Annotated in this window: 49 protein-coding genes (2 of these 49 cut by a window edge); 21 read left to right on the top strand and 28 right to left on the bottom strand. The window is 65.5% G+C overall.

All coding sequences use genetic code 11. The features are described 5' to 3' along the window. The 6 genes from ACQY4Y_RS13220 to ACQY4Y_RS13195 form a co-directional block, all read right to left on the bottom strand. On the bottom strand, positions 1-756 hold the 5' portion of the coding sequence (locus tag ACQY4Y_RS13220; RefSeq protein WP_428491078.1) for a S53 family peptidase. The gene continues 747 nt to the left of window position 1, outside the view; only the first 756 of its 1,503 coding nucleotides appear in the window; it begins with the start codon at positions 754-756; the stop codon falls past the left edge of the window. A gap of 49 nt (positions 757-805) precedes the next feature. Further along, positions 806-2,443 (bottom strand): S10 family peptidase, encoded by a 1,638-nt coding sequence (locus ACQY4Y_RS13215; protein ID WP_428491077.1) that lies wholly within the window; start codon positions 2,441-2,443, stop codon positions 806-808. A gap of 188 nt (positions 2,444-2,631) precedes the next feature. Beyond that, the gene (locus ACQY4Y_RS13210; protein WP_428491076.1) at positions 2,632-2,835 is read right to left on the bottom strand and encodes a hypothetical protein; all 204 of its coding nucleotides are present in this window, start codon (positions 2,833-2,835) and stop codon (positions 2,632-2,634) included. Next, positions 2,832-3,101 carry a hypothetical protein gene (locus ACQY4Y_RS13205; RefSeq protein ID WP_428491075.1) on the bottom strand — a complete coding sequence of 90 codons (270 nt, stop codon included), beginning with the start codon at positions 3,099-3,101 and terminating at the stop codon, positions 2,832-2,834. Before ACQY4Y_RS13205 ends, ACQY4Y_RS13210 begins: the two co-directional genes overlap by 4 nt. A gap of 9 nt (positions 3,102-3,110) precedes the next feature. Then, positions 3,111-4,313 carry an LLM class flavin-dependent oxidoreductase gene (locus tag ACQY4Y_RS13200; protein ID WP_428491074.1) on the bottom strand — a complete coding sequence of 401 codons (1,203 nt, stop codon included), beginning with the start codon at positions 4,311-4,313 and terminating at the stop codon, positions 3,111-3,113. A 117-nt stretch (positions 4,314-4,430) separates the two neighbouring features. After that, complete coding sequence (locus ACQY4Y_RS13195; protein ID WP_428491073.1) at positions 4,431-5,345, bottom strand: LLM class flavin-dependent oxidoreductase; 915 nt, start codon at positions 5,343-5,345, stop codon at positions 4,431-4,433. A gap of 267 nt (positions 5,346-5,612) precedes the next feature. Here ACQY4Y_RS13195 and ACQY4Y_RS13190 point away from each other — a divergent pair, with 267 nt between their 5' ends. The 6 genes from ACQY4Y_RS13190 to ACQY4Y_RS13165 all read left to right on the top strand — a co-directional run bounded on the left by ACQY4Y_RS13190 (position 5,613) and on the right by ACQY4Y_RS13165 (position 11,310). Further along, entirely contained in the window at positions 5,613-5,927 is a 315-nt protein-coding gene (locus tag ACQY4Y_RS13190) for a molybdopterin-dependent oxidoreductase (RefSeq protein WP_428491072.1), read from the top strand. 69 nt (positions 5,928-5,996) lie between these two features. Beyond that, positions 5,997-6,833: a TIGR04282 family arsenosugar biosynthesis glycosyltransferase gene (locus tag ACQY4Y_RS13185; RefSeq protein WP_428491071.1), complete on the top strand. Its 837-nt coding sequence runs from the start codon at positions 5,997-5,999 to the stop codon at positions 6,831-6,833. After that, positions 6,830-8,143: a glycosyltransferase 87 family protein gene (locus ACQY4Y_RS13180; protein WP_428491070.1), complete on the top strand. Its 1,314-nt coding sequence runs from the start codon at positions 6,830-6,832 to the stop codon at positions 8,141-8,143. Before ACQY4Y_RS13185 ends, ACQY4Y_RS13180 begins: the two co-directional genes overlap by 4 nt. After that, complete coding sequence (locus ACQY4Y_RS13175) at positions 8,143-9,195, top strand: radical SAM/SPASM domain-containing protein (protein WP_428491069.1); 1,053 nt, start codon at positions 8,143-8,145, stop codon at positions 9,193-9,195. Before ACQY4Y_RS13180 ends, ACQY4Y_RS13175 begins: the two co-directional genes overlap by 1 nt. 27 nt (positions 9,196-9,222) lie before the next feature. Beyond that, positions 9,223-9,960 carry a glycosyltransferase family 2 protein gene (locus tag ACQY4Y_RS13170; RefSeq protein ID WP_428491068.1) on the top strand — a complete coding sequence of 246 codons (738 nt, stop codon included), beginning with the start codon at positions 9,223-9,225 and terminating at the stop codon, positions 9,958-9,960. A 180-nt stretch (positions 9,961-10,140) separates the two neighbouring features. Then, positions 10,141-11,310 (top strand): hypothetical protein, encoded by a 1,170-nt coding sequence (locus tag ACQY4Y_RS13165; protein ID WP_428491067.1) that lies wholly within the window; start codon positions 10,141-10,143, stop codon positions 11,308-11,310. A 22-nt stretch (positions 11,311-11,332) separates the two neighbouring features. Here the strand turns inward: ACQY4Y_RS13165 and ACQY4Y_RS13160 are convergent, their stop codons facing one another. After that, complete coding sequence (locus tag ACQY4Y_RS13160; RefSeq protein WP_428491066.1) at positions 11,333-12,190, bottom strand: hypothetical protein; 858 nt, start codon at positions 12,188-12,190, stop codon at positions 11,333-11,335. 147 nt (positions 12,191-12,337) lie between these two features. Continuing rightward, positions 12,338-12,679, bottom strand: coding sequence for a YraN family protein (locus ACQY4Y_RS13155; RefSeq protein WP_428491065.1), 342 nt, complete (start codon positions 12,677-12,679; stop codon positions 12,338-12,340). A 166-nt stretch (positions 12,680-12,845) separates the two neighbouring features. Between ACQY4Y_RS13155 and ACQY4Y_RS13150 the strand changes: the two genes are divergently transcribed. From ACQY4Y_RS13150 to ACQY4Y_RS13135, 4 genes are all read left to right on the top strand, one after another. After that, a complete protein-coding gene (locus tag ACQY4Y_RS13150; protein WP_428491064.1) occupies positions 12,846-14,873 on the top strand; it encodes a thioredoxin domain-containing protein in 2,028 nt (675 codons plus the stop codon). 99 nt (positions 14,874-14,972) lie between these two features. Continuing rightward, positions 14,973-16,877, top strand: a complete 1,905-nt coding sequence (locus ACQY4Y_RS13145) for a potassium transporter Kup (RefSeq protein ID WP_428491063.1) — start codon at positions 14,973-14,975, stop codon at positions 16,875-16,877. 56 nt (positions 16,878-16,933) lie between these two features. Beyond that, positions 16,934-17,176, top strand: coding sequence for a hypothetical protein (locus ACQY4Y_RS13140; protein ID WP_428491062.1), 243 nt, complete (start codon positions 16,934-16,936; stop codon positions 17,174-17,176). Beyond that, entirely contained in the window at positions 17,176-17,595 is a 420-nt protein-coding gene (locus ACQY4Y_RS13135) for a PIN domain-containing protein (protein WP_428491061.1), read from the top strand. Before ACQY4Y_RS13140 ends, ACQY4Y_RS13135 begins: the two co-directional genes overlap by 1 nt. Positions 17,596-17,604: 9 nt before the next feature. Here ACQY4Y_RS13135 and ACQY4Y_RS13130 read toward each other — a convergent pair whose 3' ends face one another. After that, complete coding sequence (locus ACQY4Y_RS13130; protein ID WP_428491060.1) at positions 17,605-18,243, bottom strand: hypothetical protein; 639 nt, start codon at positions 18,241-18,243, stop codon at positions 17,605-17,607. Between the two features lie 103 nt (positions 18,244-18,346). On the opposite strand from ACQY4Y_RS13130, the gene ACQY4Y_RS13125 reads away from it, so the two are divergent. Beyond that, on the top strand, positions 18,347-19,180 hold the full coding sequence (locus ACQY4Y_RS13125; protein WP_428491059.1) for an MBL fold metallo-hydrolase: 834 nt from the start codon (positions 18,347-18,349) through the stop codon (positions 19,178-19,180). Positions 19,181-19,235: 55 nt separating this feature from the next. On the opposite strand, the gene ACQY4Y_RS13120 is transcribed toward ACQY4Y_RS13125, so the two are convergent. The 3 genes from ACQY4Y_RS13120 to ACQY4Y_RS13110 form a co-directional block, all read right to left on the bottom strand. Further along, positions 19,236-19,805, bottom strand: coding sequence for a c-type cytochrome (locus ACQY4Y_RS13120; protein WP_428491058.1), 570 nt, complete (start codon positions 19,803-19,805; stop codon positions 19,236-19,238). A 7-nt stretch (positions 19,806-19,812) separates the two neighbouring features. Further along, entirely contained in the window at positions 19,813-21,696 is a 1,884-nt protein-coding gene (locus ACQY4Y_RS13115; protein ID WP_428491057.1) for a PQQ-dependent dehydrogenase, methanol/ethanol family, read from the bottom strand. Positions 21,697-22,007: 311 nt separating this feature from the next. Then, a complete protein-coding gene (locus ACQY4Y_RS13110) occupies positions 22,008-23,231 on the bottom strand; it encodes an ABC transporter substrate-binding protein (RefSeq protein ID WP_428491056.1) in 1,224 nt (407 codons plus the stop codon). A 100-nt stretch (positions 23,232-23,331) separates the two neighbouring features. On the opposite strand from ACQY4Y_RS13110, the gene ACQY4Y_RS13105 reads away from it, so the two are divergent. Beyond that, positions 23,332-25,008: a thiamine pyrophosphate-binding protein gene (locus ACQY4Y_RS13105; RefSeq protein ID WP_428491055.1), complete on the top strand. Its 1,677-nt coding sequence runs from the start codon at positions 23,332-23,334 to the stop codon at positions 25,006-25,008. 26 nt (positions 25,009-25,034) lie between these two features. Here ACQY4Y_RS13105 and ACQY4Y_RS13100 read toward each other — a convergent pair whose 3' ends face one another. Beyond that, on the bottom strand, positions 25,035-25,655 hold the full coding sequence (locus ACQY4Y_RS13100) for a DNA-3-methyladenine glycosylase family protein (RefSeq protein ID WP_428491054.1): 621 nt from the start codon (positions 25,653-25,655) through the stop codon (positions 25,035-25,037). Positions 25,656-26,063: 408 nt separating this feature from the next. Here ACQY4Y_RS13100 and ACQY4Y_RS13095 point away from each other — a divergent pair, with 408 nt between their 5' ends. Further along, a complete protein-coding gene (locus ACQY4Y_RS13095; protein ID WP_428491053.1) occupies positions 26,064-26,819 on the top strand; it encodes an SDR family NAD(P)-dependent oxidoreductase in 756 nt (251 codons plus the stop codon). Positions 26,820-26,872: 53 nt separating this feature from the next. Here the strand turns inward: ACQY4Y_RS13095 and ACQY4Y_RS13090 are convergent, their stop codons facing one another. Both ACQY4Y_RS13090 and ACQY4Y_RS13085 read right to left on the bottom strand, forming a co-directional pair. Next, positions 26,873-27,523 (bottom strand): hypothetical protein, encoded by a 651-nt coding sequence (locus ACQY4Y_RS13090; protein ID WP_428491052.1) that lies wholly within the window; start codon positions 27,521-27,523, stop codon positions 26,873-26,875. A 140-nt stretch (positions 27,524-27,663) separates the two neighbouring features. Beyond that, positions 27,664-29,853, bottom strand: a complete 2,190-nt coding sequence (locus ACQY4Y_RS13085; protein ID WP_428491051.1) for a hydantoinase/oxoprolinase family protein — start codon at positions 29,851-29,853, stop codon at positions 27,664-27,666. A gap of 266 nt (positions 29,854-30,119) precedes the next feature. On the opposite strand from ACQY4Y_RS13085, the gene ACQY4Y_RS13080 reads away from it, so the two are divergent. Further along, entirely contained in the window at positions 30,120-30,377 is a 258-nt protein-coding gene (locus ACQY4Y_RS13080; protein ID WP_428491050.1) for a hypothetical protein, read from the top strand. 631 nt (positions 30,378-31,008) lie between these two features. Next, on the top strand, positions 31,009-31,344 hold the full coding sequence (locus ACQY4Y_RS13075; RefSeq protein ID WP_428491049.1) for an energy transducer TonB: 336 nt from the start codon (positions 31,009-31,011) through the stop codon (positions 31,342-31,344). A gap of 28 nt (positions 31,345-31,372) precedes the next feature. On the opposite strand, the gene ACQY4Y_RS13070 is transcribed toward ACQY4Y_RS13075, so the two are convergent. The 3 genes from ACQY4Y_RS13070 to ACQY4Y_RS13060 form a co-directional block, all read right to left on the bottom strand. Next, the gene (locus ACQY4Y_RS13070) at positions 31,373-33,550 is read right to left on the bottom strand and encodes a TonB-dependent receptor (protein WP_428491048.1); all 2,178 of its coding nucleotides are present in this window, start codon (positions 33,548-33,550) and stop codon (positions 31,373-31,375) included. Between the two features lie 239 nt (positions 33,551-33,789). Next, on the bottom strand, positions 33,790-36,720 hold the full coding sequence (locus tag ACQY4Y_RS13065; protein WP_428491047.1) for a beta-propeller fold lactonase family protein: 2,931 nt from the start codon (positions 36,718-36,720) through the stop codon (positions 33,790-33,792). Positions 36,721-36,996: 276 nt separating this feature from the next. Further along, entirely contained in the window at positions 36,997-38,676 is a 1,680-nt protein-coding gene (locus ACQY4Y_RS13060; RefSeq protein ID WP_428491046.1) for a hydantoinase B/oxoprolinase family protein, read from the bottom strand. A 202-nt stretch (positions 38,677-38,878) separates the two neighbouring features. On the opposite strand from ACQY4Y_RS13060, the gene ACQY4Y_RS13055 reads away from it, so the two are divergent. After that, positions 38,879-39,727 carry a DUF2189 domain-containing protein gene (locus ACQY4Y_RS13055; RefSeq protein WP_428491045.1) on the top strand — a complete coding sequence of 283 codons (849 nt, stop codon included), beginning with the start codon at positions 38,879-38,881 and terminating at the stop codon, positions 39,725-39,727. Between the two features lie 22 nt (positions 39,728-39,749). Here ACQY4Y_RS13055 and ACQY4Y_RS13050 read toward each other — a convergent pair whose 3' ends face one another. The 3 genes from ACQY4Y_RS13050 to ACQY4Y_RS13040 all read right to left on the bottom strand — a co-directional run bounded on the left by ACQY4Y_RS13050 (position 39,750) and on the right by ACQY4Y_RS13040 (position 42,287). Then, on the bottom strand, positions 39,750-40,742 hold the full coding sequence (locus tag ACQY4Y_RS13050; RefSeq protein WP_428491044.1) for a CobW family GTP-binding protein: 993 nt from the start codon (positions 40,740-40,742) through the stop codon (positions 39,750-39,752). Then, a complete protein-coding gene (gene hisI, locus ACQY4Y_RS13045) occupies positions 40,735-41,157 on the bottom strand; it encodes a phosphoribosyl-AMP cyclohydrolase (RefSeq protein ID WP_428491043.1) in 423 nt (140 codons plus the stop codon). The genes ACQY4Y_RS13050 and hisI overlap by 8 nt, the downstream gene beginning before the upstream one ends. 143 nt (positions 41,158-41,300) lie before the next feature. Continuing rightward, positions 41,301-42,287, bottom strand: a complete 987-nt coding sequence (locus ACQY4Y_RS13040; protein WP_428491042.1) for an oxidoreductase — start codon at positions 42,285-42,287, stop codon at positions 41,301-41,303. Positions 42,288-42,813: 526 nt separating this feature from the next. Here ACQY4Y_RS13040 and ACQY4Y_RS13035 point away from each other — a divergent pair. Then, complete coding sequence (locus tag ACQY4Y_RS13035) at positions 42,814-44,397, top strand: class I adenylate-forming enzyme family protein (protein WP_428491041.1); 1,584 nt, start codon at positions 42,814-42,816, stop codon at positions 44,395-44,397. A gap of 26 nt (positions 44,398-44,423) precedes the next feature. Here the strand turns inward: ACQY4Y_RS13035 and ACQY4Y_RS13030 are convergent, their stop codons facing one another. Continuing rightward, positions 44,424-44,849 (bottom strand): EVE domain-containing protein, encoded by a 426-nt coding sequence (locus ACQY4Y_RS13030; RefSeq protein ID WP_428493633.1) that lies wholly within the window; start codon positions 44,847-44,849, stop codon positions 44,424-44,426. 277 nt (positions 44,850-45,126) lie between these two features. Here ACQY4Y_RS13030 and truB point away from each other — a divergent pair, with 277 nt between their 5' ends. The 4 genes from truB to ACQY4Y_RS13010 all read left to right on the top strand — a co-directional run bounded on the left by truB (position 45,127) and on the right by ACQY4Y_RS13010 (position 50,830). Beyond that, positions 45,127-46,053, top strand: a complete 927-nt coding sequence (gene truB, locus ACQY4Y_RS13025; protein ID WP_428491040.1) for a tRNA pseudouridine(55) synthase TruB — start codon at positions 45,127-45,129, stop codon at positions 46,051-46,053. 62 nt (positions 46,054-46,115) lie between these two features. Then, complete coding sequence (gene rpsO, locus ACQY4Y_RS13020) at positions 46,116-46,385, top strand: 30S ribosomal protein S15 (protein WP_428491039.1); 270 nt, start codon at positions 46,116-46,118, stop codon at positions 46,383-46,385. A gap of 441 nt (positions 46,386-46,826) precedes the next feature. After that, entirely contained in the window at positions 46,827-49,067 is a 2,241-nt protein-coding gene (gene pnp, locus ACQY4Y_RS13015; protein ID WP_428491038.1) for a polyribonucleotide nucleotidyltransferase, read from the top strand. A gap of 350 nt (positions 49,068-49,417) precedes the next feature. After that, on the top strand, positions 49,418-50,830 hold the full coding sequence (locus ACQY4Y_RS13010; RefSeq protein WP_428491037.1) for an NAD(P)H-dependent flavin oxidoreductase: 1,413 nt from the start codon (positions 49,418-49,420) through the stop codon (positions 50,828-50,830). 289 nt (positions 50,831-51,119) lie between these two features. Here the strand turns inward: ACQY4Y_RS13010 and ACQY4Y_RS13005 are convergent, their stop codons facing one another. The 6 genes from ACQY4Y_RS13005 to hemE all read right to left on the bottom strand — a co-directional run. After that, on the bottom strand, positions 51,120-51,833 hold the full coding sequence (locus tag ACQY4Y_RS13005; protein WP_428491036.1) for a hypothetical protein: 714 nt from the start codon (positions 51,831-51,833) through the stop codon (positions 51,120-51,122). Between the two features lie 463 nt (positions 51,834-52,296). After that, positions 52,297-52,599 (bottom strand): hypothetical protein, encoded by a 303-nt coding sequence (locus ACQY4Y_RS13000; protein WP_428491035.1) that lies wholly within the window; start codon positions 52,597-52,599, stop codon positions 52,297-52,299. 155 nt (positions 52,600-52,754) lie between these two features. Next, positions 52,755-54,173 (bottom strand): alkaline phosphatase family protein, encoded by a 1,419-nt coding sequence (locus ACQY4Y_RS12995; protein WP_428491034.1) that lies wholly within the window; start codon positions 54,171-54,173, stop codon positions 52,755-52,757. 455 nt (positions 54,174-54,628) lie between these two features. Continuing rightward, positions 54,629-55,708 (bottom strand): hypothetical protein, encoded by a 1,080-nt coding sequence (locus tag ACQY4Y_RS12990; RefSeq protein ID WP_428491033.1) that lies wholly within the window; start codon positions 55,706-55,708, stop codon positions 54,629-54,631. Positions 55,709-56,289: 581 nt separating this feature from the next. Further along, on the bottom strand, positions 56,290-57,339 hold the full coding sequence (hemH, locus tag ACQY4Y_RS12985; protein WP_428491032.1) for a ferrochelatase: 1,050 nt from the start codon (positions 57,337-57,339) through the stop codon (positions 56,290-56,292). Next, on the bottom strand, positions 57,329-57,434 hold the final stretch of the coding sequence (gene hemE / locus ACQY4Y_RS12980; RefSeq protein ID WP_428491031.1) for a uroporphyrinogen decarboxylase. The gene runs 938 nt beyond the window's last position; 106 of the gene's 1,044 nt are visible here — the last part of the coding sequence; its start codon lies off the right edge, out of view; the stop codon is at positions 57,329-57,331. Before hemE ends, hemH begins: the two co-directional genes overlap by 11 nt.

Genomic DNA, 57,434 nt, shown 5'->3' with positions numbered 1-57,434 from the left:
GTTGGCCGATGGGGCGACTGATCCGGCAACCTGGATATCCAATTGCACCTCGCCGTCCGGTCCGTTCGGATCGCTCTGGGGCGCATTCTGCGTGCCATCGACCGGCACGGCTTCCAGCGTGCCGAGCCGGCGGACGTTCTTGCTGGCGAAGTACGCCGACATTTGTGCCGGATCGTAACCACCACCCAGCTCGATCAGGGCGATGGTCTGGTTGGCGGCGGTCAGATCGGTGGGAAACTCATACCGCGCGGCGATCGCGGCAGGATCATAGGATACACCAGTGGTCGCGCGCGGACGGATGCGAAAGTGCGGCCGGGCGACAACGCGCTGGTCGAATCCCATGACGGCAACGACATGTTCGGCCATCTGCGTCGGCACCGCCAGATGACCGAAGCGGGCGATCACGTCGTGACCGTTGATCTGATAGATGCCGATGCTTTCAGGCTCGAACGCGCTTTGCGCCTGGGCATAGGTGCCGGACAGCTTGACGGTGTGGGCCGTGGGACTGGTTTCGTCCACCTGCAGGCCATGGCTCTTGGCATATTCGACGACGCCGTCGATGACATCCTGCCTCGTACCGTGCCGTTTGCCGTAATCCGCTCGGCTCATGATCCGCGGACTCGTTTCAACCGGCGCATGAGGCTTCAGCACGATGGTCAGCTGGATCGGTTCCTTGCCGGAAATATCCCCGATCCGTTTGGCGGTGGGTTCGGGGCGATAGCTGCGAGCGAATTTTTGCAGATGATGCGTGACCATGGTGAAATTCGTTCCTCTCCGCTTTGATTTTCCTTGGACAAGCCTGGGGTCAGACGTCAGGACCCTGCCGCTTCCGCTGCTGCAGCGAGCGGATCCGCGCCACCGCGGCATGGTTGCTGGTCGTACTGTCATAAAGCCTGCCGAGATCGTCCTTCAGCGCAGTGCGAGAGCCCGCGTCGAGATAAATCATGTGGCCCGACGGATAGTAGCGGACGGTCAGGTTCCGACGCACGGCCGTACTGGCCAGCGGCATCGCCTGAAGATCCTCGGTGGTCTGGTGGAACGGCGTCACGAAATCATAATAACCATTGGCCGACAACACCTTCAGGTCGACATTCAGGCTCATGGTCGCGGCCAGATCGCCGGCGGTATACAGGATGACGTTGCCGTTGGCGTCTATGCCTTTCTGCGCGCCGGTCGGATCGACATGATGAAAATCCCAGTTCGCGAAGGCCTGGTCGTTCAAGTCGGTAAACGACGATGAGGAGGTGTAGCGCAGATCGTGGTTCAGATAGCTGTTCCACATCACGGTATAGGCGCCGTTGACCGCCGTCATGGTCGGATCGTTGCCGCCCGACTTTGGATCGATCGTGGCGGCGATGCCGGTGTCGATACCGGTCGCGCGGCCGTCATAGGACCCCAGCGCGAGGCCCTGATCCTTCAACAGGGTCACCAGGAACAGCGACGTGCCGATGTCGTTGGCGGCCGCGACATTCAGGTTCCAGGTCAACAGCGTTTCGCTGTCGATACCGATCCGCTGACTGAGCCCGCGCAGCGTATCCGGGTTGGGATGCGGCATCTGCCGCAGCGCGGCGGCATAATCCTTAGCCGCGAACTGCATCATTTGTTCCGCGTACGACGCCAGGTCTCCGGGCGGCGGCTGCAGCCTGACCTTGCCGTGGTACCAGGCATCGGTGCCGCAGGTGGGCAGCGCACCGACCGGATTGCCGGCCTTGGCGTAGTCCAGGATGGAGGACTGGATGGTGAGGCCGTTCAGGTCGACGCCATCTTCGTGCAGCATGTACGACAGCACCGCGGTGCGGGCGGTGCCGTAGGATTCACCAAACAGGAACTTCGGCGAATTCCAGCGGTCATTCGCCGTGAGGTAGCGCTTGATGAATTGCTTGAGCGACGTTGCATCCTGGTCGGTGCCCCAGAAATCCTTGTTCACCTTTGGCGCGATGGCCGCCGAATACCCGGTGCCGACGGGGTTGATAAAGACCAGGTCGCTGCGGTCCAGCAGGCTATCCGGGTTCGTTTCGATCTGATATGGCGCCGGCGGAGTGAAGTCGGGCAATGCGGTTTTCAGCCGCATCGGCGCGAACGAACCCAGCAGCACGTAAACCGACGATGATCCCGGCCCGCCGTTGTAAAAAAAGCTGACCGCTCGGGCGGTCGGCTCCACCCCATCCTTGGTGAAGGCAACGTAGAAAATCTTCGCGTCCGGCTTGGAACTGCTGGCATCGACGATGACGAGATGCCCGGCCTTGGCAGTGTATTGGATCAACGTGCCGCCGATCTCGACCGAATGGTGGGTGATCGCGGCGTTTTCCGAAGCGTCGGTAATTGAGTCCTGAGGCCCATTGCCATAGGCCACCGGGTCGTTGAACGGCTGGTCTCGATCCACCGCTCGCACCGGTTGCCGCGCGGGATCGGATGCGGATGGAACGCCTGCTTTGCGGGCCAAGTGGTTCTCCTGCTGTGTGGCCCGTGGCTGGTTGCAGCGATCAACGCTGCAGCTCGCCACTGGGTTTTTATGATGCCGAGCGTACGCGGTTGGTGCAGAACAAATAAGTTGACCTGCGGGTTTCGTATTCGTTGCCGTGCGCGATCAGAATCGGCTGGTTCCCAGGTGGACGATGTTTTCGCGGCCGGCTATGCGGCGCTGACACGACCCGGATGGAACTGACGCTGGATGATCGTCTTGCTGCCGCGGGCAAATACCGACGGCGTGCGCAGCGTGATCTGCGTCGGCGAGGTGATCTCTGTGGATCGCCGGTTCACCCGAGTGGGCCGCAACGCCGCGCTGGCCTCGCAGCGCGACCAGGGGGCAGCGAACGATTGCCTGACTTCGGTCAATCCTCGGTCTTGGTCAGCACGTACCCCTTGCCCGTCATGCACATCCTGATCGCCGCCCGCACCGCCGGCGGCCCGGTGATCGGCGAGATGATCCAGGGACCCGGCGCCCGCGCATTGCGCAGATACACCGCGTGCGACGATGACTTGCGGCACGCCTCCAGATCGGTGTTGTACTTGGCCGACGCGTGGTCACCCTGCAGCGGCGGATCGTACGGCGAGCACGCCCCCACCCCCAACAAAACCACCAGCACGCCAAGCGAGCGCATGCCGGCCGCTCACGAGACATCCGACTTCCCGGTATGCACCCGATTGCGGATATGCTCCGGCACCTCCTGCCCGGCATCGGTGAACGCCTTGCGGAACGCCCCGATCGCCGGCCCGAAGATCCCGCTGCGGTTCTCGCTGCACCACTCGCGCGACCCGATCGTGGTCTCGATGCTGCCCTGGAACTTGGGCATCACCCAGCGCGCGAACAGCTCGTAACTGCGCAACGTCTGTTCCCGGTTCGCCCATTCGTGTGACCGGAACAGCACCGCCCCAGCCCCGCCCGAGGTGAAGCCCAGCAACCGCTCGATCCCCGCGGCAATGGTTTCCGGTGAGCCCACCAACGTCGAGCCTGCCGCCAGACCCTCGGCCAGCGGATTCTCGCTGCGCATCGGCGGCCGCCCCAGCGTTTCGCTGAAATAGGACAGCGTTTCCACCCGCTCGCCGCGGCGCACCTCCTCCATCGCCAACTCGTCGGTCTCGGCGCAGTGCATGTTGACCACCAGGCGCCAGTCGTCGCGGTTCAGCGTCTTGCCGTATTTCGCCGCCTCCGCCTCGCCCAGCTTCCAGTAATCCGCAAGCTTGGCCGATCCGCCCGGCAGCCCGGCGCCCAGCGACAACAGCCCGACGCCATGCTTGCCGGCCGCCAGCACCCCGGCCGGCGTGGTGGCGCTCGCCACTGCGATCGGAAACCCGCCTTTGGTGTACGGCTTCAGGTGCAGCCTGGCATCGCGCAGCTCGAACCAGTCGGTCTTCATCGTCACCGGTTCCCGGCACGCCAGCAGCGCCATGATCGCGCCCAGCGATTCGTCCATCATCTCGCGCTGCCGTTCGGCCTCGATGCCCATCATGTAAGCGTCCGACACCAGCGCCCCCGGCCCGCACCCCAGCATCGCCCGCCCGCGCGTCATGTGGTCCAGCTGCACGAAGCGCTGCGCCACCAAAAGAGGGTGGTGATACGGCAGGCTGGTGACCCCCGACCCCAGCATGATGTGGCGCGTCCGCTCCGCCGCCGCGCCGATGAAGATCTCCGGCGATGCGATGATTTCCCACCCGGCCGAGTGGTGCTCACCGATCCAGGCCTCGTCGTAGCCCAGTTGATCCAGCCACTGCACCAGTTCCAGGTCGCGCCCGATCGCCAACGTGGGGTTGTCGCCGACGCGATGGAACGGGGCGAGGAAGACACCGAAGCGCAGGCCCTCATGGGTCGCCATCAACAAAGTCCTTTCAGAAATGATCGGCAACGGTGGCCGGGGCGGCGGCATTGGTCAAGGCAACGGCTCCCGGCCGCCTCAATCGACCGCCCCAGCCAACCACATCAGCCGCCAGTATCAGTCAAACGCCGCGAACACTTCCTCCAGCGCCTTGATCTGGTTGCCGGCGGCCGACGACGGCACGATGACCAGGTCGCGCACCCCGGCGTCGTGCCACGCCTGCACACCGTCTCGCACCCTCGCCGCCGGCCCAAACAGCGTATTGTCGGCCAGCCATCGGTCCGACAAGCAGTTTACCACCTCACCCTGGCGGCCTTCGGCGATGGCCCGCTCGATCGCCTCCATCTCCTCCCGGTAGCCGGCTTCCTTCCAGTAGTTCCGGTAGTTCGGCAGCAGGCCGTAGCTGGCCAGCGTCCGCCGGTTCACCGCCTTGGCGGCTTCGATGTCGTCGCTGATGCAGACGGGGATCATGTTGCCGATGAAGAACCCGGGATCGTCGCGCTTGTCCGCCGGCAGCGCCGCCAATGACGCCGCCATGTGCGACAAGGACGCATTGGCGAACACCACCCCTTGGGCGATCTCACCGGCCAGCGCCACCATCTTGTGCCGCAGCGCCGCGACAATGATCGGCGGCAGCGGTCCCACCCCGTCCTGCGCCCTGAACTTCTCTACGAAACCGCGAATGTCGCCCAGCGGCTTGCCCGGCGTCACCCCCATGCGCACGTGCGAGGGCCCGTGCGCCACTCCGATCCCCAACCGGAACCGCCCGCCCGAGATCTCGTGCATCACCGCCGCACTTTGCGCGAAATCGCCCACCGTGCGCTGATAGATCGGCGCGATCGCCGTGCCGAACCGCAGCGTCGTGGTGTTCCACCCCAGCGCCTCACAGAACGACATGTTGCCGAACATGCTGGGCGAGTAGATCCCGGCAAAGCCACGCCGCTCGATCTCCTGCGCGATCTCGATGGTGCGTCGCCGGCGTCCCGGAACCGCCACCAGGCTGATCGCCGGCATGTTGTCTGGCATCTTCATTCCTCGCTGCTATCCTGGCTTCGCGGTTCGCCGCACCATCCGATCGGGAGCAACCGGCGCCGCGTTGTCTCGCCATGCTAACCGCCCCCGATCAGCCGCGCCATGTGCCCGAACAGGCGCATGGCGATGAACCGGATGGATGCGCCGACCGTATGACATCTATTCGCCTCGGCAGCGTTCCCGGCGTGGCGTTGGGCGGCGAGATCATCTGGATCGGTCGGGCGATGGTCCTCAAGGTCAAGAAGAATTCACCCACGAACTTGTCAAATGTCAGTATTCACCCGCAACCCAGGCGGCCTGCCCCCGGTCAGCCAGATCACCCGCCATGTCTGCGTCGAGGGCCGGAGCATGATCGGTCAATGGAGCGGCCCCCCGCTCAGCGCCTTCCTGGCCTATGTCGGCTTCGAGTGCGCCGACGGCTATAACGAGGGCATCGACATGGCAACGGCGTTGCACCCGAAGTCGCGGATGGCATTCAAATTGTCCGGTGACATTCTGCCGACACCGCACGGCTACCCTTTCAAAATACGGCTTCCGACTAAATTAGGGTTCAAGAATCCGAAATTCGTTACCACCATATAGGTCACAAATCGGCAGCCGAAGGGTTTCTGGCCCGATCGCGGCGACAACTGGTTCAGCGGGATATGATTGATGGGGTGTACCTTCAAGATTGCGGCGGCCCAGATTGCAGCGGCCCAAACCGAGGCGGCAGAAACTGTGGCAGCGAGAACCGAGGCGGCCTGCTGTGCCATCGGTGTCATGGCCAAGGCGCCGCGCGCCGGCTTTAGCAAGACCCGGCTCTGCCCACCGCTGCAACCTGACCAGGCCGCCCTGCTCAGCGCCGCGTTCCTGCGCGACATCACCGAAAACATCGCCCAGGCCGCCCGCCACGCCAAGCTGGCCGGCTTCGTCGCCTACGCGCCCGAGGGCCAGGAGGCGCTGTTCGAAGGCCACCTCGCCGCCGGCACCGGCTTGCTGCTGGCGGATGGCTCGCCGCTGATGCCGCCCGACGTGCGCGGCTTCGGACGCTGCCTGCTGCACGCCATCCTGGCGATGCTGGCGCGCGGCCATGACGCCGCCGTGGTGCTCAATTCCGACAGCCCGACCCTGCCCACCGCCGTCCTGGTCCGCACCGCCGCCGCCCTCGCCGCCCCCGGCGATCGCATCGTGATCGGTCCCGCCGAGGACGGCGGCTACTACCTGCTGGGCATGAAGGCACCGCACGCCCACCTGTTCGCCGAAATCGCCTGGAGCACCGAAAGCGTCGCCCAAACCACGCGCACCCGCGCCGCCCAACTCGGCCTCGAGGTCGTCGAGTTGCCGGTCTGGTATGACGTCGACGACCAGGCCGCCCTGGCCCGCCTGCTGGGCGACACCACCACACAGGAAATGTGCAACGGCCTGCTGCCGTACGCCGCGCCGTTCACCGCCGCGGCACTGAAACGCATGACCTTGCGCGAACAGGGCGTGGATTTCGCCGCCGAATGATCCGCCTGGCGGTCCTCGGCTCATGCCTGCTGGCGCTGACCCTGGCAGCCCTCTCGCTGCACGTTCCAGGCGCCCTGGGGGTCGGCTCGATCCGGCTGAAAACCTGGTTTGTGGTGATTTCCGGAACCAGCGCGCTGTTCTATCTGGCCGCCGTGTTCACCGTGCTGCGGCGCCCGGCGCGAACCCGCGCCGTCTGGCTGGTGCTGCTGGTCGCGGCGGCACTCCGCCTGCCGCTGATCGTCTCGCCACCGTTCCTTTCGACCGACATCTACCGCTACGTCTGGGACGGCCGGGTGCAGGCCGCCGGCGTCAATCCCTATCGCTACCTGCCCGCCGATCCAGCCCTGGTGTCGTTACGCGACAGAACGGTCTATCCGCGGATAAACCGAGCCGGCTACGCACCGACGATCTACCCCCCGGCGGCCGAGGCGCTGTACGCCGCGGTCGCCTTGGTCTCGTCCAACCTGATCGCCGTCAAGGCAACCATGGTCGGGTTCGAAATCCTCGCCGTGTACTGCCTGCTGCGCCTGCTCGGCCTCGCCGGGCTGCCGCCCGAACGCGTGCTGATCTACGCCTGGAATCCTCTCCCGGTCTGGGCCTTCGCCGGTAACGGTCATATCGACGCCGCCGCCATCGGCCTGGTCGCCGCCGCGCTACTGTTGCGGGTGAAGCATCGCGACGGCTTCGCCGGCGTGGCGCTCGGCTTGGCGATATTGATGAAATTCCTGCCCGCGGTGATCGCGCCGGTGCTGTGGCGGCGACGGGCCGGATGGCGCACCGCCGCCGCCGCGCTGGCCACCATCGCGCTGTTCTACGCCGTCTACAGCGGCGTCGGCCTGCGCGTGTTCGGCTTCCTGCAGGGCTACGGCTCCGAGGAAGGCTACGACAGCGGCGCCGGCTTCTGGCTGCTCGCCGGCCTGTCACGCGTGGTCACCCTGCCGGCCGCCGCCGCGATCGTCTACAAGGCCGCCGCCGTGCTGCTGTTGGCCGCGCTCGGCGCCTGGTTCGCCTTCGTCCGCCGCCCCGACGACGCGGTGTCGATCTGCGCCGCCGCCGGCATCATGATGGCCGTCCTTAGTTTTGCCATAAGCCCGCACTATCCATGGTACTTCGCCTGGCTGGCGGTGCCCTGCGTGCTGGCACCAACACCCGCGGTGCTGTGGATGGCAACCGCGCCGATCCTGCTCTACCTCGACACTTTCGGGGATCGGTTCGTCTGGCCATCCGTCGTCTTCGTCCCGGCCCTCGCACTCGCCCTGGCTGGGCTGCGTCCGAAACACACCGCCGAACCGATCAAGGGAACCACCTGATGTCCACCACGACGCTGAAAGACCCGCGCCGATACTTCGAAGCCGTCGCCGCGCAGCGCAACGACCTGGCCGAAGCCCCCCCGGTCTGCCTCTATCTGGAGGTCACCAATCGCTGCAACCTGCTGTGCGAGACCTGTCCGCGCACCTTTGAAGACCTCGAACCGCCCGCCGACATGTCCTGGGATTTGTTCACCCGCATCGTCGACCAGGTGCCCAACGTCGCCCGCGTGGTGCTGCACGGTGTCGGCGAACCGATGCTGGTGAAAAACCTGCCGAAGATGATCCGCTACCTGAAGGACCGCGGCACCTACGTGCTGTTCAACACCAACGGCACCCTGCTCAACCCGAAGAAATTCCAGGAGATCATCGATACCGGCCTGGACGAGTTGCGCGTCTCGCTCGACGCCGCCGACCGCAAGAGCTACGCCGCCATCCGCGGCAAGGACTTCTTCCCCCGCATCGTCCGCGACGTCGGCAAGTTCACCGCCTATCAGCAGCAGATGGGTGTGACCCATCCCCGCGTCTCGCTGTGGCTGACCGGTCTGAAGGAAACCGTCGAGCAGTTGCCCGAATTCGTCCGCCTGTCCGCCTCGATGGGCGTCAAGGAGGTGCATCTTCAACGCCTGGTGTTCGACGAGGCCGGCTTCGGCAAGGCGCGCGCCGAATTTTCGTTATTCGAGCAGACCCAAAACGACGAACAGTCCACCATCGACGCCGCCCAGGCGCTCGGCGCCGAACTGGGTGTGACGCTGGACGCCTCCGGCGCCACCGAACCGGGGCTCAGCCTGAAACGCGCCGCCGACGACAAGCCCTGGGCCACCTGCCGGCGACCGTGGTCACTGATGTACTTCACCGCCCATGGCCGCGCTTTGCCCTGCTGCATCGCCCCGTTCTCCGCTCGCGGCTACGAAAACTACACCCTGGGCGACGCCACCCAGGACACCCTGCGCGACATCTGGAACAGCCCGGCCTATCGCGGCTTCCGCACTTCGTTGCTGGGCGAAACCCCACCCGTACCGTGCCAGAACTGCGGCCTGCGATGGAGCCTCTGACCCCACGCCCCCGATGACCAGCGACCGATGACCATCGACCGGGCAACCGCCGCGCAAGACGGGGTCGGCATCGCGGAGCGGGACGGAGTAAGCGTCGTCATCCCGACGTTCAACGAGGCCGCCTGCATCGCCGCGGTCATCGGCGAACTGCCCCAAGCGATCACCCGCCAGGTCATCGTCGTCGACGGTGGCAGCACCGACGGCACTCAGGATATCGCCGCCCGGGCCGGTGCCACGGTGATTGACGCCGGCCGCGGCTACGGGCGGGCCTGCCAGGCCGGCGCCGAGACCGCCGAATACCCGGTCATCGTGTTCCTCGACGGCGACGGCGCCGACCGAGGCGACCTGTTGGGCCTGATCGCCGAACCGGTGCTCGCGGGCACCCACGACCTGGTCCTGGCGTCCCGCACCCGAGGCCAGCGCGACCCTGGGGCGATGCTGTGGCACCAGGTGCTCGCCGGACGCGCAGCCGGCCTCGGAATCGGTGCGCTGTATGGCGTGCGCTACAGCGACATGTGCGCATTCCGAGCCATCCGGCGGGACGCGCTGGGCCGGCTCGACATGCGGGAGATGACCTACGGCTGGAACATCGAGATGCAGATGAAAGCCGCCCGCCTCGGACTGCGCATCGACGAAGTTCCGCTGCCCTATCGCCGCCGCTCCGGTGGCCAATCCAAGGTCGCCGGCTCGTTGCGCGGCACCCTGCGTGCCGGCGGCAAGATCGTCTCCACCTTCGTCCGCGTCGGCCTCCAGCCGCGCCGCTGACCCGCCGCCAGCCGCTTCGCCGATCCATCCGACTGCCGCTTTGGCGAGCCTGCCTCCTCGTCGCCTGACCGCCACCTGCCCGCCGCCTCGTTACCAGCTCAATTGACAGCGCCGCGGCCCGGCGCAACCCTCTCCGCACGCCAAGGTTGCTGAAATGCCTCGGCGACAGGGAGGAAAAAAATGGTCACCACAAAACCAGATCGTGGCCGTGCGCCCAATCGGGCTCAATCCAGAACTACGCCGCAGGCCAGGACAACGACGCGGGCAATCCGATGGCAGACCATTCTCGGGACGCTCGCGGCCGCGGCGGTCTCGTTATGGCTGGTCAATCCGGCGCACGCCGCACCGAACGTCAACTGCGCGCCGGACCGCGCCGTCAGTTTCATCTGCGGTGTGACCAACGTCGAGGACTTCGCACCCATACCGGATACGAAATGGGTGATCGGCAGCGACCTGTCGACACCCAGCCACCCGCAGGGCTACCTGCATCTGTTCGACACCCGCAACAGAACCGCCACCGCGGTCCAGCCAGCGCAGATCGCCGTCCGCCCCGACAAGAAGTCCTATCCCGATTGTCCCGGCCCGGTTGACATGAAGACCTTCGGCCCGCACGGGCTGGACCTGACCCGAGGCGGCGCCCACCGCGTGCTGTACGCGGTCAACCATGGCGGCCGCGAATCGGTGGAGGTGTTCAACGTCGATCTGTCGAGCGCCAGGCCTCGCTTCACCTGGGTGGGCTGCATCGTCGCGCCCAAGGGCTTCTGGCCCGATGCCGTCGCCTCGCTGCCGGATGGCGGCATCGTTGTCACCAGCCTGTGGGACCCCACCGATGCCGATCGCCTGAACAAGCTCAGCAACGGAAAGCCCGTCGGCGCGCTGGATGAATGGCATCCCGCCAAGGGCTGGTCGCCGGTCGCCGGCACCGAGGCCATGTCCGGGCCGAACGGCGTGGTGGTCTCGCCCGACGGCAAGCGGATCTATCTGGCGCTGTGGTCGGGCAAGCAGGTCGCGCGGATCGATCTTTCCAGCACGCCGCCGAAAGTGGATACCGTGCCCACCGCTATCCTGACCGACAACGTGCGCTGGTCGCCGGACGGCAAATCGATCTTCGTCGGCGGCCAGGACGTCACCGTCAAACAGGCGCTGGATTGCTTTGAATCCAATGCGACCAACTGCAACGTACCGTTCAAGATCTACCGCATGGATCCGGCAACGCTGAAGCTGACCGATGTGGTCAAAAGTGGGGTGTATGGCGTGATGGGTGCCGGCACCGGCGCCATCCAGGTCGGAAACAAGATCTGGGTCAGCTCGTTCCGCGCCGACCGGATTGGAATCTTTCCAGACAAGTAACCGCCACCACCGCGGCCGAACGTCACCTTGACCCGGTGGCGAACCCGGCCGCCTCGGCCTGTTGTTTGCTTGGAAACCAAAGCTTCGCCGGGGGCACCGCGAAGATGCTGTCGACGAAATTCGGGGCGACGCCGCCGGCCAGGTAGGTCTGCCGATCGAACTCCTCGATGCTGACCAGCGCCTGCGGCGTCAACGCGGCGGATGCATAGCTGTGGAAGCCAAGCGTCCCCGAACCCTGCAGCAGCCGATTGCGTCCGGCGAAAAACACGATAGTGCAGGCCGATACGCAGCGCCGCTCGACCTCGGTGTCCAGCCCGCGCGCGCGGATCATCGCCGCGATCTGCCTGGCCTGCGCCACCAGGCCGCCCTCGCTCGACAGCCGAACCACGACCGGGCGGGACGCGTCGAGCACGCGGCCAAACTCCACCGCCGAGGTCGTGCCGATCGCGCCCTCGAATTCGATCACCCGGCCGCCCTCGCGCAGCATCGTGCCGGGCACCGCAACCGATCCGCCGGCGAAGACCGCCCGCCCGATCGGCAACAGCAAGGCCAGGATCTGCAGCACCGAGGCGAGCACGCTGAAGCTCAGCAACGCCTGCACAATGCTGGCCCGGCGCCAGCGACGAATCTCCCGCGCTCGTGTCGCCGACCGCCAGGTGCCCAGGATTTGCCAGCTCTGCGCGCCGACCCACAGCACCAGAACCGCCAGGGTAAAGAAAAGACACGCGACCGGGACTTCGCTGCTGGCTCGTCTGACCCACGCCACGCCGAGGCTCATCACCGCGCCGCCAATGGCGCCCAGCAAGACGTGGTTCAGCCAGAAGCTGACGCCAAGCGAGAGCTCTCCGCGCCAATGCCGTTCCAGGTACCCACCGATCATGATTGCGGTATAGCAATGGGAGCTTAAAGATCCGCTAATGCGTCATGCCGGCGTATTGCCGGATCAGGCCAGGCTTTCCCAGCCCCTCGCGCTGTCCCGCCTGCATTCTCGGCCTGCGCCTATTGGTTTGCTCCATGCCAAACCTCCTTACCAAATCGCCACCTCGTCCGATCGAAATGCATCCGCGATGCGACGCACGTTGCCGGCCGGGTCGACCACCAGAACATCGAACCGCACGCCGTTCGCGCCCCAGTCCGGATGCTCCGCCAGAATGATCTCGCAGGCGCCGACCAAACGGGACTGCTGGCGTGCGGTCAGCGCGATGGCCGCCTCGGCCAGGGTGGGGCGAGACTTGACCTCGACGATCGACAGCAGCCCGGCCTTTTCCGCCACCGCATCCACCTCTCCCGCCGCGGTTCGCAGCCGGCGCGCCAGGATGGTCCAGCCGTCTCGGAGCAAGGCGCTGCATGCCGCCTGCTCCGCGGCCATGCCGCTGGCATGGGCAAGGCGACCCCGATCGCGGCGAGCGTGCATGCGGCCAGGATGGCGGTCATTGGTTAAGATCCGGTGTATCGATGCCACGGCCGCCGGACCCTGGCATCGGCAGGCCCGCGCCCCACATCGAGGCTTCACCCCAAACCACGGGAGCCCGGCCATGGTCGCACCGGAAAACCTGCTGCGGCAGGAAACCTCTCCCTATCTGCTGCAGCACGCGCACAATCCGGTGCATTGGCGCCCTTGGGGCAAGGCCGCGCTCGACGAGGCCAAGGCAGCCAACAAGCCGATCATGGTCTCGATCGGCTATGCCGCCTGCCACTGGTGCCACGTCATGGCCCACGAATCGTTCGAGGATCGGCAAACCGCGGACCTGATGAACAGCCTGTTCGTCAACATCAAGATCGACCGCGAGGAACGCCCCGACATCGACCACATCTATATGTCCGCGCTGCACGCGTTGGGCGAGCAAGGCGGCTGGCCGCTGACCATGTTCACCACCCCCGACGGCACGCCGTTCTGGGGCGGCACCTACTTTCCGCCGGAACCGCGCTGGGGCCGGCCTTCCTTCCGCCAGGTGTTGCAAGGCGTCGCCAACGCCTTCCACACCGGCGCCGAAGCGGTTGGTCAGAACAGCAGGGCGTTGACCCAGTTCCTGGAACAACAGGCAATGGCGTCGGTCGGTGACGCCCCCGGCCCGGCGCAGCTTGATGCCGTGGCAGGGGCCTATCTGCGGATGACCGACCCCGATCAGGGCGGCCTGCGTGGGGCTCCGAAATTCCCCAACCCGCCGATCTATCGCCTGCTGTGGCAGAACGCGTTTCGTACCGGTCAGCCGGAAGGTCAGGTCGCGCTTCACCTGATGCTGGAGCGGATGTCCCAGGGCGGCATCTACGACCATCTCGGCGGCGGTTACGCCCGTTACTCGACCGACGCCGACTGGCTGGTGCCGCATTTCGAGAAGATGCTCTACGACAACGCCCAACTGCTGGAACTTCTGGCGCTGGCTTACGCCCATCGGCCCAACCCGCTGTACGCGCAACGCGCGGCGGAAACGGTCGGCTGGATGATGCGCGGCATGACCGCCCAGCGGGTTGACGGCAAAGCCGGCTTTGTCGCTTCGGAAGACGCCGATAGCGAAGGCGAGGAAGGCCGGTTCTATGTCTGGACCGAGCCGGAGATCGACGCTCTGCTTGGCGCGGCCTCGGGGCCGTTCAAGACCGCCTACGACGTCACTTCGACGGGCAACTGGGAAGGCAACACCATTCTGCGCCGCGTCGCGGCGTTGGGCTCCCAGGACCAGGAAGCCGACCTTGCCCAGGCGCGCGATATCCTGTTCCAGGCTCGCGAAAAGCGAGTCCGCCCCGGCTGGGATGACAAGGTTCTGGCCGACTGGAACGGTCTGGTGATCGCCGCGCTGGCCCGAGCATCCGGCGTTTTCGGGCAACCCGGCTGGATCGAACGCGCCCGCGAGGCGTTCGACTTCATCCTGGTTCGGATGGAAGCTGCCCATGGCGGCGTCGAGCACGCCTGGCGTCTGGGCCGGGTCACCGCTCCAGGGTTGATCGAGGACCAGGCCGCGATGGCCCGTGCCGCCATTGCACTGTATGAGGCAACCGGCGAAGCGTCCTTCCTGGCCGTCGCCGAACGCCTTGCCAATGCCGCACAGGCCGCCTTCGCCGACGGCCATGGCGGTTTCTACTCAACCGCCACCGGGGCGCTCGATGTCCCGCTTAGCCGCCCGCGCACCGCCGCGGACAACGCCACCCCGTCGGGAAATGGCATGATGGCGGAGGTTTTCGCCAGGCTGTTCCACCTGACCGGTAATGCGGACTGGGGCGCGCGGGCAACGGCGGTGCTAACCGCGTTCGCCGGGCAACCGGACCAGCTCGCCGGCATGCCCGCGCTGCTGGCGGCAGCCGATCTGCTGGACGCAGCCACGACCGTCGTGATCGTCGGGCCGCCGGACCCGGCAAACGCGCTGGTGCAGGTCGCAGCCAGCAGTCCTGACCCCGCCACCGTCGTGCTGCGCACCGCCGACGCCGGCCGTTTGCACCCTGGTCATCCCGCCTTCGGCAAGACCGCGCCGGCGGGCCAGGCAGCAGCTTATGTCTGCCGGCGCAACGTCTGTGGGCTGCCGATCGCCGACGCCTTGACCTTGTCCGAAGCCCTACGCACGCGCCTGTGATTCGTCGAGGCGCCAGAATACGCCGCTTCGCCACCTTGGCCACTGGACGGGCCTGACAGCATCGGACATCCGCTGACACAGTGGCGTCGGGGACAGGATATGGGCGGCAGCGAAGCCAGCGGCCGAAAGCAGCGGACGGACTCCGCCGATCGGGCGTTCACCCTGTCGAGCGGCCTTGCGGCACTTGGGATCGTTTTCGGCGATCTCGGCACCAGCCCGCTATACACCTATCAGACCATTGTTGGCACCGTGGGCGGCCACCCCTCGCCGGAGGATGCGCTGGGCTTGCTCTCGCTCGTGGTATGGGCGCTGATCATCATCGTGTCGGTCAAATACTGCATCTTCGTGATGCGTGCCGACAATCGCGGCGAGGGTGGCATACTGGCGCTGATGGCCCTGGTTACCACCGGCAAGGGCGGGCGCCTGAGTGCTGGCCTTATCGTCGCCGGCCTGTTCGGATCGGCGCTGATCTACGGCGACGGCGTGATAACCCCGGCGATCTCGGTGCTCAGCGCGCTCGAGGGCATCAACGTCGCCACCGACGTCTTCAAGCCCTACGTTGTTCCGGCCGCATTGCTGGTCCTGCTGGGCCTGTTCGCCGCCCAGGCCAAAGGCACCGCCAAGATCGGTCGCATCTTCGGGCCGATCATGCTGCTCTGGTTCGTCACCATCGCCGCCCTGGGGACGACCGGTTTGCTTCGCCGCCCGGAGGTGATCGGGGCGATCAACCCGCTGCATTGCGTCCGCTTCATCGTTGCCCATGGCTGGCACAGCTTCGTCGTGCTCGGCGGCGTATTCCTGGCGATCACCGGCGGAGAGGCGCTTTATGCCGACCTCGGGCATTTCGGCCGCAAGCCAATCCGCTCGACCTGGTACTTCGTCGTTCTGCCGGCGTTGTTGTTGAGTTACGCTGGGCAGACCGCGCTGCTGCTGGAGAACCCGGGCATCCAGGGCAACCCGTTCTTCAAGCTGGCGCCGCACTGGGCGGTGATCCCGCTGGTGGTGCTGGCAACGCTTGCCACGATCATCGCCAGCCAGGCGATCATCACCGGCGCGTTCTCATTGACCCGGCAGGCGATGCAGTTGGGTTGGTTCCCCGGCTTGAATATCCGCCAAACCTCGGACGAGGAATACGGCCAGATCTACGTGCCGGTGGTGAACTGGGTGATGATGGTTTGCACGCTGTTGCTGACCTTCAGTTTCGGCAGTTCCGCCGCCCTGGCGGGCGCCTACGGCACGGCGGTTTCAACCACCATGTTGCTGACCACGTTTCTGCTGTTCAGCGCGATGCGCGACATCTGGGGCTGGAGGGTCGCCGTCGCGCTGCCGACCAGCTTGCTGTTTCTGCTGATCGACTTTGGTTTCTTCAGTGCCAATCTGCTGAAGATACGTGAAGGCGGCTGGATTCCGCTGCTTTTAGCGCTGCTGATCTTTATCCTGATGACGGTCTGGCACCGCGGCACCGAAGCGCTACACCGTTCGCAGGCGCAGCGGCCGGAATCGAACGATGCGTTCCTGGCCTCGCTGAACAGCGGCAAGATCACCCGCGTGCCCGGGACCGCGGTGTTCTTCAACCGCAGCGAAACCGCTATCCCCGACGTGCTGGTTCGTCACGTCGCCCAGTTCAAAGCGCTGCAAGAGACGGTGATCAGCCTCACCGTCCGGTTCGACGAGGTTCCTCGGGTTGCCTGGTCCGAACGCGCCGCGGTGGAGCAAACCGCCGACAATTTCTGGCACGTCACGGTACGTTTTGGCTTCATCGAGCGCCCCAATGTCGTCGCCGCGCTGGCCTCCGCGATGGAGAAAGGGTGTAGCCTCGACCTCGACGACGCGGTGTATTTCGCCTCGCACGATGACGTCGTGCGCAGCCCGAACCCGCCACGCCTGCGCAGCTGGCAGCGGATGCTGTTCGCGGTGATGTACCGCAATGCGGTACGAAGTCCGGATCGGTTCGATCTGCCCGCCGACAAGTTTCTTGAGGTCGGTCGACAGATTGCGTTGTAGCCCGCAGGGGGTGAATCGTTTTTGACGCGAGACGGCAACTGCCTTACTGTGAAAACATGAAAAACATCACAGTTTCACTCGACGATGAGACCTACCGCAATGCCCGTGTGCAGGCGGCCGCGCTGGATACCTCGGTTTCGGCGCTGGTAAAGCGTTACCTGACCGAGCTCGGTGCCGGTGACACCGAGTTTCAGCGGCTGAAGCGGCTGCAGCAAGAATTATCGGCACAAATTCCCGCCGATTTCAGCGCTTCGGGGCGCCTCACCCGCGATCAGGTGCATGACCGGAATGGCAGCTGATGGCGCATTTCCTCGATACCAGCATCCTGCTCTATGCGATCAGCCCGCATCCGGCCGAGGCGGACAAACGTTCCGTCGCGGCAGCCTTGCTGAACCAGGATGACGGTGCGATTTCCGTCCAGGTGCTGCAGGAGTTCTATGTCCAGGCAACCCGGCCATCGCGCGCCGGACGATTGCCGCACGATCTCGCCGTAGGATTGCTACGGGCATGGGCCCGCTTCCCGGTGCAAGAGACCACCATGCCGATCGTCGAAGCCGCCCTGGAGATCAAGTCGGCGCATGGCTTTTCGTACTGGGACAGCGCGATCATCGCCACCGCTCGGGCGCTTGGGTGCCGCCAGCTTTATTCCGAGGATATGAGCCACGGTCGGGTGGTCGCTGGCGTTACGATCGTCAACCCGTTCCTGGCGTCCGGATAGGCTTGGCGATCACGTTTCACGGCGATATCGATTCAGACGCAGCATCAGCAGATCGCGGAATTGCGGACGCATCCGCTGGGTCCATTTGGTGTCGGCCGCCTTCGCCCAGGCGTCCGAACGCGACACCGCAGCATCGCGCAGATGGTACAGCGCCAGGAATCGTCGTTCCGACCCAGCATCGGTCGCGCTGAAGCGGCGCGCCGCCAGCACGCCGGGTACCGCCCCGAGCGAGGGCAGGTGTTCAGTATTGTACCACTCGGTGAACTCTTCTTGGACCTCTTGATCGATGTTCATCGAGGCGACCAGCAGCGCGTTCGCGGCGGCCACTGCGGTGCGGTCTCCAGGCAGCAATTGTTCGCCCTCGTAGCGCATGATTCTCCGGCACATGCCGGTGACGCGCTTGGTCCACACCGACTGGTTCGCGCCGGCGACCGCGTGGTACGCCGAACTGGACAGCACGGCAGGGCTCTCCAGATCATAGGTAGCCACGTGAATCTTCGGGTTCTGCTCGTCGATCCAGCGTTCCGCGTTCAGGAACCCTGGCACACCCATGCGCTCCGGGATGTGCTCGCGGTCGTACCAGTCGTGGAACTCATCCTCATGCGCGGTGGCAAAATCGAACGCCATGAACAGCAGACCTTTGGTCATCCGGGTTTCCTCCAGCTTTAGCCCAGCTTGCCACGCGATCCGCCGGCGTTGCCAGCCTTCCCCGTTTGCGGCAAGGATGCCGACCGAACGGAGACCGCCAACAATGCCCTTTCTGACTGAACCGGAGCCAGAGCGCGGCGCCAGTCTTGCGGTGATGCCGGGGATACGCCGCATCGTCGCCAATAATCCCGGCCCGATGACCTATTTCGGTACCAATACCTATCTGCTGGACACGGCGGATGGCCTTGTGGTGCTCGATCCCGGCCCAGCCGACGATCATCAGCATGTCGGGGCAATCCTGCGGCATAGCGGCGGCCAGATCGCGATGATCCTGGTCAGCCATACGCACCATGACCATGTCGGCGCGGTTCCGGCTTTGCAGCAGGCGACCGGCGCCCCCACAGTCGGTTTCCGCAACAGCGCGATCGCCGACTTCGATCCCGACGTCAAGCTCGATCACGGCGGGTCGGTCGCCGGCATGCTCGCGCTGCACACGCCGGGCCATGCGTCCGACCATCTCTGCTTCGCCTTGCCCGCGGCAAACGGCGAGCGTGTTTTGTTCAGCGCCGACCACGTGATGTCGTGGTCGACCAGCATCGTCAGCCCGCCAGGCGGGGACATGGCTGATTACTTCGCCAGTCTGAAACTGTTGCTTGGCCGCGAAGACGATCTGTATCTGCCGGGACATGGTCCGCCATTGCGAGAGCCCCAGGCCTTGGTGCGCGAGATGCTGACGCACCGCATGATCCGCGAGCAGGCGATCGCCAAGAAGCTGAAGGATGGTGCCCTCGATACATATGCGATCATGGACGCGCTGTATTCACAGTTGAACGCGCGGCTGCGCAAGGCGGCGGAGCGCAACGTCCTGGCCCATCTGTTGAAGATGGAAGCGGAGGGCAAAGCCATCCGCGACGGCGAGCTGTGGCGCGCCACATAGTCTAGACCAACTTCTCGGTTGCGGCTACGCCTTGCCGCGATTGTGGCGCAGCAGGTTATCGGCCATTCAGGGACTGTTCGAACGATAATTCCGGCGCAACCAGCTCGCCAGGCCGGTCGCCTTGAAGCGCGGCCTTATAATCCTCGGCCGGAAAGCTGCCGCCAAGTGATTGGATGTAAGCGACAACGAGCCAGATCGAGTCCGGCGGCAGCGCCCTTCCCCACGCCGGCATGCCCTTCGGTCGCCCCTCGTAGATAGAGTTGTAGATCGCAGCCGGGGTACCGCCATAACGCCAGTATGTGTCGGTCAAGTCAGGTCCTACCCCGCCCTTGGCATCGAAGCCATGACAACCGGCGCAGTTCATCTGGGTGAACAGCTGCCGGCCTTGCTCCACCGCTTCTGGTTGGCCAGCGGCTGGATTGGTGATTCCACTGGCGAGGCTCTTGCCGGGAGCTTCCACGAGGTCTCCCAGAGGCACGCGCGCCAGGTCACCTTCCGGTGGAAGGCCGAGCGCCGATGAAGTTGTGCCGTGCTCATTGGCGGCCTGTAAAGACCCGCTTCCCACAAGGCTGCCCATCAGGGCGATCGCCGGAACCGTGCGGAGCATCAGATATCGAGGTTTCATGGCACCCTCACCGTTTACCGCTGGGTTTTTCGGGCGAATTGGCCGCCGGCTGTGCCGTGCCTTCGGTCGGGATCATGGCCGGCCCGCTGCTCGGCGATTCGCCATTGATCGAGAACACGTAGAGGGTATTTCCCCGCGCCGGGAAACCCGCCATCTTGGAGCTCACCATCGCCGCGCCGCCGATCCCGGTATAGACCGCAACATATTGACGACCATCCGGCCCGAGATAGGTCATCGGTTGGGATATCACTCCGGAGCTGAGCCGTTGCGACCACAGCACCTGGCCGCTACGCGCGTTCACGGCACGGAACCAGCCATCGGCGGTGCCATAGAACACCACATCGCCGGCCGTCGCCATCGCACCGCTCATCGTCATGAACTTCTCGCGGATCGACCAGGCCTTCTTGCCGGTAGCCGGATTCCACGCCATGAACTCGCCCCAGTTGCCGCCGGGAGCTGGATGGCGCGTCATCTCCATGCCGTCGTAGGGGGTGCCCGCGATGAACGATACCGGATGATCGGTGACGTCCATGCAGATGTTGAAGATCCCGGCATAGAGCAGGCCGGTGCGTGGCGAGAACGCCGAGGGTTGCCAGTCCTTGCCACCAATGTCTGGCGGGCAGACGTTGGCGAGTTTGACTCCGGGTTTGGGTTGCATGGCGGGATTGACCGTGGGCCTACCGGTCGCGAGGTCGAAGCCGGTGGACCAATTCTGGTAGGCAAAGGGCGCCGCGACCAGCACCTCGCCAGTAGTGCGATCGATCGTATAGGCGTAGGCGTTGCGGTCGAAATGGACCAGGACCTTGCGAGTCCGACCGTTGATCGGCAAATCGATCAGAACGTTTTCGTTGACGCCATCATAATCCCATTGGTCGTGTGGCGTGAACTGGTAGGCCCATTTCGCGGCCCCGGTATCGAGGTCACGAGCGAAGATAGCACTGGTCCAGAGATTGTCGCCCGGCCGCTGCGTCGGCACCCGTGGGCCAGGATTGCTGGTGCCGTAATAGATGAGGTTGAGCTGGGGATCGTAGGAGATCCAGCCCCAGACCGCGCCGGCACCGTGCTTCCACATGTCGGGCGGCCAACTGCTGACGCCGAGATCCTTGCCCTTCATCCAACTATAAAATGGTTTGAAGTCGCTGCCGATCTTCACGATCGAGTCTGGACCGGTACTGTACGCGCGCCACAGCTCCTTGCCGGTGTCAACGTCGAGGGCCGCGATCCAGCCGATCTTGCCCATTTCGCCACCGCTGTTGCCGACCAGGACCTTGTTGCCGACGACGAACGGCGCCATCGTCATCGTCTGGCCATCTTCGACATTGCCCATCTTGATGCGCCACACCTCCTTGCCGGTCTTGGCATCGACTGCGACGGTGTGATCGTCGAGCAGGTTGTAGATCAGCTTGCCGTTGGCGTAGGCGGCGCCGCGGTTGACGATGTCGCAGCACGCCTTACCGATCGCCATCGGCGACGGGTTGGGGTGGTAGGTCCACTTGATCGGCGCGCCCGGTTTGGAAAGATCGAGCGCGTAGGCGGTATTTGGAAATGGCGCCACGAGATACATGGTATCGCCGACCACGAGTGGGGCACCCTCGTGGCCGGCGTTGATGCCATCCGAGAATGACCATGCCATCCGCAGTTGGCTGACGTTGCCTGCATTGATCTGGTCGAGCGAGCTGTAACGCGTATTGGCGTAGTCGCGCGCTTGGCTGTGCCATTCGCCAGGCGGATCGCTTGGGGCCAAATTGGCTTCGGCCCCGGTGATCGAGCCGGATCCGCTCTGTGTGGGTGGCTGGGGCGCTGTGGCTGGGCTTGTTTCGCGCTGCGCGATGGCGGGCGCAGCGGCGGATAGCACCAGCCACAGCCCGAGGGCGATCGCTTGCTTGGCCATGTTTCACACCCACGATTTTTTGTTGGTGGAAGCATAGTCCTACTCGGCTGAGTACCGAAGAAATCTGGCAGCCGATGCCCGCATATCGCCAGAATGTTGATGATGGATCGCCATCCAAGCGTTAGCGTTCCGGTACCGTATCCAATGAGCGTGGAGCGGTGCGGCAAGGCGATGTATCGCGCGGCAACGCAATGCGACCACCAGCCGCCGCGCCAACGCGTAGGTCTGCTCGTAAGCGCCGGCTCCCGTTCGAATTGCAACCGCAACGGGCTGCCAACGCCAGCGGCCCCGACGGTCGGTTCGGGCCCTAATCAAGCCTTGATCAGCGGACAACCGCCATCGGCCAGCGGCCGCCAGGCATCCGCCGGCGGGATCGTCGCCACCTTATTCAGGAAATCATATTTCGATTTCGACTCGGCGACCGGCTTTACTTGCCATAGATACATCACGTGCATCACCCGCCCGTCCTGGCGCACCTTGACGTTGTCGTTGTAGAAATCGTTGACCGGTAACGCTTTCATCTTGGCAACCACGGCGTCCGAATCGGTCGATCCCACCGCTTTCACCGACTTCAGCCAATGGTTGGCGGCGCAGTAACTGCCGGCATGCAGCAATCCCGGCACCATGCCGCCCATCTTCGCGCTCCAGCGCTTCGACCACGCTCGGGTCTTGTCGTCCAGGTCCCAGTAGAACGAATTGGTGAAGGTGAGCCCCTCGCAGACCTTCTGGCCCAGTGCGTTGATATCGCTGATCTGGATCAGCAGCGTCGCCAACCGCACGCCGCCATGCGTCAACCCGAATTCCGCAGCCTGTTTGACGCAGTTCTGCGTATCGGTACCGGCGTTCGCCAGTCCGATGACCTTGGCGCCGGAGGCCTGCGCCTGCACCAAATAAGATGAAAAGTCCGCCGTGCCGAGCGGCGCTCGGGTCGAGCCGAGGATCTTCCCACCGGCGGCCTTGACCGCGTTCATGGTGTCGCGCTCAAGCGCGTAGCCGAACGCGTAATCGGCGGTGATGAAGTACCAGGTGGTGCCGCCGGCCTTGGTCAGCGCGCCGCCGGTGCCGTGCGCCAGGGCATAAGTGTCGTAGGAAAAGTGGATGCCATACGGCGAGCACTGCTTGCCGGTGAAGTCGGAGCTGGCAGGGCCGGTAATCAGATAGATCTTCTTCTTTTCGCGGCATACCTGCTGGATCGCCAGGCCCGAGGAACTCGCCGCGCCGTCCGCCAGCACGTCGACGCCCTCGTCATCGATCCATTGACGCGCCAGCGAGGTCGATACGTCCGGCTTGTTCTGGTCATCGGCCTGCAAGACCTGGATCGGCCGGTCCAGCACCGAACCGCCGAAATCGGTAATGGCAAGCTCGGTCGCAACCTTGTTGCCGGGCCCCCCGACATCACGGTAGGGACCGCTCATATCCGACAGCAACCCGATCTTCACCGGCTTGGACGAACTCTGCGCCCGGATAATGCCAGGCCGAGCCAGTGGCGCCGCGGCCAGTCCGCTGATCAGGATACGACGCGATAGTTTCGACATTCCACTGGTTCCTCCCGGTATCGGACGGCATCGGCTTGCGCGGCGGCGTGGTGCCTTGTAGCGGAACTACGCAAGCTGCCGCCAAATGGGGAACCTATCGATGCCGATGATGCCAGGAAAGACCGCTCTACTGGAATTGTTGAAGCAGGAAGGGGTGCAAATGATATTCGGCAACCCAGGGACAACCGAGCTGCCGCTGATGGATGCTTTGGCGGCGGAACATCAGATTCGTTACATCCTGGCGTTGCAGGAAGCGCCGGCGATGAGCATGGCGGACGGCTACGCCCAGGCGTCCGGCCAGTGCGCCGTGGTCAACCTCCATGCCGCCCCCGGCCTCGGCAACGCCATGGGGATGCTGTACGACGCGCAGAAAGCCGGATCGCCGATCCTGGTCACCGCCGGCCAGCACGAGCAGCGCTTCAACTTCACCGAACCCCTGTTATGGGCCGACCTTCCCAGCGTCGCCCGCCCGTTCGTCAAATGGTCCGAGGAAGTGCGTCGACTGCAGGACCTGCCACGTGCGATCCATCGCGCGATCAAGACCGCGCTGGCGCCGCCGATGGGTCCGGTGTTTCTCTCGCTGCCGGGCGATATCCTGACCGCCAGCGCGGATCTCGAGCTTGGAACCCCAAGCCGGGTGGCATTGGGGATCAGAGGCGATGGGGGGGCGATCGGACGGGCGGCCGCTATCATCGGCCGGGCGCGCAATCCGGTCATCGTCGCCGGTGACGCGGTGCCGCAGGGCGACGCGCTGGCGGAACTGGTCGCGCTGGCCGAGGCGATCGGGGCGCCGGTCTACGACGAAGGCATGGCCAGCCGTGCCATGTTTCCCTCGTCGCATCCGCTGTATCGCGGCGCCCTGGTGCGGCTGCCAGCGGCGATCCGCGGCATGCTGATGCAGCACGACCTGCTGGTGTCGATCGGCGCCGACCTGTTTACCCTGTCGCTGCCCGGCGAAGTGGAATCGATGCCGGACGGCATGCCGGTGGTTCACCTCGACACCGACCCCTGGGAACTGGCGAAGAACTACCCCGAACAGGTGTCCATTCTGGGCGAGCCCAAGGTCACCCTGCCGGAGCTGACGAAGGCTGTGCAGACCGCGCGCTCGGTCGCCGAAACCGAGCTGGCGGCAACGCGGTTGCAGCACGTGCGGGCCGAGGGCGTCGCCAGCCTGCGGAAGCTGCACAGCATGGCCGACGCGGTGGCGGATCGCCATCCGGTTCACCCGCTGGCCCTGATGCAGACCATCGGGCGGCTGCTGCCGGAAGATGCGGTGGTGATCGATGAAACGGTTTCCTCCGGAACTGGTTTGCGTCGCTTCCTGAAAAGCGACGATGCGCAGAGCTTTTTTGGGCTGCGCGGCGGCGGCATCGGCTGGGGTCTGCCGGCCGCGATCGGTGTCAAGCTGGCGCTGCCGGATCGTCCGGTGGTGGCGCTGATCGGCGATGGGTCGGCGATGTATACCATCCAGGGGCTGTGGACGGCCGCGCGGGAAAATCTGCGGATGGTGTTCGTGATTATCAACAACTATTCGTACCGCGTGCTGAAGCAGCGGACCAACGCAATGAAAGGGCTTGCGGCGCAGGCCGACAACTACGTGGCGATGGATCTCGACAAGCCGCGGGTCGATTTTGTTTCGGTGGCAAGCGGCCTCGGGCTGACCGCGCACAAGGCATCGACGCTGTCCGATCTGTCCGATCTGCTTGCCCAGGCGCTGGCCACCGATGGACCGACACTGATCGATGTCGAGGTCGACCGTTCCTGGAAGCCGGTCTGACAGGCGCCCGCCGCCGGCCCGGCAAATCAGGCTCGGCTGGTCGGGCCCTGCCGGCGCGCCTCCTCGGCGGCGCGGTAGAGATACCAGGTGGCGAGCGAGCGATGCGGCGCCCAGGCGGCGCCGATCTGCTCCAGCAACTTGGGCTTCGGCTGAGCATCCAGTCCGTGCAGCAGGCGATAGCCCTCGCGAACGCCGAAATCGTCGACCGGCAGGACATCCGGTCGGCCGAGGGTGAAGATCAGCAGCATCTCCACGGTCCAGCGGCCGACACCGCGAATCGCGGTCAGCCGCTCGATCAACGCCGCGTCACTCAGGCGGTGCGACTGCCGGCGCGTCGGCACGGTGCCGTCCAGCGCCTTGGCGCAGATATCCCTGATCGCCGCGATCTTGCCGCCGGAAAAGCCGCAGCCGCGCAAGGCGATCTCGGCGGTTGCCATGACCGCGTCCGGTGCGGGAAAGGCATCTCCGGGAAACAAGGCGGAGAACCGCGCGAGGATTGCCTCCGCCGCCCGGCCGTGCAGTTGCTGATGGGCGATGGCGCGGATCAGTGCCTCGTAGGGGCTGCGCTGGCGCTGAATGTCCATCCGCGGCGGCCCGACGCGGCGGATCAGCGCGGCAAAATGCTCGTCCTTGCTCAAATGCCGCACGCCGTCCAGCTCGACATCCTCCTTGGTCCGCCAGTCCCGAGCGAGGCCGGGTGAATGCGGCCGGCAACCCCTTGTCTCGCTATCCGGTCGATCCCTTATGCGATAAATATGAACGGGTCCAATGCGAGGGTCTCGTGTATAGCCATAACCATTGGCGGGCGGACGACGACGATGACCGAAACGCCCGGCGGCAGACGGCCAGTCTGGCAGGCGTGGCAATTACCTTGCTGCTGTTGGTCGGGGGGCTGTTCCTTGTCCAGCAACTGCATTCGGCCTCCGTCGTCGGCGATTGTCTGATGTCGGGGCGTCGGAACTGCGATGTGCTGAGGGTCGGGCCCCAGTGACGGGTCTGGCGGTGGCGGGTCTGGCGGTGGCGGGTCTGGCGGTGACGGGTCTGGCGGTGACGGCATGATCATCCGGTTCGATGGCAAGGTCGTCGCGGTGACCGGCGCCGGCCACGGCTTCGGGCGCGAGATCGCACGGACCTTCGCGCAGCTTGGCGCGCTGGTGTTCGCCACCGACCTGAGCGCCGAGGCTCTGGCGCAAACCGCGACAGCCGGCGGCATCACCGTGCGGGCGGTTGATCTGCGCGACCGTGGCGCCGCCGCCGGTTGGGTCGGGCAGATTGAGACCCAGACCGGACGGCCGGTCGATATTCTGGTGAACAATGCCGGTGGGGTGGCCCAGCAACGGCCTGTACCGCTGGAGGATGTCACCGACCAGGACTGGAACACGATCTTCGACATCAACGTCAACGCGGCGTTCACCCTGTGCCGGGCGGTGGCGCCGGGAATGAAGCGGGCGGGCGGGGGGCGGATTGTCAACATCAGTTCGGGGGCCGGGCTACAGCCTTCGCTGACCGGGATCCAGGCCTATTGCAGCGCGAAGCACGCCGTCGTGGGTTTGACCCGGCAACTGGCGCACGAACTCGGGGCCTTCAACATAACGGTAAACTCGGTGGCGCCCGGCTTTATCCGCACCAATGCGGCGACCGAGGCGCAATGGGACGGTTACGGCCCGTCCGGCCAGCAGGCTCTGGTCGAGCGCATCGCCATGAAGCGGCTTGGATCGGCCGAGGATATCGCCAGGGCAGTGGTGTTCTTTGCCTCCGACCTTGCCGGCTTCGTCAATGGCCAGGTGCTGCAGGTCGACGGCGGCCGCTGAGATGCGGCGCTGAACCCAATCACAGGCGAGGCAACATCGCGGGGCGCGCGGGACTACCCATCCCAGACGCTGGTGGGCATCGGCAGGTCGGCGAAGGCGGCGGCGTCGAGGGTAGTGACGGGGCTGAGATTGGCCATTTGCAGCAGCATGAACCATTGGCGGACGTGCTGGCCGCAGTGCCAGGTGGTGCGTTCCATCACCTCGTGCAGGGTTTGCGGACCGTAATAAGTCTGCACGGTCTGCCGCCCGCTCTGGTCCGCGTCGTGCCACCAGGCGCCCAGCTCTGCCTGGACCCGCTGGCCGTAGCTGGCGAGAGCGGCGCCGGTGTTCATCCCCGGCGGCGGGCCGCCGGTCAGCATGGCGTTGTCCAGGGTAGCGCCCCGGGCGACCTCGATCATTCCCTCCGGAATGCGGAACAGGTGATGGCCGAGCGCCAGGTAGCTGCGCGGGCGGTTGGGGACCTCGGTGGCGAGCAGCCGGTCGGGCATTTGCGGCACGATGCGGATCGCGGTGCCGAGGAACAGATCCAGGCGCTGCTTCAGTTGGGCAGGGGACAGCACTGGTCCGGTGGCTTCGTTCAGGCCGAGGAAGTTCACCACATGGGCGATGTTCTGGGCGAACACCCAGTCGTCGCCACGCGACAGGATCGGCACCGACCGGGCGCCGAGGCGGCGCAGTTCGGCGAGGCCGTCGGGGTCGGTCAATACGTTGATGGATTTGAACCCGATCGCACGGACCGAGAGAAACTCCTTGAGCTTCAGGCAGCTCGTTCAGCCAGGCTGCCAGAACACGCTAAGGGTCGGGTCGCCTTGCATCATTCGATCTCCAGTCGATCCGCTTCGGCTTACGACGGCGTGGGCGGGGCGTCAATCGCGACAGCGAGCCAGCCGCGCGGGTCGAAGCGGGCGGTGTCGCCGGGGCGCAGCAGGACGGTGGTGGTGTCGGATTCGACGATCGCGGGGCCGGCGATGGCCTGGCTGGCGGACAGGGCGGCGAAGTCGAACACCGGCACGCTGGTGACGCCGCCGAGGTAGATCTTCCGCCAGGCCTTCGGGGCGGCTTGGGCGCGGGCTGGCGCCGGGACGGCGGCCTCAACGGGGGGCAGGTGTCCGATCACCGACAGGCGGGCGTTGACCAGCACGACCTCCTGGTCGGGCATGGCGTAGGTGTAGAGATGTCGGTGCGCGGTGTGGAACCTCTCGGCGAGGGTTGCCGCAAGGTCGGCAGCGGCCCAGTCAACGTTGTCGAGCGCGACCGGGATTTCAAACACCTGCTCGCCGTAACGCATGTCGGCGGAGCGATGCAGCGTCACGCTGCCGTCGAACCATGCCAGGCGGTCGCGGCCCTCGGCCTGCATCGCGGTGAAGGCGGCTTCCAGGGCGGCAGTATCGATGCTGGATGCGTTAGTGCTGATGGTCTCGGGGCGGGCGACGTCGGGGCGGACGGCGTCGGGGCTGGCGTTTTGGCCCTGGCTGCGGCTGAGTTCGACGCGCAGGTCGGTGTTCAGCATGCCCCAGGCCGACAGCACCGAGGCGGTCAGCGGCACGGCGACGCGGCGGATGCCGAGCTCTGCGGCCACCGCGGTGATGTGCAACCCGGCAGCGCCGCCGAACGCCAGCAAGGTATGGCGGCGCGGATCGACGCCTCGGCGCACGGTGGCGACGCGCACGCCGTCGGCCATGCGGCTGTTGACCAGGCGATGGATGCCGGCGGCGGCGGCTTGGGTGTCGATCCCTAGGTCGGCGGCGAGGCGGGTCACCGCGGCGGTCGCGGCATCGCGGTCCAAGGTGCGGCGGCCGCCGAGGAAGTTCGTTGGGTCGAGGTATCCGAGCACGAGGTTGGCGTCGGTGACCGTGGCGGCGGTGCCGCCCTGGCCGTAGCAGGCGGGACCCGGCGAGGCGCCGGCACTTTCCGGTCCGACGCTGAGCAGGCCGGAGCGGTCGAGTTGGCCGATCGATCCGCCGCCGGCGCCCAGGGTGACGATGTCGAGGCTGGGTAGCGCGATGGTGGCGCCGGCGGTGGATTTGGTGCCCGCCAAGGTGGGCTGGCCGTTGCGCACCACGGCTATGTCGGTGGAGGTGCCGCCCATGTCGAAGCCGATAATGTTGCCCGCGTGCCCATCAGGGGCCGGTTCATCTGGGGCAAGCCCATCCGGGGCCGGTTCATTTGGGGCGAGGCCATCTGCGCCAAGGCCGGCGCGGGCCAAAGCAACCGCGGCGGCGACCCCGCCGGCCGGGCCCGACAGCGCGGTGCCGGCGGCGAGCCTGGTCGCCTCGGCGACCGTCGCGACGCCGCCATGGGAGAGGATGACCAGCAATTCGCCGTCATGGCCGGCACTCCGCAGGCGGGACTGCAGGCGCCCGAGATAGTTGTGGATCACCGGTCCGACCGCGGCGTTGGCGACGGTGGTGGAAAAACGCTCGAATTCCTTGATCTGGGGCAGCACGTCGGAGGACGCGGTGACGTAGACGCCGGGCAGGCGGCGACGGACCTCGGCGGCGGCGTGCCGCTCGTGTTCGGGGTTGCGCCAGGCGTGCAGGAAGCAGATCGCCACCGCCTGGATGTCGGCCTCGCGCAGGCGGTCGATGGCGGCGGTGAGCGAGGCGGGGTCGAGCGGGATCTCGATCGAGCCGTCGGCCCGGATGCGTTCGCTGACCGGCAGGCGCAGCCGGCGCGGCACCAGAGGGGCGGGCGGGGTCATGCGCAGGTTGTAGCGGTCAGGCTTCAGGCCCTCGCGCATTTCGATGATGTCGCGATGGCCTGCGGTGGTCAGCATGCCGACGCGGGCGGCCTTGCCTTCCAGCAGGGCGTTGGTGGCGACGGTGGTGCCGTGGACGATGCGCGCGGCGCGGCGCAGCAGTTCGGCGGTGGACAGACCGAGGTGTTCGGCAGCCAGCGCGATGCCTTCGAGCACGCCATCGGACTGGTCCTGGGGCGTGGTGGCGGCCTTGGCGATGATTGGGTCGCGGCCGGTGGTGGAGACGACGACATCGGTGAAGGTGCCGCCGACGTCGATACCGATGGTGGTGGTCATGCGTCGCGACGAAGACGTAACGACAACGCAGCTCGCCCAAGCTGGTAGAGGCGGCAGTTGTTTGTTGCCGTGGACACAAAACCTTCACGTCCCATTGGCGCTATCCTTCTGGTCCGGGGCAGATTCACTGTCATACTCAGTCTGACAATAGCACCATGAGCGGGCAGGTCACCAACGGAGCCCTTGTTGTCGCGCCCTACCCAAGTTCCCCAGCCTGATGTTTGCGCTGGCACGGAGCATCGGCGCGGATCAGAAGGAAGAACAGCATGCGCTTGATTGCCATGACCCTATTGCTCTTGTTCGTCACCGCTTTGCCCACCTGGGCCGACAGCCTAGCCGCCTGCTCGGCGCGTGGCGCTCAACTGGGTCAAAGGGCGAAGAAATTCAGTGGCGACGCGATGATGAAACGGCTGATCGATGCAGACCTAAAGCGCGCGAACAAAGAGGCGGCGGAAGGTGATGCCGACGAATGTACCGAGGCGCTTGACCATGCCACCAAGCTGCTTGATGGCAGTGCTGCCTGAGTCGCGAACGAGCCCCCAATCCGGATCGGCCGGCACCGCGAATTCACGCCGCGACTTGGGGCTTCAAACCGGGCTGCGTGCCGAGACCGGGCACGGCCCGGTAAGCGCGACGACAGTAACTGCTCTCCGCATGCCGCTGATTTCCGCGACGGCCCTGCATGTGACCTGCGTTGCCGCAGCCTTGATGTTCACGCATGACGCGAGACCCCAACGACCCCTGGCTGTTGTATTCGTGGTGCAACCGACGCCGGCGGCAACAAAGCCGCCGCCGGCTGCTCCGATTGGCGCCGTGACAGAGCCTGAGGCGGCGTTGACGGCTCGGCCGGAGAAGCCGGACCCTCCGGCGCCTGACGAACCCCAGGCGGTGGCTCCGTCTAAAACCGTGGCCGAGAAGTCTGTTGCTCCAACGCAACCGATCATCCGGCAAGCCGAAAATCCGCCTGAAGCATCCGCGCCAAATTCGCTGGATGCGATTTTACCCGATCCGCCACCGCCGCCGCCTCGGCCGGTCAGTCATCAGGCACCCATTCTGGCTGCGCATCGTTCTGTCAAGGCTTCGCGGGTTACGCTCTCGGCGAATGCGCCTCCGCCACCCAGCACGGGTGCCGTAACCGCGGCCAGCGATCGGCCATTGGGTAGCGCGGCCGCCCTCCAGCACGCTTCGCCGCCGGCTCAGGCCCCCGATCAGCAATCCGCGCTGGAGGAACGCATACGGGACGCCGTGCAGGCCGCCGTCCATTATCCGGCCGCGGCGCGCATGATGGGCGTGACCGGGCGAGCGCGCGTGCGGCTCGATTACCGGAGTGGCGTGGTGGATGACCCGTCGCTTGCGCAGTCCTCGGGCGCGCCGATGCTGGACCACGCTGCGATCAGCGCCGCCAGAACCGCGCACTATCCGCCGCCGCCGCCGGAGTTGGCGGGCCGGCTGCTGCGCTTTCTGGTGTGGGTAGAGTTCAGGTCGGCCTGAGCAGCGGAGTTTCCCGAAGCGCCTGATGTTAAAGCGACGCTGACAGGGTGAAGAACACGCTGCGTCCGGGATCGGTCCAGTAGAGACCGGTCTTGCCGTCGGCTGCCAACTGGTTCAACCCGATCAAGCTGTTATTGTCGAATATATTGTTGACATTGAGGCGAAAGTTCAACTTTCGGCCGTTCAGGATCGGCAGGACGTAGCCCATCGCGAAATCGGCGGTCATGTAGGACTTTATCAGATATGTGTTGGTCGGCTGATCGATCCCGTATTGCTTGCCAATATACTTTCCCAGCAGTGAGGCAGAGAAATTGTTCAGGTCAAGGATCGGGCCGAGCGCCGCGGTACGATTGGGCGCGTTGGCAAGGGTGGTGGTCGAATGCTTGTAATGCGCGTCGTTCAGGGTCGCATTGCCATAAAGCGACAGGCCGCGGATCATCCGATAGGTGCCTTCCAGCTCGATCCCCTGGTAGATGGCGCCGCCGCCATTGGAGTAAAACGTCGTTCCGGCGATGGTCTGACTGGCAATCCGGTTGCTGAAGTCGATGTAGTACAGATCGCCTGATACTGTGAAGCGATCCTTCTGCCAGGTGCCCCCGATCTGATAGTTCCAGGTCTGCTGCGGGCTGAGACTCTGCGGCTGGGTCGTCTGCAGCACCCCGAGCGGCGGGGCCAGGAAGCCCTTGGCCACCTGTGCGTAACCAACCAGCCCTTTGGCGAAGGCGTAGCGTGCATCGATGGCGGGTTGCAGGGCCGCGTATGTCTCGCTGAACTTGGCTGGAACCTTCGTGGTCTGGTTGATCGCGGCGTCCAGATAGCGGGTTGTCGAGGTGTATTTCAGGCCCGGTGTTATGACCAGTCCGGGCACCGGCTGCAGGGCGAATTCGAAGTACGGCTGGTAGGTCCGCAATGTCGTGTGGTAATCATAGTCCGCAGCCGAGCCGGTCGCGGTCTTGGTGTAGGCGACATCATTTTGTGACAGCAGAATGTTTGTTCGGTAGGCTCCCGCCGCATCGTTATCGAACCAAAGACCGGCACGCGCCTGCCCGTACGCGGTATCCTTGGTCACCCGCAATACGTTGCCCCAGTCGCGAAAATCGCTGTGCGCGGCCCGACCCGGGACCGCGTCGGTCAAGGTGGTCGCGTCGCCATTGACGAAGTAGCGCCCGGTGAGGTTGGGTGTGGTGCCGTTCGGGTCGAGGCCGACGATGTTGCGGTGATAATACGACGCGGTATAGGGCGTATTCTCGATCCCCCAGCCGTCGCCGAGGTTCGACTTGATACGGACATACTCGAAATCAGCCGAATAATGATCGGCGTTGTAGCCCTTGAAGGCCTGCGATGTGGGGTCCTGACTCAGACCGTAGTTTGCGCCAAGCCGGCCGATTTGTGCCAGAGTCGCACCGATCGGCGTATGGTTGAACGACGTATTGTCCATGCCGACGATGGTAATAAGGGTATTGTCGCCAACCGGGATCTCGATCTTTGAAAACGCGTTGCGTCGCGTGGTAGACGTGCCGGTCAGATAGCCATCGCTGTCGAGCGCCTGAAGGTCGAGGTAGCCGCGCGCGCCGTTCAATTCCGGCCGCGCACCGGAATCCAGTTCCACACCCGTCAATACGGTATTGTAGCTGCCGACCGTCGAGAAGGGGTTCACCGTAAAGCTATCGAGCGGCTGTTTCGACTGGATGTCCACCGTGCCACCGAAAGTTGCGTAGCCGATGGTTGACGCCGTTCCTGGTCCGCGATCGACCCGCACCGATCCGATATCGTGTGCCATGAAGTAGGCTTCCGTCTGCGGCGCGAAGCTGCTGATCGTGCCGGGCAGGACCAGCCCGTCAAATGTCGTGTTGAACTGCCGGTAGTTGAAACTGCGAATGGTTTCCAGGAAGTTTTGCTGCAACCCCGCACCGACCGGTTCGATGTTCTGCACACTGGGCGAGAATTTGATAATGCTGTCGTAGTTTTGGGTCGGAACGATCGAGTGGTCGATGAAGTGTTGGCCCACGATCGATGTCGGTTGGCTTGCGTCCAGCGGCGCTCGGCTTGGCGCAACAAAGGCCGCCGTGCCCGGCTGGGGCGGTGCGCCAAGCCCACCCGACCCGGTCGCAGTGACGGTGCCGATATCCGCGGGCGTCGAGCTGTCAGGCGGGGCGGAAGCAGTGCCCGACACCTGTCCGGTCGCGGGATCTACCTGGGTCAACAACAGTGCAATCAGAAACAGCGAAACAGGCAGTAAAACGCGGCGCTGCGGCGGAATCATACAATACTCTTTCGGGGTAGGCTCGACAGGCGCATCGCGGGGTATCGGGCGCCGACGCCATGACACTTTGTTTTATTGGAACTGCGCGGGCCTATGTGGCCGAGCAGCGGACGCCATGACGTCCGCCGCGGATGGCCGCAAATCCTCTCCGGCAGCCGACCGCAGCCGCCGGTTTGTTCGGGCTAACGTTTGACCGTGCGCAAGGCGCCCATCTTGATGCCCGAGCGATGCGTTGGGTATGGCTTCCCGCCCATCAGCCCGTCCCACATGACCTCGTTCATCAGGTCCACCGGCACGCGATCTTCAGCCGAGAAGTCGAAACCACGCGTCTTCTCGGCCCAGTAAGCCGCGTTGTGTCTTGGCAGGATATCCGGGCCATCGGCGTAGCGGACGCCGATGTCGGTCATCGCAAGCGTGGTGGTCCTCAGGATTTTCGACGCGACGGCATTGTAATTCCACTTGCCGGACGAAGTGATGTCGAAGACATCGGACATCGGTGCCTGGTATGCGGTGTTCAGGTTGATATGCGGGGCGCCGAGGATATCCTCGATCGTGGCCAGCACGCTCACCTGATTGTAGCGCGTGTTGATGATCGCGTGCTTCTTCACGTAAGGCCCGATCATGTAGGTGGTGGAGCGATGTGAGTCGACATGGTCGGGACCGTCCTGGGAATCGTCCTCGGTGACGATGATCAAGGTGCTATCGGCGTAGGGACTATGCCCCACGGCGGCGACGAGACGGCCGACGGCGAGATCGTTGTCGGCTTCCTGGGTATCGGGCGTGTTCACCCCGGCAAGCGCCGTGCTGAAGCTGCCGGTGTGGTCGTGGCTGAGCCGGACAGTTTCCAGACTGGGAAGATTGTTGGCCTTGATGTATTCCTCGAATTCGCGGCTCCACTCATTGACGTCCCACTGGTCGGAGTAGGTCTGGTCGAAGCCGCGGAAGTAGACATCGGTCAGCGGCGCCAGGGTCTCGTTCACCTCGGCGGCCTGGACGATGCCGGCTACACCGGCGTTCTCGACCGGATTGCCGTCGCTGGTGGTTGTCGGGCCGATATTGTCCACCATCCAGCCGTAGTTCCGCACCGTCAGGCCGGCATGCAGGACCGAGTCGAAGATATAGCCTTCCTGGGTGCCGAACGGGGCGTCGGTGCTGGCGACATCGGCGGTGCCGGGAAGCAGGTTGTCGGTGCCCCCAGGCAGGTCCGCGGAACTGGTGGTGAAGGCGCCTTTGGTCGCGGCGTCGCGCTCGGCGGTGGTCGCAAGGCCGACCGGCACGTTACGGTTGGACCCCTCACCTTCGTAGGACAGACCGCGATCGACCGCGGCGTAGTTGATCTGCTGCGTCAGTTCCTCGGTGGTGGTGACCCGGCCGCGCATCGACCAGGACCAACCGTCCATGCTGCCGTCGGAGGGATCCATGAAATTGTCCAGGGTCACGAAGCTGTCCGCCAGGCGATGAAAGTTCGGTGTGATGCTGCGGCCGAACTGGGTCAGCGACGGGTCGGCGTCGGCGCCGTTGTTCAGGTCGCCGAGGATCTGATCGAAGGTACGGTTTTCCTTGACGATGTAGATCACATGCTTGATCCGGCCGTGCAGGAAGCCCATCACCGCGGCGTCGTTCGGGTTGGCCGGGGCACTATATAGGTTGTTCTTCGCCACCGCCGCGGTCACGTCGGCAAGGTCTGAGCTGCTGGGAACCTGGGCACTGACCAGCGTCGCGTGTTCGAGCTGGAACTGGTATTGGTTGGTTGCCGTCGCCGCCGCGGCGGCCGCCTTGTTGCCGCCCGGATAGGTCAGGTGCGTGATCAAGGCGGTATTGCCCATCAGGTGGCCCGGGTTCGGGCCGGTGTCGCTCTTGCCGTTGATGATGTACATCCAGCTGCCGTCGGCACTGAAGGTGATGTCCTTCGGTGCGTAGGCGGTCGGGATCAGGCCAGCGACAGTGTTGGCATTCGAGCCTTGCAGCGGGATCACCGCGACGCAGTTCGAGCCGCTGTTGACCGCGTACAGCGTCTGCCCATCCGGCGAGATGGTTACGGCGAACGGCGACGCGCCGGTGTAGTGCGGGCCCGGTATCATCCCGGCCGGGGCGCGTGCGTCGATCTCGTCGGTGACCACGTTTTGCGCGGTGTCGATGACCGCGACCTCATCGGCGTTGTCCTGCGCGACGTAGAGTTTCGACTGCGTCTTGTCGAACGTCAGTCCGTTGGCGTTGCCGTCGAGCTTGATGCGGGTGATCAAGTGGCCGGCGGTCGGCGAGGAAATGTCGACAACAACGACCTCTCGATCGCGGTTCGAGGAAACATACGCGACGCCGTTGTTCTTGATGACGACCGCGATCGGATACTCGCCGCCGGGGACGCCACTGACGCCCTCGTTGTTGGCGAAATACGGCCGCAGATCGTGTTCGTAGCGGACCGTCTTGGTTGCGGTGTCGATCACGCTGATCGAGTCGTTGAAGTTGTTGGCCACGACCAGCGTCTTGCCGTCGGCGGAAATGCCCAGACCGCTGGCGTTGGGCTCAACGCCGCTGCCGACGCCGACGCCGACGGTCGCGCCATTGGGGATGTGGCCGAGGGCAATCTTCGCCGATAGCGACCAGGCACCGTTGGCCTTGGTATAGGCATAGACCGCGTCATCATTGCCGCCGGTGCCGTAGAGCGTGTTGCCGTCCGGCGACCAGACGAGGCCGACATGGGCATTCGGCTGCTTGATCACCTGGGCCAGGACAGGCGAGGTCTTGTTGGCGCCCGCGACGTTGTAGAGGAAGATATATTGGGTCGAGTTCGGCTTATCGACCGCGCCGGTCGTGTCGTACAGCGAGTTATAGCCGGCGCAGATGATGGCCAGCGTGCTGCCATCCGGACTCAGTTGTGATCGCACCGCCTCGCCGGCGACGTATTTCGGGTAGGCGGGCAAGCCAGGATTGAGGTCCTGTTGAACCGCATTGGTCAGCGGTGCCACCGGTGTCACATACTGCCCGGTCGGCAGCGGAAGCGTGCCATTATTCCCTTCTACTAACGTATCGACCTGGGCACGCGCAAAATGCGGTGCGGCCAACAACGTCGTAACGAATAAGCTTGCCCTCAGCATCCGAGTATGCGCCAGCATCATGTTTTTCCTGTCCTGCCAAAAACCCTTGCGGGCTTCGCATGACAGCCGCCGGCCAAGCTGTCCGTGGCGGAACGAAGTCAGTTTAAAGAAATGTAACCTCCGACCCTCGCATCGCGCCGGAAATGGCGGAATTCCCGAATGCTCTCACAGGGTCTTGATTGCTATGATGACACCGGAGGACGTCGGTGAAAGCCGCGGGTCACGACGACGCCGGGTCTTCGCCTGATCGGTTCGGTTCGCTCAGCCGACCGGCGAACACAGGTTTTCATCGTTTCAGGTCAGGCCCTCGGCTTTGTCGGCGGCGCGGGCGGCGGGATCGCGCAGCGCGGGGTCGCCCCAGCCGCCGCCGCCGCCGGAGCGGACGTGGATCACGCTGCCGGACGGCACCGGGACGTTGACCTGCTTGCTTTTCAGTTTGCGCGGCGCGGCGTCGGGCGCCAGCAGGGTGTAGTCGTGCGGCGCGCCGTCGCGGCCGCCGCCGATGCCGCGGGCGCCGTGGACCACGCCCTCGCCGGCGGTGTTGGCATGGGTGATGCCCTTGGCCTCGACGCGCAGGCGCATGTCGCCGCCGGTGCCGCCTCGGTGGCGGCCGTCGCCGCCCGATCCGGGGCGGTATTCGTGGGTCTCGAACAGCAGCGGGAAGCGGGTTTCGGCGACCTCGATGCTGCCGAACTTGATGCCGCCGGCGGAGTGCCACTCGCCGATGGTGGAATAGCCGTCCCCGGCGGCCGATCCGCCGCCGCCGGGGCGGGCCTGGAACATATGCCAGATGAAGCGCCGGCCGGTGCGCGGGTCGGTGCCGTTCAGAGCGATCCGCAGCCGCCGGCCCCAGCCGCCCATGGCCCTGTCGGGGCAGGCCTGGGCAAGGGCGACGATGATCGCCTCGATGATCTCGTTGGAGCAGTGGCTGGTACACATCGTGACCGGGGCGCCTTCGTGGGCCCAGACGATGGTGCCCTGCTTCAATTCGACCCGAAGCGGGCGGAACGCGCCGGCGTTCTTGGCAATGTCGGGATCGAGCAGGAAGGCGAACGCCATCGCTACCGCGGACTGGGTGTTGGCGTGGGAGGAATTGACGAAGCCGGTGACCTGGGGATCGGACTCGGTCAGGTCGATGGTGACGTCGCTGCCGGATTTGCGCACCCGGGCGCGGATGACGATGTCGGTGGCGTCGAAGCCGTCATCGTCCAGCACGGCCTCACCCAGATACTCGCCGTCCTGCCATTGCGAGACGATCTGGCGGGCGTGGCGTTCGGCGGCGTCGAGCATGGCTTCGACCGAGTCACCCAGCGTGCCGGCGCCGAATTCCCCGATCACCTCGGCCAGACGCTGGGCGCCGAGACGGGCGGCGCCGATCTGGGCGGCGAGGTCGCCGCGGAAGTCGCGCGGGTGGCGGACGTTGAGTGCCAGCATCTCCAGCAGGTCTTCTCGCAACACGCCGTTTTCGGTGAGCCGCATGGGGGGCAGGCGCAGGCCCTCGTGCCAGATCTCGGTGGCGGCGGGGTTGTAGGCGCCGTGGGTGGCGCCGCCGATGTCGGAATGGTGGGCGCGGACCACCGACCAGAACATCAGGGTGTGGCCAGTGGAGATCGGGGTGGAGATTGGGGTGGAGATCGGGGCGGACATCGGGGCAAACACCGGAACGAACACGGTCAGGTCGGGCAGATGCGAGCCGCCTCGGTAGGGATCGTTGAGCAGATAGACGTCGTTCGCGGCTGGGTCGGGGAAGCGCTGCGACACCGCCTTGGCGGCCCAGGGCATGGCGCCGACATGGACCGGGATATGATCGGCCTGGGCCACCAGGCGGCACTGCGCGTCGATCAGCGCGATGGAGAAATCGCGCGACGAATTGAGGATCTGCGAATAGGCGGTGCGCAGCATGGCCTCGCCCATTTCCTCGGCGATGGCGGCCAGGCGGTGCTGCAGCACGGCGATGGTGATCGGATCGGTCATGCCGCGATGGTGGCCCATCCTGGGCGGTGGCGCATCCCGGGCGGGCAGGGAAGCCGGTTGTGATGCCGGATTCGTGATCGCGCCGTGCGCGCAAAATGCCCATGATCATATGTGATGGCCGCGACTTCGTTCGTTAGGCGATCGGCTAAGCGGTGCCCAACGGCGAGCGGCCTGAGAATGAAAATTCGCAGGAGGCGTCGCCATGATCAAGACACCGCCCGGCTGGGGCACGGACGTCGTCAGCCGAGCCTATCATTCGATGACAAGGGTGGGTCCGGAATGGACCGAGACGGCGGCCGGGATGCCCGCCGTGCGGCGGATCCACATCGCCGATCTGCGCTGGGCGCTGGCGCGGGGGATGGAAGATTTCGGCGCCTCGCGCACCGACCTGATCTTCCTGTGCGTGATCTATCCTCTGCTGGGGCTGCTGCTGGCGCGGGTGGCATCGGGATACGGGCTGTTGCCGCTGGTGTTCCCGCTGGCATCGGGCTTCGCGCTGATCGGCCCACTGGCCGCGGTCGGACTGAACGAAATGAGCCGGCGGCGCGAGCAAGGCTTGAGTGCCGGGTTGGCGGATGCGTTCAGCGTGTTCCGTTCGCCGGCGATCGGCGGCGTGCTGATGCTGGGCGCGGTGCTGATCGCGATGTTCCTGTGCTGGCTGGTGGCGTCGAGCGTGCTTTACAATCTGACGCTTGGGCCGGAGGCGCCGGCCTCGGTGGGCGGTTTCGTGCATGATGTGGTGTTCACCCGCGCCGGGCGGTTGATGGCGCTGATGGGGATCGGCACCGGCTTCCTGCTGGCGGTGGTGGCGATGACGATCAGCGTGGTGTCGTTCCCGTTGCTGCTGGACCGCAACGTGTCGCTGGAAACGGCGATCCGCACGTCGATGACGGTGGTGATGCGCAACCCGGCCACGATGGCGGCCTGGGGCGGGATCATCGCCGCCGGCCTGGTGATCGGGTCGATTCCGCTGCTGCTGGGGCTGGTGTTCGTGATGCCGGTGTTGGGACATGCGACATGGCATCTGTATAGACGCGCGGTCGCTCGGTAACGCAGTTCCGTGGGTCCGGCGGTCAGACACCGACGGCGGCGCCGTACCGGCCGGCGGCGAACAACGCACGCAGGTCTTGCTCGAGAACGGAGCGTGGCAGGTCGCGGGTGATGAACACCAGCCGGCTGCTGCGCGGATCGCCGGCCGGCCAGGCCGGGAGTTCGACCGGTGGATGCAGCAGATGCCGCACCGCGTGGATGGCGACCGGGCGGTGGTGGGCTTTCAGGTTCAGGATGGCTTTCAGCCGCAGCAGGTGCTGCCCGCGTGAGGCGATCAGGGTGTCCAGCCACGTTGTCACGACGCTCCGGTCGAGCGGGTCCTGCAAGGTGACGCAGAAGGTGCTGATCCTGGCGTCGTGGCGGTTGGGATCGTGGTGATGGTCGGGGGCAGGGTCGGCATCAGGCCATTTGGTGGCGTCTAACCGGCCGGCGCGCAGGATGAATTCGACATCGAGGCGGCCTTGCGCGGCTTCCGCGATCGGGGCGCCGGGGTTCAGCGTCCGCAGTCTTTGGCGCAGCTCAGTGGCATCGGCCAGGTCGGTCTTGCTGAGCACGATCCGGTCGGCGCTGGCGACCTGGAGGACGGCCTCGTCGTGGGTGTCGAGGTGGGTGGTGCCGTTGGGTGCGTCGATGACGGTGACGATGCCGTCAAGGCGGTAAGCGGCGGCGGCGACCGGGTCGGTGATCAAGGTCGCCAGGATCGGCGCCGGATCGGCGAGGCCGGTGGTCTCGATGACGATGCGGCTGATCTCGTCGCGGCGGGCGCGGGGCAGCATCTGGCGCAGCACGCGGGCGAGGTCGCCGCGCAGCGTGCAGCACAGGCAGCCGGCGTTCAGCAGCACGGTGGTGTCGTCGAGCTTTTCCACCAGCAGATGGTCGAGGCCGATGTCGCCGAACTCGTTCACCAGCACGGCGGCACGGGCCAGTTGCGGCTGGCGCAACAGGTGGTTCAGCAGGGTGGTCTTGCCGGCACCGAGGAAGCCGGTCAGCACGGTGACCGGCGTGGTCTCAGCCATGCCTGTGGCCATAGAGCGCCGCGGGGTTGACCGTGGGGGCGGCGATCTCGGCCAGGGCGCCGGCGCGGGCGGCGCGGAAGAAGCAGTTGCGCCGCCCGGTGTGGCAGGCGACGCCGTCCTGGTGCACCAGCAGCAGCACGGTATCGCCGTCGCAGTCGATGCGCAGGTCCTTCAGGTGCTGGGTCTGGCCGGAGGTCTCGCCCTTGCGCCACAACCGGCCTCGGCTGCGGCTGAAGTAGCAGACGCGGCCGGTCGCCAGGGTCTCGCGCACCGCGGCGGCGTTCATCCAGGCCATCATCAGCACTTCGCCGGTGTCGTGTTGCTGGGCGATGGCGGGGACCAGCCCGGCGGAGTCGAAACGCAGCGCGTCCAGCACGGCGTCGGCGCTGGCTGGGTAGGGGGTGGCTTGGTTCATGGGGGTTATCTTGGGGCTGGCTGGGTTCGGCGCCAAGCATGGTGTGGCGACCGTTCGGTCCGCTTCGCCTCCATGCCAGCCAGTGCATCGGGCATCTTTGTCCCACCGATTGTGCCCTGGCTGTGCGGTTTAAGTCTGGATTTTTACCCCAACCGCACCCCAACCAGTTGCTCCGACAACTCCCACAGCCGCCGCGCGGCGACCGGATCCGCGGCCCGGGGCGCGATCACCGACGGCACCGGCGGCCCGCGCGTTTCACCCCAGCCGGACGGCCCATAATACGCTCCGCCCCGCGCCGTCGGCGCGGTCGCCGCGTACAGCAATGGCAACGCGCCCGCTCCGGCCGATTGCGCCACCACCGCGAACCCGCTCCCGATCAGCCACGCAAGCGGCCCCGGCGCTCCGGCGCCGATGCCATTGGAGATGATATCGGTCCGCGCCCAACCCGGATGCGCCGCGATGCTGACCAGATTCCAGCGGTTCCGCTCGCTTCGCCGCTGCAACTCGATCGCGAACATCAGCATCGCGAGCTTGCTCTGGCCATAGGCGCGCATCGGGCGGTAGCTGGCCTCGGACTGCAGGTCGTCCAGCCGCAGTGCGGCGCGCCGGTGCGCCAGGCTGGCGACGCTGATCACGCGCCCAGCATCCCGGGCAGCGCACAACGCCGGCCGCAGCCGAGCGGTCAGGGCAAAGTGACCCAGGTAGTTCACCCCGATCTGCCGCTCGAACCCGTCTTCGGTCAGCAGCCGTGTCGGCGAGGCCATGAACCCGGCATTGTTCACCAATATGTCGACCACCCCGCCCTGCCCCGCGTCCCCCTGTCCCGCGTCCCGCTGTCCCGCGTCCCCCTGCCCGGAGTTCCAGGCGTCGGCAAAGCGGGCAATCGAGGCCAGGCTTGCGAGGTCGAGCCGCTGGAACCAGACCTTCGCTCCCGCAACCAGGCGCTGGATGCGCGACACGGCTCGTGCGCCTTTGTCGGCATCGCGCCCGGCCAGGACCGTGCTGACACCGCGGCGAGCCAGGCCCAGCGCGGTCTCGAAACCTAAGCCCCCGGTCGCGCCGGTGACGATTGCGACCTTGCCGTCGAGACGAGGCGCATCGTCCAACCGCCAGTTTTCGCCTTGCGCCATGCCACCCGCCGCCGCTCATTTCGGACTGAACACACTGCGGGGCGGCGAGGTTGCACCCCATGTCGATCGCACCGGCTAACCCGGAAGACGGTGCGGCGGATCACCCAACGACCTGCTGTCAACCCGATCGTCCACAACCCGCCCGAAGATTAACAACAACTTAATAACGGTCCTTAACAGTTTTCAAAAAACTTTTAGAATCAATTATTTATCATCGTGCTCAAAGAAGCGGCAATAGCTGAAATGCCTGCTTTTCCGCGCTTCACGCCGGCGTCGCCAAGGACTGTCCACTAACTTATCCACAACCCGCGGAATGCCGTGACGCCGGGTCTGGACTGTCGCCGGCACCGCCACGCCGCCCTCGGATCACCCGGCAGATCCCGCGCGGACTTGATCCCGCGCGGACCTTGCTGATCCACGCCGCCGCTGGCTACCATATCCCCCGTTGGCTACCACATCCTATGACACGGTGCGCGCGAACGCCGAGCGGGAAGGGAACTTCGATGCCAGATGACATCGCCCGGCCATGACCCAGTTCAGCCACCAGGACAGACCCTACCAGGGTGAGCCCCTGACCCGCCAGGCCGGCGGCACAACCATCGGCGAGGTGTTGTCCTTCCGCGCCAGTCTCCATCCCGACCGCGTCGCGATCGTGGACGGCGTCCGAAGTTTCAGCTTCGGCGCATTCAATGCCCGAGTGAACCGATTGGCCGCGGTGCTGCGGACGCTCGATGTCGGCCGCGGCGACCGGGTGGTGATCCTGTCGGAAAATCGCGTCGAATACCTCGAACTGATGTTCGCCGCGGCCAAGCTGGGAGCCATCGTCTGCGCGCTGAACTGGCGGCTCGCCGATCCCGAACTGCAGTACTGCGTCAGCCTGACATCGCCGAAAGCCAGCTTCGTCTCGACCGCCTACGCCGCCACCGCCGCCAGGCTGGGCGCGGTGATGGGCGAGGTCGTGGCGTTGCATGAGGACTATGAACAGCGTCTGGCCCGCGCCAGCGCCGAGGACCCGCCGATCACCGCCGAACCCGAGGATGGCCATGTCATCCTCTACACCAGCGGCACCACCGGCAAGCCCAAGGGCGCGCTGATCAGTCATCGCGCGCAACTGGCGCGCATGCACTCCAGTTGCGTTGATTTCGCGCTGCAGCCGGGCGACGTCTTCCTCGCCTGGGCGCCGATGTTCCACATGGTGTCCACCGACCAGTCGATCCACGCACTGTGCCTCGGCGGCAAGGTCATCGTGATCGGCGGATACGACCCCGACCGGATCCTTCACGCAGTCGAAACCCAGCACCTGTGGTGGCTGGTGGTGATGCCGGGAATGATCGAGGACATCATCGCCGCCGCCAAGCGCCGCCGCTCCGCCCCGCTCGGGATCAAGCTGATCGGGGCGATGGCCGACCTGGTGCCGCGCCACCAACTGGCGGAAATCACCACGCTGCTGCGCGCGCCTTACGCCAACACCTTCGGCGCCACCGAGACCGGACTGCCGCCGGCCTCCGCCGGACGGGTGGCGATCGGCGCCGGCCCCGAGAGGTTACCGAAGACACCCAGCAGCAGTTGCATTTTCCGCCTGGTCGATGCCGACGACCGGCCGGTCGCGAACGGCGTACCAGGCGAACTGGTCATGCGCGGACCGACGCTGTTCAGCGGCTACTGGAATGCACCAGAAACAAACGCCGAGGATTTCCGCGGCGGCTGGTTCCACATGGGCGACATGTTTACCGCCAATCCCGACGGCACCATCGACTTCGTGGACCGGGTGAAATACCTGATCAAGTCGGGCGGCGAAAACATCTACCCGGCCGAGGTCGAGCAGGTGCTGCTCAGCGACCCACGAGTGGCCGACGCCGTGGTGGTGCGCAGCCCCGATCCGACCTGGGGCGAGGTACCCGTGGCCTTCGTCGCCCGCCGCGACGAGCGACTGACCGAGGACGACCTGATAGCGGCCTGCCGCGCTCGCCTCGCCGCCTACAAGCGTCCCAGGCTGATCCGTTTCATCGCCCTCGATGACCTGCCGCGCAGCACCACCGGTAAGATCCAGCGCCACGAACTGGAAAAGCGGCTCGGCGGGGCCGCCGGACACGCGCCTCGACCCCAATAGCCCGGCGCGACCAGGACCTTCTTTCTTTAGCGTATCCAGTCCCTCAAGCCACCCATCCGGCAAAGCCGGACCCAATGAGCCGCTGATATTGGCATGACCGACAGACGCGACTGCCGAACCAGCGCCATGTCCGCGAGATCGGCAACGGCTTTTATGGAGGCCAGCGATACCGATATCGGCAGCGGCCGTACCGCCCTCAGGTCGACACACAGCCAGTCGCCGCTGGCGGCAGTGGGATCGGGGTAAGCTTCCCGCTCCACCTCGACGATACCCACAATCTCCTTGCCGACGTTGGAGTGGTAGAAGAAGACAAGGTCTGCCTTGCGCATTGCTTTAAGGTTGCTTTTGGCGGCATGGCTACGGACGCCAGTCCAGGGCTCGCTCCCGTTGGCCACCTGCTGATCCCAGGAGAACGCTTCGGGCTCCGACTTTACTAACCAATACGCAACCATTTTCACCCCCCGGATCGACTGTGCCACCAAACCCGCGAGGTGTTGCTTCACGCCTGATTCGGCGCCACGCCCGCGAGTGGTGTTTAACTCGACCACGCCTGGGCGCCGAATTGGGCACCTATCATAGGTCAAGGACGAGGGCGACGTCAGCACCGTCGAGCACAACACGATCGCCGGTCCAGCGAGTGCTGGCTCGCCAAGGGCAACCAACGCTGATTGACAACCTGGCACTCACCCCCTACCCCGCCGCCTGCCCTGCTTACCGGATCATCCAGCAATGTCGCGCCGCAAGCCTCGCGGCCGCCCGCTCGACGGGTGGCTGATCATCGACAAGCCGGCCGGGATGACCAGCACCGACGTGGTCAACCGCGTCAAGCGCCTGTTCGACGCCCGCAAGGCCGGGCACGGCGGCACGCTGGACCCGCTGGCGACCGGACTGCTGCCGGTGGCATTCGGCGCCGCCACCAAGACCGTGCCCTATGTCATGGATGGCACCAAGCTGTATCGCTTCATCCTGAAGTTCGGCGAGGCCCGCGATACCGACGACGCCGACGGCAAGCTCACCGAAACCAGCGACCACCGCCCCGACGATGCGGCGATCGAGGCCGCCCTGCCGGCCTTCCGAGGCGCCATCATGCAGGTTCCGCCAAGCTTCTCCGCAATCAAGGTGGCCGGCGAGCGGGCCTACGACATGGCCCGCGACGGCCGCGCCCCCACCCTGGAACCGCGTCCCGCCCGGGTCGACCGCTTCGAACTGATCGAACGCCCCGACCCCGATACCGCATTGTTCGAGGTCGCCTCGGGCAAGGGCGTCTACATGCGCAGCCTGGCCCGCGACCTGGCGGCGGCGTGCGGCACCGTCGGCCATATCGCCGCGCTGCGCCGGCTGCGGGTCGGGCCATTCCTGGAGCATCACGCGATTGGGCTGGACAAACTGCGCCAACCGGACGATACCGCGCCGGCTTCCCCGGACCTGCTGCTTCCGGTCGCGACCGCGCTGGCCGACATCCCGGCGCTGGCCCTGACCGAACAGGAGGCCGCCGACCTGCAACACGGCCGGCCCATCAGCCTGGTCGTGCTGATGGGCCGGATTCCGGCGACGGCCGATCCCGATGGCGGGTTGGTCAGAGCCATGGCGGGGGGCCGCGTGATCGGGCTGTGCCATATGGAAGATGGCATGCTGAAGCCCGCCAGGGTGCTGTAGCCCACAAGGGTGCTGTAACCGGGCCGCGCGCCGTCCTTAAACCCCTGTCCAGGAGATGCCTGATGTCGATAACGGCGGAGCGTCGAACGACGCTGATCGGTGATTATGCGACCGGGACGGCCGATACCGGCAGCCCCGAGGTTCAGGTTGCCCTGCTATCCGAACGGATCGGCAATCTGACTGAACACCTGAAGACCCACGCCAAGGATTTTCATTCACGCCGCGGTCTGCTGATGCTGGTGGGCCGGCGCCGCCGGCTGCTGGATTACCTGAAGAAAAAGGACCAGACCCGCTACCAGACGCTGATCGGCCGGCTGAGCCTGCGGCGTTAGCGAACCGCCGCCATTCCGGGCCACGGTGCCGGCTTGCCGGGCCAGCCTATGCCGTAGCAGGTTCGGTGGTTCGGACCGGCCGCCACGGGCGCCGGAATGCGCCTGTATGGCGGTGGTTTAAGATAAAGCTAGTCAACGGTCGGATTGATCACTATTTCCTCAATCGTCGACTGAAACAGACGACCTGAGCGGAGGCAGGCAGACCTCCGGCAACACTGCGACAAGCGGTGGACACCACGACCGTCGATCCGGCACGCCCCCGAAAGGCGCGGTACCAACGACGGCGTTTCCGGCCACATGGCCGCGGCTGCGACCCTTCATGGCGGCACGCAGCACGCGCTCCGTGTTACCCGAGACGCCGCCACCCCGCCGCCCGCGACAGGGACAAACGGGAAGGCGGTCCGGCTGTCCGCCGATGCCGCGCATCTGAAGGACGACTGAATGTTCAATTACTTCCGCAAGGAGCTCGAGTGGGGCGGCCGCAAGCTGGTGCTGGAGACCGGCAAGATCGCCCGCCAGGCGGATGGTTCGGTGATGGTCTCGTATGGCGAGACGATCGTGCTGTGCACCGCGGTCGGCGTTAAAACCGCCAAGCCGGGCCAGGATTTCTTCCCGCTGACGGTGAACTACCAGGAAAAGGCCTTCGCCGCCGGCAAGATCCCTGGCGGTTTCTTCAAGCGTGAAGGCCGGCCCAGCGAGGCCGAGGTGCTGAAAAGCCGCCTGATCGACCGTCCGATCCGCCCGCTGTTCCCGGAAGGCTTCCGCAACGAGGTGCAGATCGTCGCCACGGTGCTGAGCTATGACAACGAAAACGACCCCGATATCGTCTCGATGGTCGGTTGCTCCGCCGCGCTGACGCTGTCGGGGATTCCGTTCTTCGGCCCGATCGCCGCCGCTCGGGTCGGCTACCGCGACGGTCAGTACCTGCTGAACCCGACCCAGGACCAGATGAAGACCAGCGAGCTCGAGCTGGTCCTCGCCGGCACCGCCGAGGGCGTTCTGATGGTGGAATCGGAAGCCCGGGAACTGTCCGAGGACGTCATGTTGGGCGCCGTCAGGTTCGGCCACGCCGGGTTCCAGCCGGTGATCACCGCGATCATCGAGCTCGCCGAACACGCCGCCAAGGAACCCTGGCCGCTGCCGGAAAAATCCGAGCAGGCGGCGGCGCTGGCGGGTCGGGTTGATGCGCTGGGCCGGGCCGGCATCGCCGAGGCCTACCAGGAGAAGGTCAAGCAGACCCGCTACGAGAAGGTGGCCGCCGCCAAGAAGCAAGCCGCCGCCGCGCTGGCCGCCGAGGGGCACGACCCCGATGCCGCCAAGGGGCTGTTCCACGACCTGGAAGCCGACGTAGTGCGCAACGCCATCCTCGATACCGGCATCCGCATAGACGGCCGCGACACCCGCACCGTGCGCCCGATCATCGCCGAGGTCGGCGTGCTGCCGCGCGCCCACGGGTCCGCGTTGTTCACCCGCGGCGAGACCCAAGCATTCTGCGTGGCAACCCTCGGCACCGGCCAGGATGAGCAGATGGTGGACGCCCTGTTGGGCGAATACCGCGAGCATTTTATGCTGCACTACAACTTCCCGCCCTACTCGGTGGGTGAAGCCGGGCGTATGGGCTCACCCGGCCGCCGCGAGGTCGGGCACGGCAAGCTGGCCTGGCGCGCGGTGCACCCGCTGCTGCCGCTGAAGGAAAAATTCCCCTACACCATGCGGGTGGTGTCGGAGATCACCGAGTCGAACGGATCATCGTCGATGGCGACGGTCTGCGGGACCTCGCTGGCGCTGATGGATGCCGGGGTGCCGCTGAAGCGGCCGGTGGCCGGCATCGCCATGGGGCTGATCAAGGAGGACCGCGGCTTCGCGGTGCTGTCCGATATCCTGGGTGACGAGGACCACCTCGGCGACATGGACTTCAAGGTGGCCGGCACCGAGGCCGGCGTCACCAGCCTGCAGATGGACATCAAGATCACCTCGATCACCTTCGACATCATGCAGACCGCGCTGGAGCAGGCGCGCGACGGGCGGATGCATATCCTGGGCGAGATGGCCAAGGCACTGACCGGGGCGCGCGGCGACGTGGCGCAGACCGCGCCGCGGATCACCGTGATCAACGTGCCAAAGGAGAAGATCCGCGAGGTGATCGGCACCGGCGGCAAGGTGATCCGCGAGATCGTCGAGCAGACCAAGTGCAAGGTCGACATTGACGACGACGGGACCATCAAGATCGCCGCGGTGGACAGCGACCAGGCGCAGAAGGCGATCGACTGGATCCGCGGCATCGTGGCGGAGCCCGAGATCGGCGTGATCTACACCGGCAAGGTGGTGAAGACCGCCGATTTCGGCGCGTTCGTGAACTTTCTGGGGTCGAAGGACGGGCTGGTCCATATCAGCGAGTTGACCCAGGGGCGCGTCGGCAAGACCACCGACGTGGTCAACATGGGGGACGCGGTGAAGGTCAAGGTCATCGGCTTCGATGACCGCGGCAAGGTCAAACTTTCGATGCGGGTGGTGGATCAGGCGAGCGGTGCCGATATCACCGAACAGGTCGGCGCCAAGCCGAACCGAGGCGGCGACCGCCCTGACCGCGACCGCGATCGGCCGGACCGCGGTGAACGGCGGGACCGGTTCGACCGCTCACCATCGTCGGAGGGCCAGGAACAGCCGGTGGTCGGGGAATAGCGTCGTGACCGCGCCTGTCGGCGGGCCGCGATCGTGGTATGAAGCCGCGACGCCCAGGGGTCGGCGATTTCGGGGTGCGTGGTCGCGTTGAACCCTGGGTGACGGGGCCACGCCCGGTCCAATACCATGGGCCGGGCGTGATCGGCTGAGCAGCCCTTTGGCTCTGGTCGTGACCGGCTTGGGCGCGTCCGATGATTGGCTCCGGCCGGGCAGAACGGGACGCGGTCAGGAGATGAACAGGCGGGTTGCGACCCGGTTATGAAATCCTGCCCGGACCGGGCACAACAAGAACGGGGTCATAGCGGCCTCAGGGGCTTGCCAGGGGTTGGCCATTCGAGGGACATGCGGCCATGCGACTGATCAACGCGATACGGATGGGCGGAGCGGACGTGCTTCCGTTGGTGGAAGGCGGCAAGGGGGTGTCCATCTCCAACGGGCTTTCCGCCGGCAATTGGGCGTTGGCCGGCGGTGTCGGCACATTCAGCGCGGTGAACGCCGACAGCTTCGACGTCAACGGGCGGGCGATCCCGCAGGTCTATCATGGCCGCACCCGACGCGAACGGCACGAGGAACTGGTCGCCTACGCCGTCCAGGGCGCGCTGGCTCAGGCCCGGCGCGCCTGGGAGGTGACCGGCGGCAAGGGACGCATCCACGCCAATATCCTGTGGGAAATGGGCGGCGCCGAACGCATCATCAGCGACGTGCTGGAGCAGGCCAAGGGCATCATCAACGGCATCACCTGCGGCGCCGGCATGCCGTATCGGCTGTCCGACATCGCCGCCAGGTTCAATGTCCATTACTACCCGATCATTTCCTCGGCGCGCGCGTTCAATGCGTTGTGGAAGCGGGCGTATTCGAAGACCGCGGAACTGCTGGGCGGCGTGGTCTACGAAGACCCCTGGCTGGCCGGCGGCCATAACGGGCTGTCCAACGGCGAGGATCCGCTGCGGCCGGAAGATCCGTTTCCCCGCGTGATGGCGCTGCGCAAGGTGATGCGCGATTTCGGCCTGCACGACACCCCGATCATCATGGCGGGCGGGGTCTGGTGCCTGGAGGAGTGGGAGAACTGGATCGACAACCCCGATCTGGGCCCGATCGCCTTCCAATTCGGCACCCGCCCGCTGCTGACCCAGGAAAGCCCGATCGGGGACGCCTGGAAACAACGGCTGCTGACCTTGAAGGAGGGCGACGTTTTCCTCAACCGGTTCAGCCCGACCGGATTTTATTCCAGCGCGGTGAACAACGGGTTCATCCAGGAATTGCGGGAACGCAGCGAGCGTCAGGTCGCCTTTACCACCGAGGCGATCGGCGAGCACGTCGCGGAGTACGGCGTCGGGCCACGCAAGCGGATGGTTTACCTGACCGCCGGCGACCGCACGCGCGCGCTCGGCTGGGAGCGACAGGGTTTCACCGAAGCGCTGCGCACGCCGGATTCGACGTTGGTGTTCGTCACGCCGGAGAAGGCACGCGAGATCCTGGCCGATCAGACCGCGTGCATGGGTTGCCTGAGCACCTGCCGGTTCTCCAACTGGGCGCAGCACGAGGCGGACCACAGCAACGGCAAGAAGGCCGACCCGCGCAGCTTCTGCATCCAGAAGACGCTGCAAGACATCGCGCATCAGAGCGACGAGCTGGCGGCGGTGGAGCGGAATTTGATGTTCAGCGGCCACAACGCCTATCGGTTCGGCAAGGACCCGTTCTATTCGAACGGGTTCATTCCGTCTGTGAAACAGCTGATGGAGCGGCTGCTGACCGGGCGGTGACGGCGACGCGGACGGTTTGGTTTGACCGCGGCACAAGTTGGCCGTTCAGGTTTGCTTCGTAGGCGGGCGGGTTGTTTTCGTCGATGCCGATGGATCAGGGGTTGTTGCCGTTGATCGGTCTGGTTTTGACACACAATGACACGACGATTTGCACGCGTTGTTAGCCGAAGCGGTCGAGCTTTGGTTGCAGGGCCTGGTCAGCTTTGTAGCTGACGCTGACCATTCATCTCCGAGCACCTGGCGCTCCAGTCGCAGAGGCGGCGGCGTGGATGCACGCTTGTCGTCAGTATCAGGCTGCCGGGCGCGCGCCGGGCTGGATTGCGGCGCCGGGCCGGATTGCGGCGCGGGGTGGGATCGCGGCTTGGGGTGATGTGGCGAGGTGGGGCGGGATCGTGGCGTGGGCGGCGATGCGGGATTCGCGCACCCCGGCCGGGCATTCGTCGACACCCATTTGCGCCAGATACAGCCGCCGGGCGGCCTCGGGGTTGGTTTCGGCGAGGCGCTGACGGGTGGTCTCGATCATCGTCTTGACCTGGCGCAGTCGTTCGATGACCTCGGCATCCTTGGCGTCGGCCACGGCGGGGTCTTCCTCGACTTCGATGTCCTGGGCGGGGATGGGGGAGGCGGAGATGGGACGGGCGGGGATGTCGCGGGCCTGGTGTTTGTCCAGGGCTTGCTGGGCCTGGTTGGCGTGGCGGTTGACGGTGTTGGCGCAGGCGCGGACGCGTAGCCGCATCGAGGGCGTCAGATCGGCGCCCTCGGCTTCGGCCATCGCGCTGAGCGCGGTCATGGTGCAGGCGATGAGCTTGGCGGTGGCGAACAGTTCGGCGCGGTTGCGCGGGGCGTAGGAGGTCAGGGTCTCGAGGATTTCGTCGCGGGTGGCGGCGAAGTCGGGACAGTCGATGGAGAAATACGGCATCAGGAAGCGGATCACGGTTTCCAGCGTTCGGCTGGCCAGCAGGGCGGCGGGAAGCGCGGTGGGGGATGACGCTGACGTTGACATGAGGCTGGCGGGTCCCGGGTTCGGATGTTGAGCGCAGCAGTGTGGGTTGGGAGAGGTTGGGTTGTGGACGTCTCTTGTTCGTTTTTCGTTCTTATCGATTTTCGTGGGATAAAGCAAGAACAAAGTGTGGGCGCCTGGTTGGGGCGCGTCGTTGGGGCGCCTCGTTGGGGCGCCTCGTTGGGGCGCGTCGTTGGGGCGCCTCGTTGGGGCGCGTCGTTGGGGCGCGTCGTTGGGGCGCGTCGTTGGGGCGCGTCGTCATGCGCCGGGAGTATGTCCTGGAGTATGTATTGTACGGCGTGACGGCCGACCGTGGAGCAACACCGAATCGGACGCGAATCGAGGCAGATCGTTGTTATTAAACCGGAACTGTCTCACCGCGCCTGGTCGAACCCCTGGACCGTCCAGCGCAATGGCGCCGGGTCGACGCGAATTTCCCCGACCCGCGGGCGGTTCAGATCGGCGATCAGCACCATGCCGCCGACCCACATCCCCAGAGCAGTGAGGTCAGCACCACCTGACGGGCGCCGGACGAGCCCAGATGGCAGCCCATCGCGCCAATCGCCAGCATCGAACCGCCCATCAGCATCCACGACAAATCGGCCGGCACCGGACTATCGAACGCGAACCGCTCGTTTTGCGCCGCGCCGAACATATCCAAAGACGCGGTCAGCAGGGACGATGTGCGCGACGGCGGGTCGAGCCGAGCGATGCTCTCGGCGATCCGCCAGATGCTGCACTGCAGGGCGTTCTCGCGACCGATCAGCACCGGTTCGGCGGCGAACGAGCGGGCGTTGACATAAGCCAGTTCGACCTTGGCGAAATCCTGATCATCGCCTTGATCGCCGGACCTTCGTCGCCAGGGATCAGCGTCGAGCGCAGCCAGGCGCCCTCGATCGCGTCGGCCTCCTGGTCGACCAGGTTTTAGCGGCGCCGTCCAAATAACCGCGACAGCCTGCCGAGCAGCCCGCGGTGGTGGCCTCGGTGCGGACCTCGGCCCGGGTTCCCGGTGGGTCCGCGATCCTTGAAGAAGCCCTCGATCCGATCGACCGCCAGTCGTCCCTGCCCGAGGCTGTCGTCCAGCGCCTCGTGCGCGCGGGCCATCAGCGCGCTGCGGTGACCGGCGTGGTCGATCAGGCTTTCCAGATGGTGCGACAGGCCGAACAGGGACGCCTTGAACCCGGTCAGGGACGCCACCCCGCGGGCCGGCTGGATGTCGGGCGCGACCGGCGCCGGCGGCAGGTCGAGACGCGGTTCGCTTCGCCAGTGCAGTTCGGCCAGCGGGTCGTTCGCCTGCCGCGCGCGGGCGCCAAGCGGATTGACGCCGGGCCATTTGCCGGCGGCCATCTTCAGCAGGCTGGTGTGGTCGTATACGGCGTGCGCCACGTCGGGATCGAGCAGTGGGGAGACGAAGATCGCCGGCACGCGAAAGCCCAGCCGATCGAAGCTGTAGTTCTGCGTATGGTCGTCCGGCGGCACCGTCCTGGGCGGCACGACATGATCGAAGAAGCCGCCATGTTCATCGTACAGCACGATCAGCAAGGTGCGCTCGAACAGTGCCTGGTTGGCGCGCAGTGGGTTATAGACCGCGGCGATCAGCGCGTCGCCGCGCATCACGTCGTGCGGCGGGTGCTGGTCGTTCTGCTCGGCGCCGAAATAGGTTGGCTCGATGAAGCTGTAGGCCGGCAGGTCGCCGGCGGCGACATCGGCCTGCCAATGACGGAACGCGCGGTAGTTGCGCAGATGCAGCCACTGATGCGTCAGCACCAGCGATTGCGGCACATCGCCGTAATAGATCCGCCACGGCACGGCGGCGTCGGTCAGCTCGTCGTAGAGAGTACGCTCGTCGTAGAGGTGCAGCCCCGGATTGAACAGGCTGGAGGGTTCGGCGATGTGACCGAGCGAGGTGCCGCTATGGGCGAACAGGCGGTTCATCCAGGTCGGCCCCGGCATCGAGGCGAACCAATGGTCGAATACCACGCCGTGCTCGGCCAGCGTGTGCAGCGCCGGCAGGAAGCCGCGCGGGTACCAGGCCATGATCTCGCGGCGTTCCTCGGGCGTGCTGGCCGGGTGGGTGCGCACATAATCGGTGACGAAGCCCTGGTTGGAGCCGCCGTCGAGCTGGGCGATCGAGTTGGCCAGGTAGTGCAGCGGGTCGCGATCGATGTTGCGGGTGCGGGTCTCGCCCTGCAGCACGACGCCGCCGTCCACGCCGTCGGGGTTGGAGGCGGGATGCGCCGGATCGACACCATCGACGTCCCGGCCGGCGGCGCCCATCCAGCCCAGCATGCGGTCGAAACCGTTGTTTTCCATCATCAGCACGACGATGTGGTCGATCGGCATGGCGCGGCGGTCTCCTGCGGTGGTCGAGAACGGTAGACCGCCGCCGGGAAGGGGATTGGTTCGCGAACACGCGAATCCGCGTCTGAATACACGAAGCGGCGGCGGATACAAACGGCCCGCCGCGGCGGTTCGTTTTGACGCACCGGAACCACGCGCGATAGATCATCGATCGGTTGGAGCCGCCTTGCGGGACATGCGCAACGTCACCCTCGTCGGCGTGTCTGGCGGGGAGATCGAAATCGCCACCCGGGTGCTTGCGCCGGTTTGCGAAAATCTCGCCAAACAGCGGGAAGCCTGGGAGTGACGGCTTCCCGCGCGGACGCACCGATCACCCGGAAGAGATCAACTGGGAGCCGACCAACTACATCGTGGCGGCGGCCCTTGTATTAATCAACGCCATTTCACGGAGTTGCACAGCCCCTGCATGCCTGTGCCGGCTTTAGCCTGTGCCGGCTTTAGCCTGTGTAGGTAACCGTGTTGCCGGTAACGTGCGGGAAGGTGTACTTGCGCCCCTTAACGGTCAGGACCAGGAGGATTGTCTGGGTATAAGTGAGATATTTTTTATCGGCCTTGAACAGGAGCCAGTAGTCGGCTGCATACGCAATCACGCTCGCGGCAAGCTGCTCGAACGGAATGTTCGTTACGCTGCCGCGACCATCCTCGCCGTTCGTCAATGGTCGCGTGGTGACGCTCCAGTGCATGAAGGCCTCCGGCTTGATGATGTTGACAGCCCTTTGAAGCGGCAGGTTCGGATTTAGCGTGAAATCCGGGTTCGGGTTCTCGAAGTCGTTTGGGTCAGTGGAGCTGCTCGTTCTAACTGTCCCGTAACGCTGGTCAGCGTTGAGGTTGGATTGCAGCTCCCGCGGGATCGGGTCGCCGACTGGAAGCGGAACCGGCTCGGCCGGAACCGGATATGGCGGCACGCCGTCGGGAATGATCGGGCTTCCGGCAATCGTCGGATTGCCGTTCCATGGACCCGCTCCGTTTTGGCCTGGAACCGTCTCGATGCGTCCCAGGGCCAGTACTGAATTGCCATGCGGCACCGAGATTTGCTTGGCTATCAAGCTGTCCGGCGGCTGTTGCAGCGCATTCGAGACCAGGCTTCCCGGTGGGTTGGCAGGATATGGACCCGGCTGCTGGATATACCTGGGGAAATACAGCCAAGCGCCGTTTTCGACATGCACGATGGTGCCTTTTCCCGGACCCTCCGCGAACATCACCTGCTGCGCGTAGAACAGCGCACGCGCGTCCTGATTGACTTGTCCGCCTCGGTTCGGGGCGCGCGCCGAGACGGCAAGTGTCTCCCTGACCTTGTCGTTATTGAAGTGAAGCCTCTCGTGAAAGGTGAAGTTCTTCAGAATGTAACCATCGGGATCGGATGTCTGCGGCAGCGGCATGATGTTATAAGAGAGTGGATTTTCATCTCCGCCAACCGGTTTGCCCGTTGCGTCCTCCCCGAAGTCGAGATTCCGCCAATTGCCGACCAATTGCTGCTGAAAAGGGGCAAGGATCGAAGTTACGGCGAGTGCAGGCATTTTCGCTCTCCTGGTTCGGTGTCGGGAATGGTCTCACGGTGGGTCGGATCGTCCGGGCATGATCGCGAGGGCGGCCCGCAGCCGCTCGACTCGTTACCGGTTTGGTTAAAACAGCGCGGCGATGCCGAAAGCATCTGATACACTGTGGTTTCATCCGGTTCGGATGGGTTGCCGAGCGCCGAATTGTCCTTTGTCGAGAAGCGTTGCCATCGGCAATCCTTTAAGTCGTGAACCGGAGTGGCGCACTTTGGCGCTTACGAAACTACGGTTCGGTTTCAGCCCGCAGGGATTGCGTTGCAGCCGTAACCAGGCCGACGTCCTGCCGCCCCGCGGCCCGCGCGCGGCCGCGAGCAACGCGGGATCTGCTTTGACCGCGAGGGTTCGATCGCGCGATGCTCCGTCAGCCTGTGCAACGATGAGATCTTCCCGGCCAGTCCGCACCAGAGGCCAAGCTTCCAAGGACGACAGAAGGTAGGGTAGTGTCCAAAACGAAAATAAGCTGAACCGGCGCTAAACGGTTTGTTTCAGAAGGGTGAAGGCCAACGTTTGACAATTTCGATTAAGCAACTTAAATGACATGTCTACGCGGCCATTGCGGCAAATGGGCACCCTCCGCATCCCGCGCCGCAGAACCGCCCGCCGGCGCCGCTGCACAGCCCCGGTCCAGACCGCCGCGCGCGCCGCACCAGGCCGGCCAGCGAGGCGATGAACCCAGCGTCGGCGTTCTGCGTCGGTACCCGGAAGTAGCCGGGAACACCGACCTTGTCGGCCAGTTCGCGGTATTCGACGTCGAGCTCCACCAGGGTCTCGGTGTGCTCCGACACGAAGGCGATGGGCACCACCAGCACCGCGGTCTTGTCCCTTGCGGCGCGCTCGACCTCGGCGTCGGTGCTGGGTTCGATCCATTTCTGCGGCGTGGCGCGGGACTGGTAGCAGATGGTGTGGTCCACCGTCGCGCCCCATGCCGCCAGCACCGCGGCGACGGTCTGCTCGACCTGCCACTGATAGGGATCGCCGCCCTGGATGATGACCTCGGGCAGGCCATGCGCGGAGAACAGCACGCGCAGCGGCACCGCGCCGTCGAGCGTGGTGCGCGCGCGTTCGTAGGCGGCGCTGACGAGGGCGGCGGTGGCGGCGGCGAACGCCTGATCCACCGGGTAGCAGCAGAGCGTGGTGGTTTGCGCCGCCAGCCCGGCGCGCGCGGCGGCCTGTCGCCAGGCAAGCAGCGAACTGCCGGTGGTGGTGGTCGAATACTGCGGATAGAGCGGCAGCAGCATGATCTCGTCCGGGGCCCAGGCCTTGACCGCTCGGGCTGCCTCCAGGCTGAACGGGTGCCAGTAGCGCATGGCGATGAAGCAGCGTGCGTCGACCTCGGGCAGCGCGGTCTGCAGGGCGGTTGCCTGTTGCTGGGTCAGCCCCAGCAGGGGCGACTGGCCGCCGAGCAGGGCGTAGTTGGCAGTGGCCGGGGCGACGCGGGCTCGGGCAATGATGCGGGCAAGAAACGGTCGCACAAAGAACGGCACCCGCAGGATCGCCGGATCGCTGAACAGGTTGAGCAGGAACGGCCGGATGGCCTCGGGCCGGTCCGGGCCGCCGAGGTTGAACAGGACGATCGCGAGCTTATCCGGCACGAACCTGCTCCAGCAGCGCCGCCACGTGGTCCAGCGGGGTCTGTGGCACGATGCCGTGGCCCAGGTTGAAGATGAACGGTCGGCCTTTCATGGCG

The organism is Rhodopila sp., assembly GCF_965277165.1.
Taxonomy (GTDB): Bacteria; Pseudomonadota; Alphaproteobacteria; order Acetobacterales; family Acetobacteraceae; genus Rhodopila.
Note: the sequence above shows the minus strand (reverse complement) of the source record. Positions and strands in the feature narration are given on the sequence as shown.

Coding starts and splice junctions, on each gene's coding strand:
- ACQY4Y_RS13205 (WP_428491075.1), bottom strand. CDS start 3,101: ATGCGCTCGCTTGGCGTGCTGGTGGTTTTGTTGGGGGTGGGGGCGTGC.
- ACQY4Y_RS13200 (WP_428491074.1), bottom strand. CDS start 4,313: ATGGCGACCCATGAGGGCCTGCGCTTCGGTGTCTTCCTCGCCCCGTTC.
- ACQY4Y_RS13195 (WP_428491073.1), bottom strand. CDS start 5,345: ATGAAGATGCCAGACAACATGCCGGCGATCAGCCTGGTGGCGGTTCCG.
- ACQY4Y_RS13190 (WP_428491072.1), top strand. CDS start 5,613: ATGTCAGTATTCACCCGCAACCCAGGCGGCCTGCCCCCGGTCAGCCAG.
- ACQY4Y_RS13185 (WP_428491071.1), top strand. CDS start 5,997: ATGGGGTGTACCTTCAAGATTGCGGCGGCCCAGATTGCAGCGGCCCAA.
- ACQY4Y_RS13180 (WP_428491070.1), top strand. CDS start 6,830: ATGATCCGCCTGGCGGTCCTCGGCTCATGCCTGCTGGCGCTGACCCTG.
- ACQY4Y_RS13175 (WP_428491069.1), top strand. CDS start 8,143: ATGTCCACCACGACGCTGAAAGACCCGCGCCGATACTTCGAAGCCGTC.
- ACQY4Y_RS13170 (WP_428491068.1), top strand. CDS start 9,223: ATGACCATCGACCGGGCAACCGCCGCGCAAGACGGGGTCGGCATCGCG.
- ACQY4Y_RS13165 (WP_428491067.1), top strand. CDS start 10,141: ATGGTCACCACAAAACCAGATCGTGGCCGTGCGCCCAATCGGGCTCAA.
- ACQY4Y_RS13160 (WP_428491066.1), bottom strand. CDS start 12,190: ATGATCGGTGGGTACCTGGAACGGCATTGGCGCGGAGAGCTCTCGCTT.
- ACQY4Y_RS13155 (WP_428491065.1), bottom strand. CDS start 12,679: ATGGCCGCGGAGCAGGCGGCATGCAGCGCCTTGCTCCGAGACGGCTGG.
- ACQY4Y_RS13150 (WP_428491064.1), top strand. CDS start 12,846: ATGGTCGCACCGGAAAACCTGCTGCGGCAGGAAACCTCTCCCTATCTG.
- ACQY4Y_RS13145 (WP_428491063.1), top strand. CDS start 14,973: ATGGGCGGCAGCGAAGCCAGCGGCCGAAAGCAGCGGACGGACTCCGCC.
- ACQY4Y_RS13140 (WP_428491062.1), top strand. CDS start 16,934: ATGAAAAACATCACAGTTTCACTCGACGATGAGACCTACCGCAATGCC.
- ACQY4Y_RS13135 (WP_428491061.1), top strand. CDS start 17,176: ATGGCGCATTTCCTCGATACCAGCATCCTGCTCTATGCGATCAGCCCG.
- ACQY4Y_RS13130 (WP_428491060.1), bottom strand. CDS start 18,243: ATGACCAAAGGTCTGCTGTTCATGGCGTTCGATTTTGCCACCGCGCAT.
- ACQY4Y_RS13125 (WP_428491059.1), top strand. CDS start 18,347: ATGCCCTTTCTGACTGAACCGGAGCCAGAGCGCGGCGCCAGTCTTGCG.
- ACQY4Y_RS13120 (WP_428491058.1), bottom strand. CDS start 19,805: ATGAAACCTCGATATCTGATGCTCCGCACGGTTCCGGCGATCGCCCTG.
- ACQY4Y_RS13115 (WP_428491057.1), bottom strand. CDS start 21,696: ATGGCCAAGCAAGCGATCGCCCTCGGGCTGTGGCTGGTGCTATCCGCC.
- ACQY4Y_RS13110 (WP_428491056.1), bottom strand. CDS start 23,231: ATGTCGAAACTATCGCGTCGTATCCTGATCAGCGGACTGGCCGCGGCG.
- ACQY4Y_RS13105 (WP_428491055.1), top strand. CDS start 23,332: ATGCCGATGATGCCAGGAAAGACCGCTCTACTGGAATTGTTGAAGCAG.
- ACQY4Y_RS13095 (WP_428491053.1), top strand. CDS start 26,064: ATGATCATCCGGTTCGATGGCAAGGTCGTCGCGGTGACCGGCGCCGGC.
- ACQY4Y_RS13085 (WP_428491051.1), bottom strand. CDS start 29,853: ATGACCACCACCATCGGTATCGACGTCGGCGGCACCTTCACCGATGTC.
- ACQY4Y_RS13080 (WP_428491050.1), top strand. CDS start 30,120: ATGCGCTTGATTGCCATGACCCTATTGCTCTTGTTCGTCACCGCTTTG.
- ACQY4Y_RS13065 (WP_428491047.1), bottom strand. CDS start 36,720: ATGCTGGCGCATACTCGGATGCTGAGGGCAAGCTTATTCGTTACGACG.
- ACQY4Y_RS13060 (WP_428491046.1), bottom strand. CDS start 38,676: ATGACCGATCCGATCACCATCGCCGTGCTGCAGCACCGCCTGGCCGCC.
- ACQY4Y_RS13055 (WP_428491045.1), top strand. CDS start 38,879: ATGATCAAGACACCGCCCGGCTGGGGCACGGACGTCGTCAGCCGAGCC.
- ACQY4Y_RS13050 (WP_428491044.1), bottom strand. CDS start 40,742: ATGGCTGAGACCACGCCGGTCACCGTGCTGACCGGCTTCCTCGGTGCC.
- hisI (WP_428491043.1), bottom strand. CDS start 41,157: ATGAACCAAGCCACCCCCTACCCAGCCAGCGCCGACGCCGTGCTGGAC.
- ACQY4Y_RS13040 (WP_428491042.1), bottom strand. CDS start 42,287: ATGGCGCAAGGCGAAAACTGGCGGTTGGACGATGCGCCTCGTCTCGAC.
- ACQY4Y_RS13035 (WP_428491041.1), top strand. CDS start 42,814: ATGACCCAGTTCAGCCACCAGGACAGACCCTACCAGGGTGAGCCCCTG.
- ACQY4Y_RS13030 (WP_428493633.1), bottom strand. CDS start 44,849: ATGGTTGCGTATTGGTTAGTAAAGTCGGAGCCCGAAGCGTTCTCCTGG.
- truB (WP_428491040.1), top strand. CDS start 45,127: ATGTCGCGCCGCAAGCCTCGCGGCCGCCCGCTCGACGGGTGGCTGATC.
- rpsO (WP_428491039.1), top strand. CDS start 46,116: ATGTCGATAACGGCGGAGCGTCGAACGACGCTGATCGGTGATTATGCG.
- pnp (WP_428491038.1), top strand. CDS start 46,827: ATGTTCAATTACTTCCGCAAGGAGCTCGAGTGGGGCGGCCGCAAGCTG.
- ACQY4Y_RS13010 (WP_428491037.1), top strand. CDS start 49,418: ATGCGACTGATCAACGCGATACGGATGGGCGGAGCGGACGTGCTTCCG.
- ACQY4Y_RS13005 (WP_428491036.1), bottom strand. CDS start 51,833: ATGTCAACGTCAGCGTCATCCCCCACCGCGCTTCCCGCCGCCCTGCTG.
- ACQY4Y_RS12995 (WP_428491034.1), bottom strand. CDS start 54,173: ATGCCGATCGACCACATCGTCGTGCTGATGATGGAAAACAACGGTTTC.
- ACQY4Y_RS12990 (WP_428491033.1), bottom strand. CDS start 55,708: ATGCCTGCACTCGCCGTAACTTCGATCCTTGCCCCTTTTCAGCAGCAA.